Source organism: Cohnella sp. GCM10027633 (genome assembly GCF_042675445.1).
GTDB lineage: Bacteria > Bacillota > Bacilli > Paenibacillales > Paenibacillaceae > Cohnella.
The window spans coordinates 860,221-917,891 of sequence record NZ_JBHTGV010000001.1 but is presented as its reverse complement, the minus strand read 5'-3'; the positions used below and the strand labels follow the sequence as shown (position 1 = coordinate 917,891).

Here is a 57,671-nt window from a genome sequence, read left to right as displayed (position 1 = left end):
GCAGCTTCTCCTCGTAGTGGGCGTTAATGTACTTGACGATATCGGCGATTCGCCGATGCGTCGGGCTCAGCGGGTCGTCGGTAACCGGGACGTCCGCGTCCTCCAGACGGTAAGCATACAGCAGCAATTGCGCGACGAGAAGGCGGATCGAGAGATCGAATCCGTCTTCTTGCTGTTTCGTCTCCTCCGCCATCTTCCGCAGCAGAGGCTCGACTATCATCTGCTCCTGCGGCTTCAAGCGGTAGAGGTAGTGGTTCCGGTGGAAGATCTCGAGAAGCTCCGGACGGAACAGCGGATGGTCCGAGCCGAGGAACGCGTCGCTGAAGTTCATGACGATCCGCTCGTGCTGCGGAGATCCGAGCATCGACGTCTTATGGACGTCGTATTTATTAATGAACAAGAGGTCGCCCGCCGCGATGGCGTAGGCGCGGTCCTTGATGAAGTAATGCCGTCTTCCCGACAGCTGGTAGTAAATCTCGTACGTGCTATGGTAGTGGTTGTTCCTCTCGAAGGGCGCGTAGCGCGCCGCATGCTCCAGGAAGAAGTCGCGCTCTTCGTCGCCGTATCTGGCGTATATCGATTCCTTGGCTTGCATCATCATGCACCTCAGAGCAAAAAAGATCATATCTATCGCGATTATAGCAAAAACGGACAATACATGGCACTAATATTGTCCTAAGATAAAGAAAGAAACCGATTTCAGGGAGGGGCTTACGCACCGATGAAACCGTTCATGGACGAGCAATTTCTGTTGACGAACGACACGGCGTCCCGGTTGTATCACGAATACGCCGCGAAGATGCCGATAATCGACTACCATTGCCATCTGGATCCGAAGGAAATCGCCGAGAATAAACGCTTCGCGAACTTGACGGAAGCGTGGCTGTACGGCGATCACTATAAATGGCGGGCGATGCGGGCGAACGGCACCTTGGAGCGCTTCGTAACGGGCGGGCCGGGCGTCTCCGATTACGAGCGGTTCCAAGCGTACGCGCGCACCGTGCCGGCGACGATCGGCAATCCGCTCTACCATTGGTCCCATCTCGAGCTGCGCCGGATGTTCGGCGTGGAGGAGATCCTTCACGAAGGCAACGCCAAGGCGATCTGGGACAAGACGCAAGCGGTATTCGACAGAGGCCTCACCGTGCGCGACCTGATCCGCGACAACCGCGTCGCGGTCATCTGCACGACGGACGATCCGGCGGACACGCTCGAGTACCACGCGGCGATTCGCCAAGACGCGACGATCGATACGCAGGTGCTGCCGTCGTTCCGCCCGGACAAGGCGCTGAACATCCGCGCAGCGACCTTCCTGCCGTGGATCAAGCGGCTGGAGGAAGCGGTCGGCCGTCCCGTCTCCGATTACGACGGGCTGCTCGCCGCGCTGGGCGAGCGGGTCGCGTTCTTCCACGCGAACGGCTGCCGCGTCTCCGACCACGCGCTCGACGACGTGCCGTTCGCGCCGTGCTCGCAGGACGAGGCTGCGGCGATCTTCGCCAAGGGACTGCGCGGCGAGGACGTTAGCAGGGAAGAGGAAGAGAAATACAAGACGTTCACGCTGCTGCAGCTCGGCAGATGGTATAGCGAGCGCGAGTGGGCGATGCAATTGCACATCCATGCGCACCGCAACAATAATAAGCGGATGTTCGCGACGCTCGGACCGGACACCGGCTACGACTCGATCAACGACGGCCGCCTCGCCGGTGCGCTCGTCGGCTTGCTCGACGCTTGGGACCGCGACGACTCGCTGCCGCGCACGATCGTCTATTCGCTTAACGCGAAGGACAACGACGTACTCGCGTCGGTTATCGGCTCGTTCCAAGGCGGCGGCATTCCGGGCAAAATCCAGCTCGGCTCCGCCTGGTGGTTCAACGATACGAAGGACGGCATGCTCGCGCAGCTGTCCTCGCTCGCGAACTTCGGCCTGCTCGGCCGCTTCGTCGGCATGCTGACCGATTCCCGCAGCTTCCTGTCGTTCACGCGGCACGAATACTTCCGCCGGATCCTCTGCAATCTGATCGGCGAATGGGTCGAACGCGGCGAAGCGCCGCGGGACATGGATTGGCTCGGCGGTCTTGTGCAGGACGTCAGCTACCGCAACGCGGAGCAATACTTCCGCTTCGGCGAAGGGAGCGGGGAGCGCCATGTCCGTGCATGAACGAACGGCGGCCGGACTGCCGCTGATCGGTCCGGACGCGCTTGATGCCGAAGAGCGCGAACGATTCGACCGCGGACGCGGATTGCCGATCAAGGTGCTGCAGATCGGCGAAGGCAATTTCCTCCGCGGGTTCGCGGATTGGATGCTGCACGCGGCGAATTCGCAAGGGTTGTTCAACGGCGGCGTCGCGGTAACGCAGCCGCGCCCGACGGGCAAGCCGCACATGGATCAACTGAAGGCGCAGCAAGGCGCATACACGCTGCTGGTGCGGGGGATCCGGGACGGGCGCCGGGTCGAGGAGCGGGAGACGATCTCGGTTCTGACCCGGATGATTGATCCGTATGAAGAGTGGGACGCATTCCTCGCCCTGGCCGACGAACCCGAGCTCGAATTCGTTATCTCGAACACGACGGAAGCGGGGCTCGCGTACCAGCCGTCCGAAAGGCGGCCGAACGAGCCCGTCCTGTCCTTCCCGGGCAAGCTGACCGCGTTCCTCTATCGACGCTACGAGACGTTCGACGGCGATTCGGGCAAGGGTCTCGTGCACTTGCCGTGCGAGCTGCTCGACCGCAACGGCGAGCGGTTGCTGGAGACGGTGCTGAAGCACGCGGACGATTGGGGCTTGCCAGACGCGTTCAAGGCTTGGGTTCGGGAAGCCAATCGGTTCCTGAACACGCTCGTCGACCGGATCGTCACCGGCTTTCCGGGCGACGAGGCGGACGGTCTGTTCGCGGAGTGGGGTTACGCCGACCCGCTCCTTACGACGGCCGAGCCGTACTTCTTCTGGGCGATTCAAGGAGGCGGCGAGATCGAGGGGCGGTTGCCGCTCGCAAGCGCCGGGCTGAACGTGCGTTGGGTGGACGATCTGGCGCCGTACCAACTGCGCAAGGTTCGCATCTTGAACGGCACGCACACGATGATGGCGACGATCGGTCTCGCGAACGGCGTCCGCGAAGTGCGGGAGGCGCTCGAGCATCCGGCGTGGGGGCCGAAGTTCATGCAAGGCTTGTTCGACGAGATCGTGCCGGGGCTGCCGCTGGATCGGGGCGAGTTGACGGCATACGCGAACGAGACGCTTGAGCGGTTCCGCAACCCGTTCATTAAGCACAAGCTATCCGATATCGCGATGAACAGCTTGTCGAAGTGGAAGGTCAGGCTGCTGCCGACCTTGAAGGCGCATTACGCGAGAACCGGCACCGCCCCTGCCGTGCTGACGGAATCGCTGGCATCGTTGCTGCGGCTGTATCGCCACGAGCACGTCGCGGGCGAAGCGCCGCAATCGCGGCTGCCGGACGGCTCGGCGTTCCCGCTGCGCGACGATCCGGCGCTGCTGGCGCTCATCGCGGAAGCCTGGTCGCCGTATTATCGCGGCGGCGAAGGCGACAGCGGCGCGGCGAGCATCGCAGCCTGCGTACGCGGCATTCTGTCGGAGACGAAGATTTGGGAAGAAGACTTGACGGTTTACCCGGGATTGGCCGACGCGGTTACGGCTCGCCTGGCAAGAGAGGAGACGAACACATGAGCGATACGGTATTGCTTCACCGCGACGACGACGTCGCGATCGCGCTCCGGGACATTGCCGCCGGAGCGAGCGTGACCGTGCCGACGAACGGCGGCGAGACGACCGTGACGGCGCTCGGCGACGTGCCGCGCGGACATAAGCTGGCGATCCGTCCGGTCGCGGCGGGACGGCACGTGCATAAGTTCGGATACTCGATCGGCGTCGCGCAGGCCGACATTCCGGTCGGCGAATGGGTGCATACGCACAACGTCCGCACCGGGCTCGGGGCGATCTTGGACTATAAGTACGAGCCGACGGAGGAAGCAGCGCCGCAACCGACGGAAGGTCATACGTTCCTCGGCTACGAGCGGGACAACGGAGAAGTCGGCATCCGCAACGAGATTTGGATCCTGAATACGGTCGGCTGCATCAACAAGACGTGCGAGCTGCTGGCGAAGATGGGCGAGAGCCGGTTCGCCGGACGCGGCATCGACGGCGTCTACCACTTCGCGCATCCGTTCGGTTGCTCTCAGCTCGGCGACGACCTTAGCTTTACGAAGCAACTGCTGGCGGCGCTCGCGGAGCACGGCAACGCGGCCGGCGTGCTGATCGTCGGACTCGGCTGCGAGAACAACCAGATCGACGGCATGCAGGCGATGCTCGGCGACGGCGGCGGACGCATCCGTTACTTGAAGTCGCAGGACGAGGAAGACGAGCTCGAGAGAGGCCTGGAGCTGCTCGAAGAGCTGGTCGATTACGCCGAGCGGTTCGAGCGCAAGCCGATTCCGCTGTCCAAGCTGAAGCTCGGGCTGAAGTGCGGCGGCTCGGACGGCTTCTCCGGCATTACGGCGAACCCGCTCGTCGGACGGCTCGCCGACGTCGTAACCGCGGAAGGCGGAACGGCGCTTCTGACCGAAGTGCCGGAGATGTTCGGCGCGGAGACGATTCTGATGAATCGCGCGACGGACGAGGACGTGTTCGGCAAGGTCGTGCATCTGATCAACGATTTCAAGCAATACTTTATTCGCCATAACCAAGAGATCTACGAGAATCCGTCGCCGGGCAACAAAGCCGGGGGCATCACGACGCTCGAGGAGAAGTCGCTCGGCTGCACGCAGAAGGGCGGCCGGGCTAGCGTCACCGACGTGCTCCCGTACGGGGTCCGCGCGAGCAAGCGCGGGCTGAACCTGATCCAAGGGCCGGGCAACGACCTCGTCTCCGTGACGGCGCTGGCCGCGGCCGGCGCGCATATCGTCCTGTTCACGACCGGGCGAGGCACGCCGTTCGGCGGACCGGTGCCGACGGTCAAGATGTCGACGAACAGCGAATTGGCGCAGAAGAAGAAGCACTGGATCGACTTCGACGCGGGACGGCTGTTAAGCGGCACGGGCATGGACGAGTTGACGGAACAACTGCTAGACTACGTCATCGGCCTCGCTTCCGGCACCGTCCGGACGAACGGCGAGCGCAACGGTTTCAGGGAAATCGCGATTTTCAAAGACGGCGTCATTCTATAATTCATAGGGGGATAACTAACATGAGCAAAAAAAGATACGTACTCGTCGGCGCGGGCGGCCGGGCGGAGTTTTTCTACGGCGCGATCGCGAAGCAATACCGGGAAACGTCCGAGCTGACCGCGTTCTGCGACACGAACCAGACGCGGATGAATTACGCGAACAAGCTGCTGGAGAAAAACTACGACTATCGTCCGGTAGCGACCTACAAGGCGCACGAGTTCGACCGCATGATCGCGGAGCAGAAGCCGGACGCCGTCATCGTGACGAGCGTCGACCGGACGCACCATACGTACATTATTCGCGCGATGGAGCTCGGCTGCGACGTCATAACCGAGAAGCCGATGACGGTCGACGAGCGCAAGTGCCAGGAAATTCTCGACGCGGTCGAGCGGACGGGACGCAACGTTCGGGTTACGTTCAACTACCGCTACGCGCCGCATCACACGAAGGCGAGAGAGCTCATCCGCGACGGCGCGATCGGCCAAGTGACGTCCGTTCACTTCGAATGGCTGCTCAACACGATGCACGGCGCGGACTATTTCCGCAGATGGCACCGCGACAAACGCAACGGCGGCGGCCTGCTCGTGCATAAGTCGACGCACCACTTCGACCTCGTCAACTTCTGGATCGGCTCGCAGCCGGAGGAAGTATTCGCGTACGGCGACTTGCTGTTCTACGGCAAGGAGAACGCGGAGCAGCGCGGCGTGACGAAGTTCTACGAGCGCGCGACGGGACATCCGAACGCGAAGGAAGATCCGTTCGCGCTGCATCTCGACGAGAACGAGCATCTGAAGGCGATGTACCTCGACGCCGAGGCGGAAGACGGCTACCGCCGCGACCAGAGCGTGTTCGGCGACGGCATCAGCATCGAAGACACGATGGGCGTTATGGTCCGCTACAAGAACCGCGCGATTCTGACGTACTCGCTGAACGCGTATATGCCGTGGGAAGGCTACCGCATCGCGTTCAACGGCACGAAGGGTCGCCTCGAAATGACGATCGTCGAGCAATCGTACGTCAACTCCGGCGGCGACAAGGCGCTCGAAGGCGCGCTCAAGGATAAGCGCATTATCCTGTTCCCGCATTGGGAAGCGCCGTACGAGATCGAGATCGAAGAAGGCGAAGGCGGCCACGGCGGCGGCGATCCGGTGCTGCTGAACGATATTTTCGGCACGCCGGTCGAGGACGAGTTCAACCGCGCGGCGAACCACATCGACGGCGCCCGGTCCATTCTGACGGGCATCGCGGCCAACCGTTCGATCCGCACGGGCCAAGCGGTCCGCGTAGACGATCTCGTGAAGTTTCATAAATAAAAACGGAGTTTGCGTAAGACCGTTTTCGGCGCGATTGGCGTCGGGGGCGGTCTTTTCCGCATTAGCGGCACCACGTTCCGTTATTTCGGCGAAGTCCCGGAGGAGAGACTCAATAGCGGCACCACGTTCCGTTATTTCGGCGAAGTCCCGGAGGATAGACGCATTAGCGGCACCACGTTCCGTTATTTTGGCGAAGTCCCGGAGAAGAGTCGCAATAGCGGCACCACGTTCCGTTATTACGGCGAATCCCCGGAGGAGAAACGCAATAGCGGCGCCACGTTCCGTTAATACGACGTACTGCCGGAGGATAGACGCAATAGCGGCACCGCGTTCCGTTATTTCGGAGTACCAACCCAATCCCCGCCAACGCGCCACCGCAACAGCAGAACCCGCGCGCCGCAAGCCGTCATCCCCCTTGGAATAACGGACATGGAGCATGCGAACCTTAATGTCCAGCCGCATCTCCTAACTTCGTTCATCCAAACAACTAACTTTTGTTATGCTTTCCCTTACTTTTGTTTATGTCTATCGAATCGCCCCTCTTTTACAATAAAGAAGCAGTAACCAATCAAGGAGGGTTAGATACATGTTAAAGACAAAGACAGTCGCAGTAACCATGCTTACCTTGACTATGCTGTTAGCGGCGTGCGGCAACAACAACGCCAACAATGAAAGCGGCGCAAGCCCGTCGGCTTCCGCGCCTGCAGCGTCCGGATCGGCTTCGCCGTCCGCTAGCGCGGGCGAGAAAGTAGATCTCCGGATGTCCTGGTGGGGCTCCGACGAGCGCCACGAAAAAACGCAAAAAGCGATCGAGCTGTTCGAATCGAAAAACCCGGGCGTTACGATCACCCCGGAATATTCCGGCTTCGACGGATACATGGACAAGCTGAACACCCAGATTGCCGCGGGCAACGCGCCAGACCTCATCCAAATGGGCGGCAACATCAAAGAATACGTAGACAAGAGCGCTCTGCTCGACTTGACGCCATACGTCGGCAGCGCGATCAAGCTCGACGACTTCAACCAAGGCCTCGTGCAATCCGCGACGTTCGACGGCAAGCTGTACGGCGTGACGCTCGGCGTCAACTCGACCGGCCTCATGTATAACGCGGCGCTGTTCGAGAAAGCCGGCGTGACGGTTCCGACGAAGGACTGGACGTACGACGATCTGAAGAACGCGGCAATCGCCTTGCAAGGGAAGCTTGGCGACGGTAACTACGCCCTCTATGACCTGTCGAGCGATTCGGGCGCGTTCGCGTCGTACCTCGGCGCTTACGGCAAGAAGCTGTACGACGTCGACGGCCAGCGCCACTTCGAGAAGGAAGACGCGATCGGCTGGTTCCAACTGTGGTCCGACCTTCGCGGCGCGGGAGCAGTCGTTCCTGCGGACGTGCAAGTCGCGAATCCGCCGACGGCTGCCGACACTTCGCTCGTCGTCAAAGGCCAAGTCGCGATCCAGAGCGGTTCCGCGTCCCAGCTGGCCGGCTTGCAGCAATTGACGCAAGACTCGCTCGGCCTGCTGTTGTTCCCGAACGGCCCTGCGGGCAGCGGTATGGTTCCGCCGCTCTCCGGCCAATACATCACGGCTTACGAAGGCACGAAGCATCCGGAAGTCGTCGCGAAGTTCATCGACTTCATGGTGAACGATCCCGAAGCGGGCGCGATTCTGGGGAATACGCGCGGCGTTCCGCCGGCGGGCAAGATCCGCGACGCCCTCGCGGCGCAATCGACGCCGGTCGACAAGCTTATGTACGACTACATCTCCCTCGTCGCCGAAGTCGCTCCGCCGGTCGTGTGGGTACAGTTCCCGCTCGACAACGAGCTCATCAAGCTGCTCCAGCTGACGAGCGAGAAGATCGGCTTTAACGCCAAGTCCGTGGACGCGGCAGCCGAAGAGTTCATGACCGAGATCGACAAGCTGATCGCCAAAGCGAACGCGCAGTAAGCCGGACCGACCGGAGAATCAGGAGAAGGGGAGCCGACCGCGGCTCCCTTTGTCCTCCCAGATTGGAGAGCACACGAGATGCAGAAATATAAAACATACTTGGCCGGCTATCTGTTCCTGTTGCCCTGGCTGATCGGCTTCGTCTGCCTCACGTTAAGCCCGATCGGAGCCTCGTTCTATCTATCCTTCACCCAATACGATTTGCTCACGTCGCCGAAGTGGATCGGCTTCGACAACTTCAAGACGATGTTCACGGACGATTACCGGATGATGGACTCGATCAAGGTTACGCTGCAATACGTATTCCTGTCCGTTCCTTTCCGTCTCGCGTTCGCGCTCGGATTGGCCGTACTGCTCAATCAAGGCATGAAGTTCCTCGGTTTCTACCGCACGATTTATTACATTCCTTCCCTGCTCGGAGGCAGCGTCGCCATCTCCGTGCTCTGGAAGAAAGTGTTCGACAAGGAAGGCATCTTCAACGACGGCTTGGGCTTCCTCGGGATCGAGGGGCATAACTGGATCGCCGATCCGCGATTCGCGATTTACTCGCTGATCGGGCTGTCGGTGTGGCAATTCGGCTCCGTCATGATCATCTTCCTCGCGGGATTGAAGCAAATTCCCGGCGAGCTGTACGAAGCCGCTACCGTCGACGGAGCGGGCATCATGCGCAAGTTCTGGCGCATCACGATGCCGCTGCTTACGCCCGTCATCTTCTTCAACTTGACCATTACGTTGATTCAATCGTTCCAAACGTTCACCAAAGCGTTCATCATCAGCAACGGTTCGGGCGGTCCGATCAACTCGACGTTACTCTATTCGCTATACCTGTACATCAAAGGGTTCACCTTCCTGGAAATGGGCTACGCGTCGGCCATGGCCTGGTTGCTGCTGATCATCATCGCGGCGTTCACCGGCGTCTTGTTCCTCACTTCCCGCTACTGGGTGTACTATTCGGACGGGAGGGACTAAGCGATGACGATGACGATGCCCAAACAACTCAAGTCCGTCCTCTTTCACGCCATCGTGCTCGCGTGCGGCCTCATCATGCTCTATCCGGTATTCTGGCTGCTCAGCGCTTCGGTGAAACCGACGACCGAGATTTTCACGTCGAAAAGCCTGTGGCCGTCCGCGTTCACGCTCGAGCACTACTCGAACGGCTGGCACGGCATGCGCAACATCAACTTCGGCCGGTTCTTCCTGAACTCGCTCCTGCTGTGCGCCATCGCGGTGGTCGGCACGGTCATCAGCTCGTCCATGGCGGCGTTCGCGTTCGCGCGCATCGAGTTCCCGCTGAAGAAGCTGTTCTTCGCGCTCATGCTCGGCACGTTCATGCTTCCGGGCCACGTGACGCTCATTCCGCAGTACATTATTTTCCACAAGCTCGGTTGGGTCGATACGTATCTTCCGCTGACCGTGCCGAAGTTCCTCGGCGACGCGTTCTTCGTCTTCCTGATCGTCCAGTTCATCCGCGGCATTCCGCGCGAGCTCGACGAGAGCGCGAAGATCGACGGAGCGGGCTGGTTCACGCTGTTCGTTCGCGTCATTCTTCCGCTCAGCTCGCCTGCGCTCATCACGGCCGCCATCTTCACGTTCATGGGAACGTGGGACGACTTCTTCGGCCAGCTCATCTATCTGAGCGACATCAAGAAGTTCACCGTACCGCTCGGCTTGCGCCTGTTCCTGGATTCCAGCGGCAGCTCGAACTGGGGCGCGGTGTTCGCGATGTCGGTGCTGTCGATCTTGCCGAGCCTGACGATCTTTTTCCTCGGGCAAAAATACTTCACCCAAGGGATCGCGACGACCGGCATAAAAGGATAAAATAGTTCGTACCACTGCTTGAAGAAGAGGAATGAGCCCGATGCGCAAACTGGTTACCTATCCGACGAAGCTATTCACGTTGATGATGCTTGGTTTCATCGGATTCAGCGGCCTGTTACTGCTCGTATCGGGCTTCGTCTATTACGAGACGTATTCGAACATCGCCTATCGCGAGATCCGCGAGACGAAGGCGGAGCTGCTGGACGAGAAATCGCAAAACCTATCGAACTACGTAACCGGCATCCAGGATACGGCGCTGTTCCTCGTGACGAACACGATGGTGCAGCAATACCTGGGCTCGCCGCCGGACAGCGACTACGACTTCGTGACGAAGACGAGGCTGCTGAACGACGAATTCAAGAAGCTGACCGCCGTGAAGGGCGGCCTGCATTCGATCGAGCTCTATACGGACTGGATCGCGGGACAGCCGCAATTTCCGAGTCCGTACTTGCATACGCTCGCAGACGCGAAGACCGAAGGCTGGGTCGCCCGGCTGGAGGAGACGGACGGCTTCTGGATCGCGTCGCACGACGAGCTCGCCGGAGGAGGCGTCCTTCGGGTCGTCAGCTATGCCCACCGCATCTCCGGCGATCGCGGGAAGCTGCTCGGCATCGTGAAGATCAACATTCCGGAGCGGCAACTGTTCGACATCCTGAACAAGAACGACGGGACGCCGAACGGCGACGACTACTACGTCGTTCGCGATTCCCGCGGAAGATATATCGCGGCGATGCTGCCCGGGGGCTTCGAGGCGCCGATTCGCGAAGGAACGCCGCCGCAGGACGTCGCCGGCGCGCACTATAGCGTCATTCAGACGGAAGAGAACTCGGAATATTGGATGCTTCAGCAGTTGATCGCCAAGGACGTTCTCCGGCAGAGCGGGAAGGAGATCCGCTTGCTCATCATCGCGCTGCTCGGCGGGCTGCTCCTCGTGACGATTCCGCTGGCGTTCTGGCTGTCGCGGAAGCTGACGTCCCCGATTAACGGCATCGTGAGAGGGATGCGTACCGTCGAGAAGGGCGACTTCAACGTCCGGATGCAGGCTTCGAGCATCCAGGAATACATGTACTTGTCGACGCAATTCAACCGAATGGTACACCGGCTGAAGGAGCTGGTCGGCCGTCTGAATCAAGAGCATCGGGACCGCCGGGAAGCGGAGATTCAGTTGCTGCACGCGCAGATCAAGCCCCATTTTCTATACAACACGCTCGATCTCATCCATTGGCGCGCGCTCGACTACAACGCCCACGAGATCAGCCAGATGGTGCAGCAGCTGTCCAAGCTGTTCCGGATCGGCCTCAGCAACGACAAGTGGTACGTCGCCGTGAGAGACGAGCTCATCCACGCCCGGTGTTATATGGTCATTCAAGAATACCGGCAGAACTTCAACATCGAATATTCGGAGCAGGTGGAGAGCGAACTTCACGACGTCATCGTCCCGAAAATCATCCTGCAGCCGTTCCTCGAGAACGCAGTCATTCACGGCAGCTGGCAGAAGGGCGAGAAGGCGATCGTGAGGGTGACGTTCGAAGCGCGCGACGAAGGAGCCGGCCAGCAGCTGTTCGTCACGATCGCGGACAACGGGTGCGGGGTTCCGGAAGGCTTCGACGTCGCGAAGACGGGCGGCATCGGCATCCGCAACGTCATCGACCGCATCCAGCTGTATTGCGGCCCGAAGTACGGCGTGCAGGTCGCGCCGGGCGAGCAGGGCGGCACGCGCGTCGTCATCCGCCTGCCGATCATTCGGCACGAGGAGGATATGGAGCAACTGAGAAGGAGCTTGACGCATGAATACGATTCTATTGGTTGACGACGACGATTACGTCATTAACGGGTTGCTGAAGCATATCCCGTGGGAGGACATGGGCGTGCGCATCGTCGGGACGGCCGCCGACGGGGCGGAAGGCTTGGCCAAGTTCCGCGAGCTGCGGCCGGACTTCGTCATTACGGACGTCTACATGCCGAACATGGACGGCTTCCAGCTGACGGAGGCGATCCGCGGCATCGATCCCGACGTCCCGATCGTCATCCTAAGCGGCTACGACGATCTCGCGAACGCGCGCAAGGCGGTGTCCTCCGGGGTGCATCATTTCCTGCTCAAGCCGCCGAGCATCGCGGAGATCGAATTCGTCGTGCGCGAAGTGCTGCAGGTGATCAACGAGCCGAAGGTTCAAGACGAGCTGCTGGCGAGCTACCTGCAGCAGCAGGACGTCGTGAAGCGGTCGATGAAGGATGCTTTCTTCCGTGACTTGATCGCCACGCGGTATCGGCCGGAGGAGCTCCCCTTGGACCGAATCGCGTTCATGGGCTTGCCGGAGCGGGCGACGGTGCGGGCGCTGACGCTCAGCCTCGTCCGTTCCGACGTAACGGCGCGGAGAGAGGAACGGGACTGGCAGCTGCTGCGGTTCGGAACGGGGAACATCATTCGCGAGCTGCTGGAGTCACATCTCGTGGGGCAGCCGGGATTGTCCGCGGAAGTGCTGGAGTATTCGGACCAGGAGTTCGTCGTGATTTTCCTCGGGGATCCCGAAGTACAGATGGAAGAAGGCGGCCTGCCGTTCATCCTGCGCGTCTCGAACGAGATGCTGGACAACATTCTGCAATACATGAAGCTGTCCGCGCTGGCGGGCCTCGGAATGGGCAAGACGGGGTACGATCGGCTGATCGATTCGTACTTGGAGAGCCGCGGCGCGGTCGAGGTCGCGGAGATGAACGAGTGGAACCGCGTCTACGCCTACTCGGCGTCGGTGAAGCCCGATCCGGTCCGCGCCGTCTCGATGGACGACGTTCGGCGGCTTCACGACGCCGTCTTCCAGAAGCAATGGCAGCAGGCGGGGGAACAGTGGCAGGCCGTGCGGTCTCAGCTGGCGGGCGGCAATGCGTCGCTTCCCGTCTGCAAGGGCGTATGCGCCGGCATCGCGAGCGCGCTATGGACGGCATTGCAGACCGCGGAGCAGCAAGCGGAAGATCCGGAGACGGGGCTCGAGGAGCTGCTCGTTCAGCTCAGCCGCTGCGGCTCCGTCCGGCAGATGACCGATTGGATGGACGATACCGTTGCACGGCTGATCTCTCAGTTGCGCGAAGAGATTGCGGGCAAGAAGAGCCACGCGCTCGTCGATCGGGTCATCAAGGAGTATATCGAACGATGCTATCACGAGAACGTGACGTTGGAGCAGATCGCGGCGAACCTGCACGTGAACCGCAACTACCTGAGCCAGCTGTTCAAGCGGGTGACCGGAGAGCCGTTCGTCACGTACTTCAACAAGTTCCGCATTCGCAAGGCGATCGAGCTGATCGACACGGGCCAATACATGGTGTACGAGGTCAGCGAGCGCGTCGGGTTCCAGAACTCGACGTACTTCAGCCAAGTGTTCAAATCGATTACGGGGTATAGCCCGTCCGAATACAGAAGGTAACGACCGCGGTTCGCGGAGGATAAGGCCGGAAGGTAACGATAGCGGCATGGGGATGGATACGGACGGAAGATAACGATAACGGCATGGGGATACAAGGAGGCGGGAGCTGCGGTGAGCACGATATTGGAAAAGTTGCGGGATATCGACGTGGCGGGTAGAACGGGCGATAGCGGCACGGATGCCGGCCGCGAGCTGCACGCGTCGTTCCAGAGGTCAGGCGTTCGGTTCGCCTCCTCGCCGGGCGGGCTGGAGGACGTCTACTACGCGGCCGTCGGCAAGTTGGCGGATTGCGTGAAGCCTAACGACAGAGACGAAGCGATTCTGCAGGAGGGCGGCGTCTACTTCGGCTGCTGGCTGGAGAGCACGGGCACGATCAACGCGGAGCTGCTGTCGCGGTTCTGTCCGGAGGCGGCTCGGTCGACGTTCGCTCAGTTCGCCAGGTTCCAGCGCGAGGACGGGCTGCTGCCGTACAAAGTAACGGCGAGCGGGCCGGTGTTCAAGCAAATTCAACTGGTGACGCCGCCGGCGAGAAGCGTATGGAACCATTACGCGGTGAACGGTCGCCAAGATAGGGAGTTTTTGCTTGTTATGTACGGGGCGTTATCGCGTTACGACGCCTGGTTGGCGGAGTATCGGGACACGCGGGGGACGGGTTGCGTCGAAGTGTTCTGCACGTTCGACACGGGGCACGACTTGTCGCCGAGGTTCTGGCATATTCCCGATACGCCGTATATGGACGATCCGACGTGGTATGACCCGGACGTGCCGACGCTGCCGCTGGTCGCGCCGGATCTGACGGCGAGCGTCTATTGCAGCCGATTGTATCTCGCCCGGATGGCGGACGAGCTCGGGCTGGGCGACGAGGGCGATGATTGGCGGGCGAAGGCGGAACAGACGCTGGATCGCTTAGTCGCGGCGTGTTATCACGAGGACGACGGGTTCTTCTACGACGTCGACCGGGGAGGCGCGTTCGTGCGCATCCAGACGGACGTGCTGCTGCGCGTGCTCGCTTGCGAGGTCGGGGACGACGCGTTCTTCGCGGCGTCGCTTCGGCGGTACTTGCTGAACACGCGGAAATTCTTCTCGAAATATCCCCTTACGTCAGTGGCGATGGACGATCCGCGATTCGATCCGTTTACGAGCTACAATACGTGGGCGGGCGCGGTCAACTTCCTGACGCTGATCCGGACGCCGCACGCGTTCGAGAAGCACGGCCGCTACGTCGAGCTGACGTGGATCATGCAGCCGATCGTCTCGGCGATGGCGCATATGAAGCGTTTCGGCCAATGCCTCAGCCCATGGACGGGCGAAGAGGGGTTCACGGAGACGTATTCCCCGGCGTTGCTGTGCGTACTGGATTTCGTGGAGCGGCTAAGCGGCATCGTTCCGACGCCGGACAGAGAGTTGTGGTTCACCGGCTTGTTGCCGCAGACGCGGGATCACGGCGAGAAGCTGGCGGACGAGACGGCGTATAGCCGGAACGTCGACGGCGTCCGGTTCGAGCTTCGGAACACGAGGGGAGAATGCGAGATCTACCGGGACGGCGAACTGCTGTGCCAATTCCCCGCGGGCGTGCGGATCGTGACCGACCGAAGCGGTCGTTTGCTGAAGGCAATCGGGATGACGGTGCGGACGGTCGAGGGGTGGCTGCTGCACGAGGGCGAGCTCGTCCAGATACGCGTCGCGGGCAACGAGGTGCTGCGGTTCGCGGATGGACGTTGGGAGACCGAGTCGGAGCCGAGCGTCGTCATGCCGACGTACGATTAAGAGGACGAGCGGGAGCATGCCATAGCGCACGATCATATAGGGGAGCGAGGGTGCCGAAACGATGTTGTTCAAAGAGCAAATTCAGATGCGCGATCCTTTCGTGCTGAGATTGGACCGCGAAAGCTGCTATTATATGTACGGTTCTACCGATCCGGACATTTGGAAGGCGAAGGGCATCGGGTTCGACGTCTATCGAAGCCGGGATCTCGAGGAGTGGGAAGGTCCGTTCCCGGCGTTCCGTCCGGATGCGGACTTCTGGTCGGACAAAAATTACTGGGCGCCCGAGGTACATGCGTACGGCGGCCGCTATTATATGTTCGCGACGTTCAAGGTGGACGGCGTTTGCCGGGGGACGCAGATTCTGGTCGCGGACAGGCCGCTCGGCCCGTTCGTACCGCACAGTGACGGGCCGGTCACGCCTCGCGACTGGGAGTGCCTCGACGGCACGCTGTTCGTCGATCCGGACGGCACGCCGTGGATCGTGTTCTGCCACGAGTGGGTGCAGATCAAGAACGGCACCGTATGCGCGCTTCGGCTGTCGCCGGAGCTCGACCGGGCGATCGGCGAGCCGGTCGAGTTGTTCGCGGCGAACGAGGCGGCGTGGGTCGACGCGGTGAACTCGCCGCGGCACGGCACCGGCTACGTCACCGACGGCCCGTTCGCGTACCGCTGCGACAACGGCGAGCTGCTGCTGCTCTGGTCGAGCTTCCGCCAAGGCCGCTATGCGCAGGCGATCGCGCGCTCGGCGTCTGGCGGCATCGCCGGCCCGTGGACGCAGGATCCCGAACCGCTGTTCGACAGCGACGGCGGGCACGGCATGATCTTCCGCACGTGCGAGGGCGGCGTGATGCTGGCTCTGCATACGCCGAACAGCACGCCGGACGAGCGTCCGGTTTTCATCCCGCTGGAGGAGCGGGAGGGCAGGCTGAAGGTTCGCTAGAAGGTTCATGAAGGCAATCGTCTCTTAGAGTCGATTGCCTTTCGCATGTTGGCGCAGTTTTGGCGCAGTTTTGGCGCAGTTCGACTAATCCGAACTGTAGCGCGTCGAATGCCCATCGGAGCTCCTGCAGTTCCACTAATCCGAACTACAGCGCGCCGAATGCCCATCGGAGCTCCTGCAGTTCCACTAATCCGAACTACAGCGCGCCGAATGCCCATCGGAGCTCCTGTAGTTCCACTAATCCGAACTACAGCACGCCGAATGCCCATCGAAGCTCCTGAAGTTCGACTAATCCGAACAGTAGTGCGGCGAATGCCCATCAGAGCTCCTGTAGTTTGACTAAACCGAACTACAGCACGCCGAATGCCCATCGGAGCTCCTGTAGTTTGACTAATCCGAACAGTAGTGCGGCGCAATAGCCCGGCGAAACCGGGTTACTGGTCGCAATGGCGTTCTGCGGCGCGCAATAGCCCGGCGAAACGGGGTTACTTGTCGCGAATGGGCTCGGCGAGGCGCAATAGCCCGGCGAAACCGGGTTACTTGTCGCGAATGGGCTCGGCGAGGCGCAATAGCCCGGCGAAACCGGGTTACTGATCGCGAAATGGCTCGGTGGCGCGTAATAGCCGGGTGAAACCGGGTTACTGGTCGCGAAATGGCTCGGCGGCGCGTAATAGCCCGGGGAAACCGGGTTACTGGTCGCGAAATGGCTCGGCGGCGCGCAATAGCCCGGCTAAACCGGGTTACTGGTCGCAATGGCGTTCTGCGGCGCGTAATAGCCGGGCGAAACCGGGTTACTGGTCGCGAAATGGCTCGGCGGCGCGTAATAGCCGGGCGAAACCGGGTTACTGGCCGCGAAATGGCTCGGCGGCGCGTAATAGCCGGGCGAAACCGGGTTACTTGTCGCGAATGGGCTCGGTGGCGCGTAATAGCCGGGTGAAACCGGGTTACTGGTCGCGAAATGGCTCGGCGGCGCGCAATAGCCCGGCGAAACCGGGTTACTGGTCGCGAAATGGCTCGGCGAGGCGCAATAGCCCGGCGAAACCGGGTTACTGGTCGCAATGGCGTTCGGCGGCGCGCAATAGCCCGGCGAACCCGGGTTACTGGTCGACGGGACCGAGTTACACTCCCGCCTCCCGGCCCTCCGTCAACGAGGACTCAACTGCCACGACTTGCGAAACGCGAGAGGCGTCAGCCCGGTGCGGTCCTTGAACAAGTTGATGAAGTGGCTGATGTTGTCGATGCCGATCTGCTCCGCGATCTGGGCGATCGGCAGCGTCGAATACTTGAGCAGCTCCTTGGCGCGCGTCATGCGCCGGTTGATCACGTATTCGCCTGGAGAGAAGCCGGTGTGTTTCTTGAATGCCTTGGCAAGATGGTGCTTGTTCACGGAGAACCGCTGCGCCATGTCGTCCAGCGTCAGCTTCTCGTCGTACGACGTCTCCATGAGACGTATCGCGTCCTTCACGTAGGCGGGCATCGGCGTCGCGCCAGCGTCCGGGAGCGGACCGGCGATCAGAATCTCCGTTAGCAGTTCGACGAGCAGCTTGGCGGACAACAGCTCGTTGCGGACGCTCTTGACGCGGTTGAGTTCGATTAGTTCGCGAATATATCCAGGCGCCATGGCGCCATCCCCCATCGACAATACCGGACCGCCGCCATCCGAGAATTGCTCGTAATAAGCTCTCGCCGCTCCGCCGTTGAAGTGCACCCACAGCAGCTCCCAACCGTCGCTGCCCGCGCGATAATGCTGGTAGTTCATGCAATCGATATAGAACAGCTGCCCCGGCAACAGCGTGCGCGTCTGTTCTCCGTAAGTCAGCCTTCCTTCTCCGGACACCGTATAGACGATCAGATAGGAGTCCAGGCGCTCGCGCTCGGTATAGTAGGCCGGCAACGCCTCGAAGTGGCCGACCTCTTGCACGTACGGAAGCGCGGATTTCGCGAAAGCCGACGGCGTATTGGCGAGCCGGACCGACGTCTCCGTCCAGGCGTACTCCGCTTTTTCCCGATAGGCCATATGAAACACCCACCCCAAGATTCTATGATTATCTCCCAATATCGTTGGATGATTATAACGTTGTAAGCCCTTACGATAGGAGTATCATTCTATTATGGCATACGCCATCGGAGGGGTAAACACGATGATCCTGCAACCAGTGAAACCGAGCCGCAAGCCGCGCATCGGACTTTATTCCGTCGGACTTCGCGCATATTGGGAGCAATTCCCGGGGCTGCGCGAACGGCTGCTCGAGTACGGCCAATTCATTGAACGGCGCTTGTCCGCTTGGGGTGAGGTGCGCAACTTCGGCCTCGTCGACACGGAAGGAGAAGGACGAAGAGCGGGAGAGTGGCTGAACGCCAACAACGTCGATATCGTCTTCTGCCACGCGGCGACTTACTCGACGAGTTCGACGGTGCTGCCCGTTCACCAGATCAACAAGGCGCCCCTCGTCTTCCTTAACCTGCAGCCGACGGAGCGGATCAATTACGAGCGGACGACGACGGGCGAATGGCTCGCGCATTGCGGCGCGTGCCCGGTACCCGAATTCGCGAACGCGTTCAACCGGGCGGGCATTCCGTTCCGCGTCGTGAACGGGCTGCTCGGCCTCGACTACACGCCGGCGATCTCGCTGACGAACGAAGTCACGCACGAGCGCAAGGAAGCGATCCGCGCATGGAAGGAGATCGAGGAATGGGCGCGCGCGGCGGCGGTGCCGCGGACGCTTCGGCACAGCCGGTTCGGCTTCCTCGGCAACACGTACAGCGGCATGCTGGACATGTACAGCGACTTCACGATGGTGCAGGCGCAGACGGGCTTGCATCTCGAGGTTCTCGAGATGTGCGACCTCGACCGGATGCTGAGAAGCGTGACGGAAGCGGAAGTTAAAGCCAAGCTTGAGGAAATCCATCACCTGTTCCAGATCAGCGGCGACTCCCCAAGCGACCCGATAGCGAAAAAGCCGACGGAGGAGCAGATGGCGTGGTCGTGCAAGGTGGCGGCGGCGCAGGAGAAACTCGTCCGCGAATACGACTTGGACGCGCTGACCTACTATTATCACGGCGCGCCGGGCGGCGAATACGAGAAGCTGCAGAGCGGCTTCATCGTCGGCCACTCTCTCTTGACCGCGCAAGGCATCCCTTGCTCCGGCGAAGGCGACCTGAAGACGAACATCGCGATGAAGATTTGCGACATCCTCGGCACCGGCGGCAGCTTCTCCGAAATCGTCGTCGTCGATTACGTCGACGAGACGATACTGCTCGGCCACGACGGGCCGTTCCACGTCGCGATCTCCGAAGGCAAGCCGATTCTGCGCGGCATGGGCCTGTACCACGGTAAGCAAGGAACCGGCGTGTCGGTAGAGGCGAAGGTGAAGACGGGGCCGATCACGACGCTGAACGTTACTCAGACGGGAGACGGGAAGCTGAAGTTGATCGTCAGCGAAGGCGAATCGACGAACGGGCCGATCATGCGGATCGGCAACACGCAGACGCCGGTCAAGTTCAGCAGGCACCCGGACGAATATATGGAACGCTGGTTCGCTGAGGCGCCGACGCACCATTGCGCGCTGTCGATCGGCCATAACGCTTCGCTGTTCCGCAAGGTCGGCGAGCTCATGAATATCGCGCACGTGAATATGGCGTAAAGGAGCGAGACGAAATGGAGACCAGCAAGAAGTTCGCATGGACCTGGACGATCAAGCCGGAATGCTTGGACGAGTACGTGGCGATGCATCTCGCGCCCTGGCCGGACATTATGGCCGAGCATTCGCGCGCGGGCATACGCAACTATTCGATTTTTCAGCACGGCAACCGATTCTTCTATTGCTTCGAGTGCGACGACGTGGAAGCCGCGTTCGCGATCATCTCGGAGAGCGAGCCCTGCACCCGATGGAACGCGATAACCTCGCGGATGGTCGAAGGTTCGTTCGACTTCAACGAAGCCGAGCCGATCAAGCCGATGCGCGAAGTGTTCTATTTGAAGTAAGCACGCGCCATATATGAAGCAACGCCCAAGAGCCGGCGCAGCGACTAGCTGCATCGGCTCTTATTATCTATACATATGAAAGAACGATCTTTAATTTGCTAGGGTAGGAGGCGGCGCGCGCCTGCTTATAATGAAGGTGGACAACGAAGACCGAGAGGGGAATCCACCATGGCGAACGCAAGCGGAGCATTCTATACCGGGCAATACCGGAACGTGTTATTGGAATGCGGGTATTCGGAGCAAGAGATCGCGGATCGCGTGACCGCAACGTGGGAAGCGCTGTTCGAAGGCGGCGTGGAGACGCGAATCTATTACGAGGCCGGAGACGACAAGGGCTATCTGCTCGACACGGGCAACCTGGACGTCCGGACGGAAGGCATGTCGTACGGCATGATGATGGCCGTTCAGCTCGACCGCAAAGACGTCTTCGATCGCATCTGGCGTTGGACGTACGACTATATGTATATGACCGAAGGCGTCAACGCCGGGTACTTCGCTTGGTCGTGCCTGCCGGACGGCACGAGAAATTCGAACGGTCCTGCCCCGGACGGCGAAGAGTATTTCGCTCTGGCGCTATTGTTCGCGTCCCATCGCTGGGGCGACGGCGCGGCTCCGCTCGATTACGGAACGAAAGCCCGCGAACTTCTGCGCGACGTCGTACATAAGGGAGAGGACGGCATCGGCCAACCGATGTGGAATCCGGACAACAAGCTCATCAAGTTCATCCCGAACTGCGAGTTTTCCGATCCGTCGTATCATTTGCCGCATTTCTACGAGTTATTCGCGCTGTGGGCTTATCCGGAAGATCGCGCCTTCTGGAAGGAAGCGGCGGACGCCAGTCGGGCGTATCTCAAAGTAAGTTGCCATCCCGAGACCGGACTCGCGCCCGAATACGCGCATTACGACGGGACGCCGAACGACGACCGCGGATACGGGCACTTCTTCAGCGATGCGTACCGGGTCGCCGCGAACGTCGGGCTGGACTACGAATGGTTCCGCGGAGACGAATGGAACGTCGAAGAGGCGAATCGCATTCAGCGCTTCTTCGCGGACAAGACGCCGGACGACTACCGCAGATACACGATCGCGGGCGAACCGTTCGAGGAGAAGTCGCTTCATCCGGTCGGATTGCTCGCGACGAACGCGATGGCTTCGCTCGCGGCCGACGGCCCGAACGCGCGAGCTTGCGTCGAGCTGCTCTGGCGGACGTCGCCGCGCGAGGGCGATAGACGTTATTACGATAATTGCTTGTATTTGTTCGCGATGTTGTCGCTTAGCGGCAATTTCCGAATCTGGATGCCGCAAAGCGAATAAGCAACAATTCGGTCTTGACTGACGGCGCGGAAGCGGATATATTAATCTGATTCTAGCACCTCGGAAAGGACTTCATAGACTTGCGTACGATTAGACATAAGCTCGCGGACACTTGGCTGTTCAATTGGAAAGGCGACTTTCTGTCCGGTCTGACTTCCACGCTCGCGCTCATCCCGGGCGCGATCGCGTTCTCCTTCATCGCCGGCGTCAGTCCGATGGTCGGCATCTACGCCACGATCGTCCTGTCTATTGCACTGGCGCTGTTCGGCGCAAGACCCGCGATGCTGACGGCGGCCGCCGGGTCGATGGCCGTGCTGATGACGCCGCTCGTGAAAGAGCACGGTATCGAGTACTTGTTCGCGGCGACGGTGCTGGCTGGCATCATGCAACTGTTAATGGGCGTATTCCGGCTAGGCAGATGGATGGACTACGTGCCTCCGTCCGTCATCACCGGGTTTATCAACGCGCTGGCGATTATGATTCTCGTCACGCAGTTGCAATATTTTACGGGGGAGAAGCTCCCGATGTATCTCGTCGTCGCCGGAACGCTGGCCGTTATCTACTTGTGGCCGCGAATCTCGAAGCAGATCCCTTCGCCGCTCGTCGCGGTCGTCGTCATGACAGGGCTAACGCTTGCGCTTGGGCTAGGACTTACGAACGTCGGCGACGAAGCGCCGATGACGTCCGCGCTGCCGATGCTGCACTGGCCGGACATTCCGCTGACGTGGCATACGCTAGGCATTCTGCTTCCTTATTCGCTGTCGCTTACCCTCGTCGGCTACGGCGAGACGCTGCTTACGCAGAGCAAGATCGACGAGTTGCTTGGAGAGAAGACAAGCAAGGACAAGGAAATGCGCGGACAGGGGATCGGCAACGTGGCCGCGGGCTTGTTCGGGGGAATGGCGGGCTGCGCGCTGGTCGCGGAGTCGATCATCAACACGAAGCTCGGCGGCAAAGGCCGGCTGTCCAACCTCGCGGCGGGCATTATCCTGCTGTTGCTCGTCGTGATCTTCGGCACGGAAGTCGCGATGATTCCGATGGCCGCGCTCGTCGGCGTCATGCTGTTCGTCAGCATCGAAATTTTCGATTGGAGCTCCGTCGCGGGCATTCGCCGTATTCCAACGTCGGAGACTGCGGTCATGGCGATAACCGTCATCGTCTCCGTCGCGACGCACAACTTGGCGATCGGCATGGTCGCCGGCTTGATCCTGCACTTCGCGTTGCGGGCAGCGTTCTCGAGACGAGCCGAGGGTAGGGCGGATATTGCGAAAATGTAAGGTTTAGCTCATACTTTCCTAACACTTTTCTAACAAATATACGGTAACTTACAATATACATTCACGCTAGACTTAGGTTATACATCCAGGTATCGGCAGTGGGCAGTCTACTTCGAGGAGGTGGAGAAGCATGGACCGTGAGCTAGGAAAGCTGAAACGACGAATCGAACGATTGCGTAACGCAATGGTATTGGCGTCTTTCATGCACGGCGGCGATCTGCGCAATCAAGAGGTTCTCCGTATCTCAGTACGATTAGACGAACGACTGAACGAGTACTTTCGCTGCAAGAGGCAGCGATCGATGAAGAGCCTAACGTACTTGCACGCGCGAATGAACGTTACCGCGACGCAGATGTAAGTGAATAGAACGACGAACCGAGCGGACGATGCGTCTGCTCGGTTTTTTGATGCGCGCGATTCAGCTTCGGAATAAGCTTCTGACGATGAACAGCGCGTTAGCCGGCCGCTCCGCTAGTCTGCGGACGAAGTACGGATACCACATGCGCCCGTACGGCACGTAGCAACGTACTGCATAGCCTTCCGCGGCCAGCCGCTCCTGTAACTGCGATCGCACGCCGTACAGCATCTGGAATTCGAAGCGGTCGGACGATATTCCGTTCGCGTCGACGAAGCGCTTCGTCCAATCGATGATTCGCTCGTCGTGCGTGGCGATCGCGGTGAACGCGTCCGCGCCGAGCCGGCGTTCGATCAGCCGGAGGAAGTTGCCGTCGACGTCGGACAGCTTCGGGTAGGCGAGCCGCTTCGGTTCTTTGTAAGCGCCTTTGACGAGCCGAAGGTGTACGCGCTCGTTCGTCAGCGATTCGAGGTCGTCCGCCGAACGGTACAAGTACGCCTGCAGGACGGTGCCAACGTTATCCAGCCCTTCCGCATGCAGCCTTCGCACGAAGCCGATCGTCGCGTCCGTGCACGCGCTGCCTTCCATATCGATCGTTACGAAATTCCCGTGCCGGCGGGCGGAGGAGACGATGTCCCGAATGTTCGCGTAGCATCGTTCGGCATCGAGCGTAAGGCCCAGTTGCGACGGCTTCAGAGAGATCGTAGCCATGACGCCTCGCTCGCGGATGCCAGCGAGCAGCCGGTCATAGGCGGCCGCGTAATCGGCAGCCTCCGATAACCGCTTGATCCCTTCGCCCAGATGATCGAGCGTAACCGAGATCCCCTTGCCGTTCAGCGATTGCACCCGGTCCAGCGCCTCCTCCAGCGTCTCTCCGGCGACGAATTTGCCTGCTCCGAGCTTCATTCCGTACTTCATGGCAAGCTTCTCCGCCGCCGGATTGCCCGCGAGCGACAGCAGCATCGAGCGGAACAGCCTCGTTCCCCATCCCATCGCGCAACTCCTCCTTCCTTAGAACGGCAACACGTACTCGATAGCCGCAATGGCTTCATCCAACTGATCCTGAGAGACGATAAGCGGCGGAGCGAGCCGGATCGTATGCGCGTGCGTTTCCTTGCACAGCAATCCGAGCTTCATGAGCCGCTCGCAATACGGCCTGGCCGGAACGGTCAGCTCGATGCCGACGAACAGGCCGGCTCCGCGGACTTCCCGGACGAGCGGACTGCGAAGCTGCCGCAGACGATCCAGCATATAATCGCCGAGCTCGCGCGAACGTTCGACGAGACGCTCCGATTCGACGACGTCCAGCGCCGCGATCGCGACGGCGCAGGCGAGCGGGTTGCCGCCGAACGTCGAGCCGTGCGAGCCGGGCTCGAAGACGCCGAGCACGTCACGGTCGGCCGCTACCGCGGATACCGGATAGACGCCGCCTCCGAGCGCCTTGCCGAGCACGTAGACGTCGGGCACGACGGCTTCGCGGTCGCAGGCGAACAGCTCTCCCGTACGGCCGAACCCGGTCTGGATCTCGTCGGCGATCAGCAGGACGCCGTTCTCCTCGCATATTCGCTTGGCCTCGCGCAAGTAACCCGGAGGCGGGATGACGATGCCGGCTTCGCCTTGGATCGGCTCGACGAGGAATGCCGCCGTATTCGGCGTGATCGCGGCGCGCAGCGCTTCCGGATCGCCGTAAGGAACGACGCGAAATCCCGGGGTGAGCGGACCGAAGCCGTCCCGATAGTCCGGATTGGAGGAGAACGAAGTGATCGTGATCGTCCGCCCGTGGAAATTGCCCTCGCACGCGATGATTTCGGCGTCGTTCCCGGCGACGCCCTTATGCCGGTACGCCCAGCGGCGAGCGGCTTTGATCGCCGTCTCGACCGCCTCCGCGCCGGTGTTCATCGGAAGAATCGTCGTCTTGTTCGTCAGCTTGGCGAGTTTCTCGTATAAGGTCCCGAGCTGCTCGTTATGGAACGCGCGGGACGTCAGCGTCACCTTGTCGGCTTGCTCCACGAGCGCCCGTATGATCGCCGGGTGGCGGTGCCCCTGGTTGACCGCCGAGTAAGCGCTGAGCATGTCGATGTACCGTTTGCCTTCCGAGTCCCATACCCATGCGCCTTCCGCGCGGGCGATGACGACGGGCAGCGGGTCGTAGTTGCGCGCGCCGAACCTGTCGGCTTTCGCGATCCATTCATCGGATCTATTAACGGGCGGATTCATGCGGATACCCCCTTGCGTTATTTTATTAACCGTCGGTTGTTTCCGTCCCACCCATCGCGCGCATATGCTGAAGCATAGCCGTTCATGTCGATATCGAAGGGAGCAGATCGACGATGATGACGCCATTTCGCAACGAACCGTTCACCGATTTCTCCAAGCCCGACAACAAGGCCGCGTTCGAGAACGCCCTGCAGCTCGTGGAATCCGAGCTCGGGCTCACCTGTCCGCTCGTGATCGGCGGCGAGCGGATCGCGACCTCGCGAACGCTGGCATCGCTGAACCCGTCGTTCTTCGATCAAGCGGTCGGCCACGCGTGCATGGCCAATCAAGAGCTTGCGGAGCTTGCCGTCCGAACGGCTGCGGAGGCGTTCGGGACGTGGAAGCTGACGAGCCCGGAGGCGCGCGCGCGATTGTTGTTCAAGGCGGCGGCGATGTTGAGGCGCCGCAAGCACGAGTTCTCCGCATGGCTCGTCTACGAGGCCGGCAAGACGTGGGCGGAAGCGGACGGAGATACGGCGGAGGCGATCGACTTCCTGGAATTTTACGGCCGGGAGATCGAGCGGCTCGGCGGACCGCAGCCTTTGACGCGCTTGGAGGGGGAGCACAACGAGCTGACCTACGTTCCGCTGGGCGTCGGCATCGTCATTCCGCCGTGGAACTTCCCGCTCGCGATCATGGCGGGCATGACGTCGGCTGCGATCGCGGCGGGCAATACGGTCGTCTTGAAGCCCGCGAGCACGACGCCCGTCGTCGCGGCGAAGTTCGTGCGGCTGCTCGAGGACGCTGGCGTTCCGGACGGCGTCGTGAACTACTTGCCGGGGCCGGGCGGGGAGATCGGGGACTATCTCGTCGAGCATCCGTTGACGAGGTTCGTCGCGTTCACCGGCTCGAAGGAAGTCGGCCTGCGCATTAACGAACGGGCGGCGAAGACTTCGACCGGACAGAAGTGGATCAAGCGGGTCATCGCGGAGATGGGCGGCAAAGACGGCATCGTCGTCGACGACGATTGCGATCTCGAGCTTGCGGCCGACGCGATTGTGGCTTCGGCCTTCGGGTATTCGGGGCAGAAGTGCTCCGCCTGTTCCCGGGCGATCGTCCATGAGCGCGTATACGACGAAGTGCTGGCCCGCGTCGTCGAGAAGACGAAGCGGCTGACGATCGGCAACGCCCGCAACCTGTCGACCGCGATCGGGCCGGTTATCGACCGCGCGGCGTTCGAGCGGATTCTGGCGTACATCGAGGTCGGCCGGGGCGAAGGCCGGCTCGTTCACGGAGGCAAGAGCGGCAATCCGCAAGGCTTCTTCATCGAACCGACGATTATCGAAGGGGTCGATAGCCAAGCGCGCATCTCGCAGGAGGAGATTTTCGGTCCCGTCGTCGCGTTCATGAAAGCCCGCAGCTTCGAGGAGGCGCTCGCCATCGCCAACGATACCGAGTTCGGCCTGACGGGAGCGGTCATCTCGCGCAGCCGCGAGCATCTGGAGCTGGCGCGCCGATCGTTCCACGTCGGCAATCTGTACTTCAACCGCAAGTGCACGGGCGCGCTCGTCGGGGCGCATCCGTTCGGCGGCTTCAATATGTCCGGCACCGACTCCAAGGCGGGCGGCCGCGATTACTTGCAATTGTTCCTGCAGGCGAAAGTCGTCGCGGAGCGGATGTGACGATAACGACGATCCTTTGTCGAATTTTCGGGATTCATAGGTTTACAGCGCGCGCGAATTATACGATGATAGAGAGCAACGACTGCTTACCGGCAGAAAGGAAACGAGGCTCTTATCATGGCTTACAAAATCGTGTTTTTCGACATTGACGGAACGCTGCTGGACGAGGAGAAACGAATACCGGAGGACGCGATCGACGCGATCCGCAAGCTGAAAGCGAGCGGCGTCGAACCGGTCATCGCGACGGGACGCGCGCCGTACTTCTTCCAGCCGATCGCGGAGCAGCTCGGCATCGAATCGTGGGTGTGCCTGAACGGCGCTTACGTCGTCTACAAGGGCGAAGAAATATACGAGCGGACGATTCCGCTCGCCGACTTGGAACGTCTCGTCGAGCTGTCGTCGAAGAGCGGGCATCCGCTCGTCTTCGAAGGCAAGCATAATTACTACGCGAGCGAAGAGGGACATACGGCCGTGTTCGACTCGGTCGAGTCGCTCAAGGTCCGTCATCCGGAGGTTCGCACGGATTTCTGGAGGACGGACGGCGTCTACCAGGTGTTCCTGCATTGCGAGAGCCACGAGGAGCACGCGTACCCGGGCGAGCTGCCGAACTTGCGGTTCGTCCGTTGGCACCGGAACGCGATGGACGTGCTCACTTCGGGCGGCTCGAAGGCGGACGGCATCGAAGCGCTGCTGAAGACGCTCGGCATCGCGAAGGAGGAGGCGGTCGCGTTCGGCGACGGCTTGAACGACAAGGAGATGCTGGAGCTGGTCGGCCTCGGCATCGCGATGGGCAATTCGCACGAGCAGCTGCTGCCGTTCGCGGATTACGTCACGACGAGAGTCGAAGAGGGCGGCGTTCGGAACGGGCTCGTGTACGCGGGCTTGCTGTAGGGGACGGAACGCGGAAAAGGACAATGCGCCGATAGTCGGCGCATCGTCCTTTTTTTGTACTCGTTACGGGAGCGGCTTAGTGAGGATACGCGACCTCGAAGGAGACGCCGCAAGGGCCGCCGTCGGTGCTTTCTTCGAGATCGACGGGCGTGCCGTCCGCGCGGAACAGTGGTCGATAGTGCGTGTTAATGTGCGTCGCCGACTCGTTCGCGTAATGGCAGATGAACGCCCGGCGGAACCGGTCCTTCGACTTGTTGCGATACGAACCGTGAATGAGGTTGCCGTTGAAGAACAGCACGTCGCCCCGGTCCATGACGGCGGGAATCGCCTTCTCTTCCTTCGGGGGCTTCACGTAATGCGTCGTGAACGATTCGTTCGAGTCCGCGAGCTCGGGGCAGACGATCGCATAGTCGCTCGTCTTCGGCACGACGAGCAGGCCGCCGTTCTCCTCGTCCGCCGCGTCCACGGCGGTCCATGCCGCGATGCAGTTGCCCGGATCGACCTGCAGATAGAAGTTGTCCTGGTGAAGCGCTTGTCCGCGCGAGCCCGGCGGCTTGTAATAGAACATGCTCTGAGCGGCGAGCGCCTCTTCGCCGTACAGATCGGCGAGCACGTCCAAGACGGGCTTGTGCAGCATATATTTCATGGCTACGTCATTGTAGCGGTGCGGGTGCATGACACGCGGATACCGCTTCAGCGGGTCGGTCGTCTCCCCGTCGATAACCGGTTCGAAGTAGCCCGGAACGGGCGTATGGCTTATCTCCTCGAACGTCGTATCGATCTCCTGCAAATTCGATTCGTCGAACAAGCCCTTGACGATCAAATATCCGTTCGTCTCGAAGCTGGCGATCTGTTCCTCCGTCAATGCGCGATACGTCTTCGTGTTCGTCATCGTTCGATTCCCCTTCGCGAATGTATGGTTGCTTATTGACATCAGCTTACCTCGTTCCTTATCGTAGAGGAAGTAACATTGCTGCTAATGATTAACGGAATTCTGCTGCGGACGGATGATCAAGACGGAGGCGCGATGAGAGATATGGCGGACGGTAGGCGAGAACCGCATTGGCACGAAGCAATATTCGGGGATTATTACGACGAAGGGGACGACTACGGCCACCGGCGCAAGAACGGCATGTCGGATTGGCTGATCGTTTATACGATTAGCGGAGAAGGCTATTTCCGCACGCCCGGGGGCGAGTCGGTGTGCGGCGAGGGACAAGTCGGCTTGCTGCGCCCGGAGGTGCCTCACGAGTACGGCACGGTGAAGGGCAAGCGCTGGGAGTTTCTCTGGATCCATTATCCCGGACTACCGGAAAACGACTATTTGCCTCAAGAAGAGGTCCACATCGAGCCGTTGCCGGAAGGACACGTGCGCGAGCGGGTCGAACGGGCGTTCCGCAACGTGCTGCACGATTCGCTGGAACGGTCCGGCCTATGGCGGCAGTTGTGCGAGAACGCGATTCGCGAAGTGCTGCTGCTACTCGCGAGACGGCTCGACAAACCGATCGACCCGCGGATCGAGCTCGCGCTGCAACTGCTGAACCGGTCGCTGAAGACGGAGATCCGCGTCGATGACGTGGCGAGGGAGATCGGCTTGTCGCCGTCGCGGTTGTCCCATCTGTTCAAGCAGGAGACCGGCGTCACGATGCTCACGCACGTGAACCGCATGCGCGTCCGAAAGGCGGCGCTTCTCCTCGGCCATCGCGGACTCACGGCGAGCGAAGCGGCGGAAGAGGCGGGGTTCAACAATTATAACCACTTCGCGGAGCAGTTTCGCAAAGAGTACGGCGTCAGCCCGAGGACTTACCGGTCCGGCTCGCCGAATTGAGGGCTGACCGACCGGTTGGAACAGTCCCTCATAGGAGCACCGGCATGACGCGAGCGCCAGCGGCCGCGCCGAGCCGGTGTTTCTTTACGATTTTCCCCCTTGCGCATGACTTGCCTCTATCTCGCGCGCGACCGAATGTCCGCTATACTCGGATTAGGATCAGGTTCGTCTAACCGCTTGGTTTCAGCATCGGCGCTCGGCGCGAAGGAGCATTCATTCATGAGAAAAGTCATTGTCGGCGTTATCGGTTGCGGCGTCATCAGCAATATCTACTTGAAAAACTTAACCGGTCTGTTCGGCGGCATCGTCGAGGTGAAGGCGGTGGCCGACCTCATGCCGGAGGCGGCGCGCAAGCAGGCGGACAAATACGGGATTCCGTTCGCTTATACCCCTGACGAGCTGTTCGCCGACGAAGAGATCGAGATCGTGGTCAACTTGACGAACCCGAAAGGACACGGTCCGTTGAACATGGCGGCGTTAAGGGCGGGTAAGCACGTATATGTCGAAAAGCCGTTCGCCGTCGAGCTGGAGGAAGCGGCGGAAGTGTTGGCGCTCGCGCGCGACAAAGGGCTTAGGGTAGGAGGGGCGCCGGATACGTTCCTCGGCGGAGGGCTTCAGACGTGCCGGAAGCTGATCGACGAGGGCGCCATCGGCAAGCCGCTTCACGCGCACGCGCTCATCGTCATGGTCGGCCCGGCCGACTACGATCATCCGAACCCGCAAGCGTTCCTCGGCAAGGGCGGCGGGCCGCTGCTCGATCTCGGGCCCTACTACGTCGCCGCGCTCGCCTCGATCTTCGGACCGGTGACGCGCGTATCCGGCTCGGCTCAGACGCCGGAAGCCGAGATCGTCATCCGTAATCCGCAGTCGCCGAAGCTCGGCCAATCGTTCGTCGTCGAATCGCCGACGAACGTGACCGGCGTGCTCGACTTCGCGAGCGGGCTCGTCGCGAGCGTGACGGCGACGAACGGCAGCTTCGGTTACCATCCGAGGCTGGAGGTGTACGGGACGGAAGGCATCCTGACGATGAACGATCCGAACATGTTCGGCGGCGACGTGACGCTGTTCCGGGCGTCCACGTACGCGAAAGAGGCGGTGGCGGCCGCGCATCCGATGAACGACGATTCGCGCGGTGCCGGCGTCGCGGACATGGCGCGGGCGATTATCGGCGGCGGCGCGCACCGAGCTAACGGCGAACTGGCCTACCATTCCCTCGAGGTGATGCACGCGATCGTCAAGAGCTCGCAGGAGGGACGCCACGTCTCGATCGAGAGCCGCTTCGAGCGTCCGGCGCCGGTCGCGGAGACGATAGACGTAGGGACGTGGGGATAGAGCAGGGGCTGACCTTGCTAAGACCTTGCTACGATACCAGAATTCTTTTACCGAACTCCAAGTGGTCGAGCAGCAGTTGCTCGGCCTCTTGCGCGTCGCCCTTCCGGATCGCCTCGTACAGCTTCAAGTGATCTTCGTAAGAGACGCGGATACGGGAGCCGTCCTTGCGCAGCACCTTCATCGCGATTTGATACAGCTTGTCCTGCAACTGCTCCATCGCGAGAATCATCTCCTTGTTGCCGTAAATTTCGGTGAGCCGCGCATGGAACCGCGCGTCGGCTTCCGTGAAGCCGGCGGAATCCTGCGCTTCCGCGCAGGCCAGCTGCTCGGCCAAGTTCGCTTCGAGCCATGCCGTCTCTTGCTGGGGAAGCCCGCGGCTCGCCAGCCTCTTCACGATGTGCGATTCGAGCGCCGCCCGGTAGTCATAGATATCGACCGCGCGCTCGATGGACATTTCCGCGATGACGAGTCCCTTGTTCGGAATGTAATTGATGATGCCTTCGACGTCGAGCCGTTCGAGCGCGGAACGGATGGGCGTCCGGCTCATGCCGAGCAGCTCCACGAGCGCCCGCTCGGTCAGGAAGTCGCTCGGTTTATACGTGCCGTCCAGGATCATTCGCTTCATCTCGTGATAGGCTTTTTCCTTCAAAGTTAAGGCCATTGGATTTACGCACGCTCGTTTCTGCTTGAATTGGATGGCTTGGCTAGCTTCGTTCGCATGTACGCGATGCTCGCGTCGAGCCACTCGCGCTCCAGAAGGCAAGTGTCTTCAACGGTTCCGGCGTAAGGCACCCACAGCTCGACGATGGCCGTCGGCCGCTTATCGCGCGCGTCCAGCTCCGCGAACAGGAGGTCCATGTCGAGCCTGCCCGCGCCGGTAGCCGTACCGGTCACGACGAATCCCATCTGGTGATCGATTCTCTTGACGTCGAAATCTTTGAGGTGCAAGTTCGCGATGTACGGGACGAGCGCGCGAATGACCGTATCCGGCGCTTCGAGCGCGCCGAACGAATTGACGGTGTCGAGGCAACAGCCGACGTATGCCGAACCGAGCGAATCGAACAGCCCGCTCAGTTGCTTCGTCGTATGCAAGCCGTGGTTCTCGACGGCCAGCGTTATGCCGCGGCTCTCCAATTCGGGCAGCACCGTCCGGATGTGCGACCGCGCGACGTCCAGATCGGCTTCCGTAATGAGCGTCCGCAGGATCGGGGAGCCGATGCGGGACGCGATGTCCAGCTCGCGAAGCAGCAGGTCGGGCGACGTCCCCCTGGTGCCGAGCTCCAGCGCGATTCCCCATGACTTCGCTTGCGCGGCAAGCCGATCGAGTTCGTCTCCCGCCAACCCGCCGAGCGGCATGTTGTCCGCGTACTGTACGATCCCGACGCCGTATTCGCGCGCGAGCTCTAGCAGCCCCATCGCGGTCACTGGCCGCGCGGGCTTGTCGTATCCGGGCACGCCGACGTTCCAAGCGAGCGAGTACGATCCGATTCCCCATTGCATTCCGTTTTCCCCCGTCGTAATCGTATTTTTCCTTAGTCTACCTTCCTTGCGCCGATAAGGCAATATTATAAATTTATTTGGTATACCATTTGAATATATTGTGTAGACATCGTGAAAATGCCGTGATATAGTGCTGGTGAAAGCGATACGACCTCGCGTCCGGTCGGTAATCGAAGGCTGCGAGCAAACCATTCTATTAGAGAAGGTGAACGATACATGAGTGAGAAGACGACGATCGCGCTCATCGGGGCCGGCGGCAAAATGGGCGGCCGGATCATCGACAATCTCTCCAAAGGCGACGACCGGTTGCTGCTATGCGAGCATACGGAGCACGGCATCGCGCGCATCCGGGCCAAAGGGCTGGACGTGACGCCGAACGAAGAAGCGGTTCCGCAAGCGGATTACATCGTCATGGCGGTGCCGGACGCGCTGATCGGCGCGATCTCCAAGGCGCTCGTTCCGCTGATGAAGCCGGGCGCGACGCTCATTACGCTCGATCCGGCGGCCGCGTACGCGGGACAGCTGGAGGCGCGCGACGACTGCACGTTCGTCGTGACGCATCCGTGCCATCCGCCTTTGTTCGGCGAGCTGAATACGCCGGAAGAGCGGGCGGACGTATTCGGCGGCATCGCCGCCAAGCAGGACATCGTCATCGCGCTGCATCAAGGCGAGCAGGCGCGATTCGAAGCCGCGGAACGGATCTGCATCCGCATGTTCTCTCCGGTCGTGAAGTGCCATCGCGTCACGGTGGAGCAGATGGCGATCATGGAACCGGCGATGGCCGAAGTGGTGGCGGCCATGGCCGCTTCGCTCATGAAGGAAGCGCTGGACGAGACGATCAAGCTCGGCGTGCCGGAGGAAGCGGCTCGCGCGTTTATGCTCGGCCACGTTCAAATTCCGCTCAACATCGTCTTCAACGGCACGAATCCGTTCTCCGACGCCGCGCAAATCGCGATACAATACGGCTATGAGAAAATCATTCGCCCCGACTGGAAGCAAGTGTTCACGAAGGCATCGATGGACGAGGTGCTGCGACGGATGCTCCATCTGGACGACCGGATCGACGCCGCGGGCGACGAGCAAGGAGCGTAACGGGATGGACGCGTTAAGAGCCGCGGCGCTCCGGTACGGGGAGGCCGTCCTGTCGCCGACGCGCATCGTGTTGCAAGCCGGCGCGTTGACCGCGATTCTGGAAGAGGGCGGCCTGCGCTCGATCCGATGGGCGGGCGTCGAGCTCGTCCGCGGCTTGTACGGCGCCGTCCGCGACCGGAACTGGGGGACGGTGCCGGCCGTGCTGCGAGGGTTGGACGTTCGGCAGACGGACGATGCGTTCCGAGTGTCGTTCCGGGCCGTCCACCGGGAAGGCGACATCGCGTTCCATTGGGACGGCATCATCGAAGGCGATGCCTCCGGAGAGCTTAGGTTCGGCATGGAGGGGCAAGCGGATCGCGATTTCGAGCGCAACCGGATCGGCTTCTGCGTGCTGCACCCGATGTCGCATGCCGGCATCGCGCTGACCGCGGACACCGAGACGGGCGACGCTCTGACGGTTTTTCCTGTCGCGATCTCGCCGCACCAGCCGTTATGCGGCATTCGGGCCCTCGCTTACGAGCCGGCGCCGGGCGTAGGCTTGCGTATCGCATTCGAAGGCGAGACTTTCGAGATGGAGGATCAGCGCAACTGGACGGACGCGTCGTTCAAGACGTACGGCACGCCGCTGGCGCTGCCGTTCCCGGTTACCGTCCGGCAAGGCGAGCGGGTCTCGCAGCGGGTGACGTTAATGATAACCGGCGCGCTTGACGCTCCGGGTGCCGCCTCGGGTAGTACCGGAGATGACGAAGCCGCCGCGACGACGCTTCGCGTGACGACGATCCCGCAAGGCGCGATGCCCGCGCTGGGGGTTGCGTTGGCGAGGCCGATCGAGCGAATGGCGGACGCCGCCGCGCAGGCGATCGCGAAGCTGCCGCTCGCGCACCTGCATGCCGAGCTGGACTTGGACGGGCAAGACTGGCCGGAGCGGCTCGGCGTCGCGCTCGCCGAATGCGAGCGGCTGCGCGTCGGCATCGTCATCGAAGCCGTCGCGGGAGCGTACTCGGAGGAGACTGTCGCGCGATTCGCGTCCCGTCTCGCGGCAGCCGGCAACACGGAAGTCGCGGCGTACGCCTTCGACCGGCGGACGCACGTCGTGTGCGAGGAAGCCGCTATGCTGCTGGCGCGAGAGCGGCAGCGGCTCGGCGCGAACTTCCGGATCGGCGGCGGAACCCGCGCGCACTTCGCGGAGTTGAACCGCTCCGGTCTGCCGTCGGCGCATATCGACGAGGTAGGCTATGCGATCAGTCCGCAAGTTCACGCCTTCGACCGCGAGTCGGTCATGGAGACGCTCGAGGCGCAGTCCGCGACGACGGCGAACGCCGTACGGCTCGCGTCAGGCAAGCCGGTTCGCGTCGGGCCGGTCACGTTCAAGCAACGTTATAATCCGGTGGCGACGGGCGGCGACGGGGATGCCGAAGATTCGCTCTCGGCATACGACCCGAGGCAGCATGCGCTGTTCGGCGCGGCGTGGCTGCTCGGGAGCATAAGGGCGCTTACGGCGGGAGGAGCATCCGCAGCGACTTACTTCGCGACGACGGGGCCGCTCGGCATCGTGCCGGAAGTCGGAGACCCGCCGACGCCCGCCTATCAATTGCTGCGGTCGTTCGCGCCGTTCAAGGACGCGACGCCGCTCGCGACGATCGGCGCTCCGCCCGGCGTGGACGCGTTTGTCCTGCGCAGCGGAAGCGCCGCCCGCTTATGGCTGGCGAACAAGACGGCGGAAGCGCCGGAGGCGAAGCTGTTGTTGCCGCCGTGCAGGCGCGCGGGTCCGTTGCGCATGCTCGACGAAACGGAGCTGGAACGCGATCGCGCGGCGGGATTCGCCACGCGCGAGTCGGCGTGCTCGGTCGACGAGGCGGACGGCGGTCTGAAGGTACGGTTGCTGCCGTACGCGATAGCGATCATCGATTTTATGATAGAAGACGAACATAGGGATGAGGAGGCTCGAACATGAGCAAGCCATGGCAATTGCAAGTGAGCGACAATCGCAGGTTTGTGGTCCACTCGGACGGCACGCCGTTCTTCTGGCTAGGAGATACGGCTTGGGAGCTGTTCCATAAGCTGAACCGAGAAGAAGCCGAGCTATACTTGGTCAACCGCGCGGAGCGCAAGTTCAACGTCATCCAAGCGGTCGCTCTGGCGGAACTCGAGGGGCTGACCGTTCCGAACGCATACGGACGCTTGCCGCTGCGAGCGGACGGAGCGGGCGGCTTCGATCCGACGCAACCGGATACGGACGCCGGGCCGGGAGGGTATTCCTACTGGGATCACGTCGATTACGTCATCGGGAAGGCGGAGGAGCTGGGCATGTACGTCGCGCTGCTGCCGACTTGGGGCGATAAATTCTATATGGCATGGGGCAAAGGGCCGGAAGTGTTCGATTCCGGCAACGCGCGCGTATTCGGCAAGTGGATCGGCGAACGATACCGCGACCGTCCGAACGTTATCTGGGTCATGAACGGGGATCGTCCGCTGACGAAACGCCGGCATTTCGAGGTCGTGCAGGCGATGGCGGAAGGCGTTCGCGAGGCGGTCGGACGCAATCACCTGATGACGTTCCATCCGCCGGGCAACCAGACGTCCTCCCATCACGTCCACGAGGAAGATTGGCTCGACTTCAACATGATCCAGTCCGGTCACGGGGACAAGCGCGACAACTACTCGTTCGTGACCGCCGATTACGGGTTGCAGCCGGTCAAGCCGACGCTCGACGGCGAGCCGTGCTACGAGGACCATCCGATCGGGTTCCACGCGCCGAACGGCTACTTCGACGAAGCCGACGTTCGCAAGGCCGCCTATTACGCGGTGTTCGCCGGCGCCTTCGGCCATACGTACGGCCACCATTCGATCTGGTCGATGACGACGGAGCCCGCGGATTACTTCATTATGACGTGGCAGAACGCCATCCTGCGTCCGGGCGCGGCGCAGATGCAGCATGTCCGCGCGCTGATCGAATCCCGTCCGTTCCTCGAGCGGGTGCCGGATCAAAGCCTGCTGGAGAGCAACTATGCGGGCGCCAATTACATGACCGCGACGCGCGGCGAACGGTACGCGTTCATCTATTCGCCGAACGGGCTGCCGATCGGCGTTCGGCTCGGCGTAATCGAAGGCAGCAAGGTGGCTGCTTCGTGGTACGATCCGCGCACGGGCGAGACGTCCGCGATCGACGTTCGCGCGAACGAAGGAACGACGGTATACGTGCCGCCGCTCGCCGCCCGCGGCAGCGACTGGGTGCTCGTGCTCGACGGGCAACAATAAGCGCAAGGAGGAGAGCGAGGCATGGAGACGATTAAAGTCGGACTCGTCGGCACCGGATGGTGGTCGGACAAACATCTGCAGGCGTGGAACCGCATTCCGAACGTCCGCGTTCATGCGCTCTGCAACCGCAGCCGCGAGAAGCTGCTGCGCAAGGCTGCCCGGTACGGCGTGCCCGAATCGAGGTGTTACGCGAGCCTGGACGAGATGCTGAGCGAAGGGGATATCGACGTCGTCGACATCGTGACCGGGCCGGAGACGCACTTGGAATTCGTACGCAAGGCGGCGGCCGCAGGCAAAGCGATCCTGTGCCAGAAGCCGTTCTCGACGAATATCGAGGACGCGGAAGCGATGGTGGCCGCTGCCGAATCGGCGGGCGTGCGGTTGATGGTCACGGAAAACTGGCGGTGGCTGCAGAGGTTCCAGACGGCTAAGCAGGTGCTCGAGCAAGGCCGATTGGGCAAACCGAGCGTCGCCCGTTACGTGCATTCGGATTACTACACGCCGCGCATGGCCCCTGGAGTCGAGCTTCCGCAGCCGTTCTTCCGGGACATGCCGCGGTTACTGTTCTACGAGATGGGCGTGCACTGGTTCGATACGTGGCGCTTCCTGTTCGGCATGCCGAAGCGGCTGTACGCGGAGACGCTGTCCGTCAGTCCTCACGTGCAAGGAGACGACTCCGGCATCGTCGTGCTCGGCTACGACGGCTTCTACGGCTTCCTCGACATGAGCTGGGCGACGCGCCAGCGGCTCGATCTTCCGCTCGGAGAAACCGTCGGACCGGTGCACCTAGAGCAGCTCGTCATCGACGGCTCGGAGGGCAGCCTCAAGCTGTACACGGACGGGCGCTTGACGTTCGTCGGCAAGGACGGCGCCTCGGAGGAGGAGCTGCTTCCGCCGCACGAGCTCGATCACGAGGAGAGCCATTACCGGCTGCAGTCTCACTTCATCGACAGCCTTCGGTCGGGCGCGCCGTTCCAGACCGGCGGCGCGGACAACGTCGAGACGCTGCGACTCGCGTTCGGCGTCTACGAAAGCGCGGAGAAGCATATGCCGGTCACGTTCGGCGGGTAAAGCTTTAGCGTAGGTGTCCTTTTGCTGCTAATGTCCGGTTATCTCCATCTTGAGAGCAATTGCGTAGCACCGGGCTCTTGCATGTATTCGATTATTCGTATAGATTTACGCAGTCTATCTGATGCGGGGTAATCGTATATGGTTTTTCACGTATAATTTTCCATATTTGCCGTTGCGCGCCGAATAAAAGCGATATTTCGAATAGAATGACGGATTAACGTCAGCCATATTTATATAAGCATGAAATATCGTGTTCATGTCAGCCGAGGCACAACGGTACTTCCGCAATAAGCTTGAAAGCCGCATACATCCGTATCAACCCTAAGGGGCTGTACGAGAAGTCATCCGATCATGACTTCTCATACAGCCCCTTCGCCTTATCCGAATGCCTATAAGATCCGTTCGCCCAGCAGCGAACCGATAAGCTCCAGCGTCAATTCGGTCGTCTTGCTTCCCGCATCGAGCGCGGGGCTGAGTTCGACGAACTCGGCTGAGGTGACGATGCCCGATTCGTTCAGCATCTCCAGCGCGAGATGCGCTTCGCGGTAGCTGAGTCCGCCCTGGACGGGCGTGCCTGTGCCGGGCGCGACGCCGGGGTCGACGCTGTCGATGTCGAAGCTGAGATGAACGCCGTCCGTGCCGGCACCGGCGATGCGGATCGCTTCCTCGATCACCTGGCTCATTCCTCTGCGATCGACGTCGTGCATCGTGAAACAAGTGATGTTGCGCGATTTAATATAGGCCTTCTCTCCGGGATCCAGCGACCTGGCGCCGATCAGCACGACGTTCTCGGGCTTGATCTTCGCCGCCTCGCCGCCGATGCGCGTGAGCCGTTCGTCGCCTTCGCCGAGGCTTACCCGCAGCGACATGCCGTGTATGTTGCCCGATTCGGTAGACTCGGGCGTATTGAGATCGGAGTGGGCGTCGATCCAGATGACGCCGAGATTCCGGTAGTGCGGCGCGATGCCGGCGATCGAACCGATCGCGATGCTATGGTCGCCGCCGATCACGAGCGGGAATCGGCCGGCTTCGACGACGCGGGACACGCGCGCCGCGAGCGATTCGTTCACCGCGACGACCTCGGCGAGATGCTTAAGCTTCGGAGACGATGGAATTGCCTCGTTCGTCGAGCCCGTCTCGTCCGTCGAGTCTGTCGAGTCCGTCGAATCCGGAACGTCCGCCCGGACGATGCCCGCATTCTCGAACGCGATGCCGAGAGCGCGCAGCCTCGACTCGAGTCCCGCGTTCCATACGGCGGCGGGTCCGCCGCTCGCGCCCTGTCGCCCCGCGCCCAGATCGAAAGGCACGCTCAGTATCGCGATCTCTTTAGGTGCAGTCATGGCGTGAGCCCCTTCCTTGCGAGTAATGCCGATGTCGGCTCCGTCGGATACTCCTATTTTAACACGAATCCGCGACTCGCTCGACGATGGACAGCCTTATCGGGGCGCGGATTTTCTTTTGCCATCGGACCGGGTATAATAGGAAGGTTCTTACTCGACTAGAAGGTGACCTCATGAGCGCTATTAAGATCGTAACCGACTCGACGACAGACCTCCCGGCGGAGCTGATCAAGAAATACGACATAGAAGTGATTCCCCTCTCGGTGTACGTGGACGGGGAAACCTACCTGGATAACGTAACGATTACCCCTCTCGAATTCATCGATAAAATGAAGGGAGCTTCCGAGCTCCCCAAAACGTCGTTGCCGCCCGTCGGCGCGTTCGTCGATCTGTACGACCGGCTCGGCGCAGGAGGAAACACGATCATCTCCATCCATATGACGAGCGGACTGAGCGGCACGTATAATGCCGCGTGCCTCGCCGCGGAGATGTCGGACAGCCGCGTCGAAGTCGTCGACTCCCAGATGATCTCGCAAGCGCTAGGCTTCCAAGTGATCGAAGCGGCCAAGATGGCCCGCGATGGACGGTCCGCGGAAGAGATCTTGGCGAGGCTGAGGGAAGTTCTGACCCAGACGTCGCTGCTCGTCGTCGTGGACACGCTGGACAACTTGATCAAGGGCGGCCGTATCGGCAAAGCGGCCGGATGGATCGGGTCGCTGCTGAGCATTAAGCCGATCGCGATGCTCGACAAAGGCGTGTACACGCCGATCGCTCGCGTGCGCAACATGTCCCAGGTGATCAAGACGCTCATCGAGCGGTTCGAACAGGATATCGCGGGCAAAACCGTTCGCGGCATCGGCATTTCCCATGCGGACAACTTGCCGCTCGCGCAGAAGCTGACCGAGCAGATCGCCAAGTTCACCTCCGCGCCGGTGACCGTTAGGCCCGCTACCCCGGTCATTACGACGCATACGGGGCCCGGCGCGATCGGCTTCATGTATTACGCGGACTAACGCGCGCTCGCTCGCGTTCGCCTCGGCCGTCTTCGGACGCCGAGGCTTATTTTTATTCCCGGCAGGGTATAAGCCGATTCGCCCGCGGGACAATACGCACAGTGCGGAACTGTCTATTCCAACGGATAAGGAGCGGATCGCAAGTGTCAAGCGTTCAAGAGGCGATCGCGGCGCGTCTACATGCGTCTAGCCGCATCGACGAAGCGGAGGAAGTCGATCGGCGCGTGAAATTCATGCAAGACTACGTCGTATGCGCGGGAGCCAAGGGCTTCGTGCTCGGCATGTCGGGAGGTCAGGACTCGACGCTGGCGGGCAAGCTGGCGCAGTTGGCGGTCGACGGGCTGAACGCCGCTTCTCCGGATGCGGGCTATACGTTCCTCGCGGTGCGGTTGCCCTACGGTGTTCAGAGGGACGAGAGCGACGCGCAGGACGCGATCCGATACATCGGGCCGACGCGAGCGGTCACGGTGAACGTCAAGCCTGCGGTCGACGCGTCCGTCGCCGCGTTCGAACAGGCGACGGGGGAGCGGCTGAGCGATTTTCTGAAAGGCAACGTGAAGGCTCGCGAGAGGATGAAAGCGCAATACGATCTCGGCGCGCATTATCGGCTGCTCGTACTCGGAACGGATCACGCGGCGGAGGCGATTACCGGCTTCTACACGAAGCACGGCGACGGCGCGTGCGACTTGGCTCCGCTCTACGGTCTCGACAAGCGGCAGGGAAGAGCGCTGCTGAAGCTGCTCGGCTGCCCGAAGCATCTGTACGAGAAGGTGCCGACGGCGGACTTGGAGGAGGAGAAGCCCGGCTTGCCGGACGAGACGGCGCTCGGCGTCACGTACGAGCAATTGGACGATTACTTGGAGCTGAAGGCTGTGCCCGAGGAAGCGAAGAGGCTAATCGAGCAACGGTATAAGGCGTCCGAGCATAAGCGGCAAGGTCCGGTGACGCCGTACGACGACTGGTGGAAGCAAGGTTGACCAGCGCTCGCATAATTTACCTGCGATCGGCACACGCTAACCCGAAATCAACTTCGGGAAGCGTGGGCTGATCTGTATGTGCAACCGCTATTCATTAACGGCGGAGTTATCGGATTTAACGGTCGAATTCGGGATCGACAGCGTGCATATCCCGTATAACCGGCGGTATAATATCTCGCCGACGCAGCTCATTCCGGTCATCGAGCGGACGGGCGAAGAGCTCATCCTGAAGCAGCAGCGGTGGGGGCTGATGCCGTATTGGGGCAAGAGCTCCGTCAACACGAGCTTGGATTCTCTCGGCGACAAGCCGTATTTGGGGACGATGCTGAAGAAGAAGAGATGCGTCCTTCCGTGCAGCGGGTTCTACATCTGGAAGCAAGAAGGGAAAATCAAGCGCGCTTGGCGGGTCGTTCACGGCGATCGCCGGACGTTCGCGTTGCCGGGCTTGTACGACGTGTGGCTCGATTCGGAGAAGAACGAATATCCGATGTGCACCGTCATCACGGGGGACAACGCGTTCGGCACCGACCATGCGCTGCCGCTCGTGCTGGACCGCGACGGGATGGACGAGTGGCTCGATCCGAAGGAGAACCGGATCGACCGGCTCATCGGAATGCTTCGCGGGCTGCCGAGAGCCGACTTCCACGCGTACCCGGTCACGCCGCTCGTCGAGAGCATGGCGCTGGAGACGCCGGATTTCATCGCCGAGCTGTTGCCGGATTACCCGCTGGTGAGGGGATAAGACGTCTCTATAAGCCGCCGTCCCGATATTGGAATCGGGGCGGCTTTTTTCTATTCCAGCATTCCCGGATTGTCATGTATAATGGGGGAACATCAACGCATGGAGGGAACCCGTTGGCGCAGTTATATTACAAATACGGCACAATGAACAGCGGCAAGTCTTTCGAGATTATCAAGGTCGCCCATAATTACGAAGAACAAGGGAAGCCCGTCATTATTTTCACCCCGTCGATCGATACGCGAGGCGGCGTCGACCAAGTCGGGTCGCGCGTCGGCATGTCGCGTCCGGCCATCCCGGTCGACGCGAATACGAATTTGTACGAGAGCGTCCGGACGCACGAGACGGGCCAAGGCAACAAGCGCATCTATTGCGTTCTCGTCGACGAGGCGCAATTCCTGAACAAGCGGCAGGTGCTGGAGCTGACCCGCGTCGTGGACGAGCTCGGCATTCCGGTCATGGCGTTCGGGTTGAAGAACGACTTCCAGAACCAGCTGTTCGAGGGAAGCTACAACTTGCTCATCCAAGCCGACAAGATCGAAGAGATCAAGACGATCTGCTGGTACTGCGATCGCAAGGCGACGATGGTCATTCGTTTCCGCGACGACGTCCCCGTCAACGAAGGCGAGCAGATCCACATCGGCGGCAACGAAGATTACAAGCCGGTATGCCGGCGGTGCTACAATAACGCGTTCAAGCCGCAGTAGGCTTGCGGCGGCGCCTCGTAACGAAGGAGTCTACGGATGCTGTTCGTGTGGATCGCATTATGGGCAGTAGCCCTGATCGTATGGCTGTCGGAGCCGAGATCGCCGGTCAATCGGCGGCTCGGCTTGCTTGCGTTCTCGGGAGGGGCGGGCGCTTGCGCGGCGACGCTCGCCAACGTCGTCATTCCGTCGTTGTCTTCGGAAGCGGCAAGCTCGTTCGGTCGGGTTTTATACGACGTACAGGCGATCTCGTCGGTAACGTGTTATTACGGCGTTCCGTACGCGTTCCTCTTGTTCGCTATGGCTTACCGGCCGATTCGGCTTCCCGCGTCGTTCGATCGGTGGTCATCGTTAGCGCTGCTGCTGCCGATCGCGGGATTCGTGCTATTCACCCCGTTCTACAGCGAGAGCAAACCCGTAACGTTCGAAGCGATCGTCTGGTGGGCGATTCCGCATTTCGCGATCGGCGCCTGGGCGATTGTGACGAAGCCGTCCCGGCATTACGCGCGTTCCCGGGCGCATTGGATCATCTGCCTCGCGGTATTGCCGCCCGCCCTGTTCGCGATGGTCGTTAGCTATATTCTGCCGAGCTTAGGCATGCGGGAGATGTGGCGGTTCAACACGTGGTTCGTCGGCATCGGCGTCGCCGTGTTCTTCGGCGGGCTATTCACGTACGGCTTCCTCGGCGTGCGCGTGCTCATCGATCGGCGCAGGCTCGATTCGACGATGCGGGCGGTCACGTCGGGCACGGCGATTCTTCACCATGCAATCAAGAACGACGTGGGGAAAATGAGGCTGTTCGGCGAGAAGATGAAGGCATATGCGGAATCGACCGGCCAACCGGAGCTGCTGGATGACGTCCAAGCGGTATTGAACGCGTCGCGTCACATTCAAGAGATGATCGCCCGGGTTCACAGGCGGACGGAAGATCTCGTCCTCCGGCCGGCCGAAACCGATCTCGGCGAATTAATCGAACGCGTCGTGCGTTCCCACGAGCCGAAGCTCGGCAAGATCGCGCTTCGAATGGATGTTCCGGCAGGTTGGCAATGCCGGTTGGACGCCGCGCAAGTGGGGGAAGCGATCAATAACGTCGTCTCGAACGCCATCGAAGCGATGGCCGGCGAAGGAACGCTGGAGATCGCGCTGCGGGCGACGAAGCGGGAGCTGTCGCTGGAAGTCCGCGATTCCGGTCCGGGCATGGATAAATCGCAGGCGGCGCGTGCGCTCGAACCGTTCTATACGACGAAACGCGGCGACGCGAATTTCGGTCTTGGTTTGCCATATGCTTATCACGTCATACGCAAGCACGGCGGTTCGCTTCATATTCGAGGCAAAGCCGGATCGGGCACAATTGTCGCGCTTACGTTCCCGAAGCGGAGCGTTCGCGCGCTGCAAGCTTCCGCCGAAGGTCTAACTGCGCCGGGGAGGTCCATACATGGATAACGTTAAGTTATGGTTCGTCGAAGACGATCCGGATTGGCTTCGGGGCTTGTCCGCGTATTTGAGCGCGTTGCCGGACATCGAGATCGTATTCGCCGCCTCGCGGCCGGAACAAGTGAGAGAGGCGCTGGCCGATTCGAGCATGCAAGAAGCGGACGTCGTGCTCATGGACATTATGCTGGACGGCGCGCCGGAAGGAATTCGCCTGGCGGAGGAAGTCGCGCTGGCGAAGGGCGCGCGCGTTATCATGCTCACATCGATGGAAGAGAAGGAGTTCATCTTCCGCTCGTTCCAGGCTGGCGCGATCGACTATCAGATCAAGTCCGACTTCGAGAGCTTGCCCGAAGCGATCCGCGCCGCCGCGCGTCGCCAATCGCCGATCAGCCCCGCGGCGGCGGAACGGATGCGCGAGGAGTTCCGCAGGCTGAAGAGGATCGAGCGCGAATTCGAGACGAAGACGATGCGGGATAAGCTGACGCCGTCCGAGCTGCAATTGCTCGAGCTGGTGGACCGAGGCTATACGCAATCGGAGATGGCCAATAAGTTGGTCGTCTCGATTCGGACGGTGAAGAACCACATCAACCATATCTTGAAGAAGCTGAAGGCTCCGGGCTCGAAGGAAGCGGCGAGACAAGCGAAGGAGCTCGGCTTGCTGCACGGCGAGCGAGAAGGAGCGCAAGGTCGGGACGGCTCTAACTGAATAGACGACGAAGTAGTACCACGAATAGTTGGTACTATTTTTTTTGCGCCATTTTCCTAGAATGAAGGTGTGGGAAGGCTAGTAGAAACGACGGATCAAGGGAGTGGGCTTATGGCGTTCGAGGCGTTCACGGGGGCGCACGGCTGGGGAATCGCGATGGCCGCCGCGCCGGCGATCGGCATCGTCGCAGGCCGGAGACGGCTGAGACGGGAGAGGGCGGATAAGGCGGCGCGGACATTGCTGGCCGCGATATTGGTCGGCAGCGAAATCTCGCTCTACGTCTGGTACGCGGTCACGGACAATTGGGGCCTGCATTCCCTCCCGTTCCAACTATGCAGCATGATGGTGTGGGCTTCCGCGGCGCTGCTCGTCACCCGAAGCCGGAAGCTATACGACGTCGCCTTCTTCCTAGGATTGCTGGGAGCATTGCAGGCGTTGCTTACGCCGGACTTGGACGCCGCGATCTATTCGTTCCGGTATTTCCACTTCTTCCTGGCCCACGGCGCCATTATCGCGGCCGGCGTTTACATGACGGCGGTAACCGGGTGGCGGCCGACCGCGGCGTCGGCTTTCAAGGCGTTCGGGTGGCTGAACGCGCTTGCCGTGCCGGCGGCGATTACGAACGCGATCGCGGGAACGAACTTCATGTTCCTGGCCCGCAAGCCGAGCGCGGGCTCGCTGCTCGATCTGCTGTCGCCGTGGCCGTGGTACGTACTGGAACTGGAAGCCGTCGCATTGCTCATGTGCTCTGCCTTGCTCGGGCTCGTCGTCGCGGCCGACGCGCTGCTCGGAGCCGCAACCCGCCGTCAATCATAGCAATAATCAATAGTAAATAGGCAATCTCGATTCCTGATTTGCGCGGCTCAAACCGATACAATAAGAGAGATACTGTTTAAACACGAATCGTCGTTTAGGGGGCTCGCAGAAGATGGACGTGACAAGACTGAGCTTGAACGGTCAATGGCAATTCCGAAGGGCGGGAGAAGACGGGTGGAAGACGGGCAACGTACCCGGATCGCTCGTCGCCGACTTGCTCGGACTCGGATTAATCGAGGACCCGTATTACCGGGACAACGAATACGAAGCGATGAAGCTGTTCGAAGATGATTACGAATACCGGCGGTCGTTCGAGGTAACGTCCGAGCTGCTGGCGGCGAGCAAGGTGCTGCTGAGGTTCGAGGGGTTGGACACGCTGGCCGAAGTGACGGTGAACGGCAAGCCGGCTTTGTCAGCGGACAATATGTTCCGCGCGTACGAGATCGACGCGAAGGAGCTGCTCGTCGCGGGGACGAACGAGATCGCCGTCGCGTTCCGCTCGCCGCTCAAGTTCATCCGCCGCAAGCACGAAGAGAACCCGATCTGGAGCCACGTCATTACGGTGGACGGTTTCACGCACCTGCGCAAGGCGCATTACATGTTCGGGTGGGATTGGGGACCGATCTTGCCGGACTGCGGCATCTGGAAGGACGTGGAGATCGTCGCGATAGCCGAAGCCCGGTGGAGCGACGTCACGTTCAGGCAGGAGCATGCGGACGGTTCTGCGAAGCTGCGGCTGTCGCTGCGCTGCGAGGAGATCGACGGGGAGACGAACGAAGCGATCGTGACGGTAACGTCGCCGGACGGCTCGGCGCGGTACGAGGCGATCGCGCGGTTGAACGGCGGCCAAGCGGAGGCGGCTATCGAGATCGCGGATCCGTTGCTGTGGTGGCCGAGAGGCTATGGCGAACAGCCGCTGTACGGAGTTAACGTGCGGCTTACGCGCGGAGATCGCGTACTGGACGAGCGGACGTACCGCGTCGGCCTTCGCACGCTGACCGTGAATACGGACGCGGACGAGTGGGGCAGGCAGTTCGCTTTTCAGATTAACGGGGTTAAGATCTTCTCGATGGGCGCGGACTATATACCGGAAGACAACATTATCTCCTATGCGACGCGCGAGCGTTCCGAACGTCTGATCCAAGACTGCGCGGCTGCGAACTTCAACACGATCCGCGTGTGGGGCGGCGGGTACTACCCGGGCGACGACTTCTACGACCTGTGCGACGAGTACGGGATGATCGTCTGGCAAGACTTGATGTTCGCTTGCGGCGTATATGAGCTTAGCGACGAATTCAAGCGCAACGCGAACCTTGAAGTCGCCGATAATATCGGGCGCCTGCATCACCATGCGTGCCTCGGGCTCGTGTGCGGCAACAACGAGATCGAGATGTTCTTCGAGGACGGACGGATCGAGAAGTCGGAGAAGAACGTGACGTCGTATTTGAACTACTTCGAGCGGGACTTGCCGAAGCTGGTCGCGGAGCTTGCGCCGGACACGTTCTATTGGCCGGGTTCGCCTTCCTCGGGCGGCGATCTGTTCGAATCGAACGGGGAAGATTACGGCGACGGCCACTTCTGGGACGTCTGGCACGGCAACAAGCCTTTTACCGAATACCGCAAAACGTACTTCCGCTACATGTCGGAATTCGGCTTCGAATCGCTGCCGGACCGGAAGACGATCGAGTCGTTCACGCTGCCGGGCGAGCGCAACCTGTTCTCCTACGTGATGGAGAGCCATCAGAAGAACCCTTCGGGCAATCAGAAAATATTGACGTACCTGTCCGAAAACTATCAGTATCCGAAGGACATGCCTTCTCTCGCGTACGTGTCGCAGCTGCTGCAGGCGGAAGCGATGCGTTACGGCGTCGAGCATTGGCGTCGTCATCGCGGCCGTTGCATGGGCGCGCTCTATTGGCAGCTGAACGATTGCTGGCCGACGGCTTCATGGTCGAGCATCGACAGCTTCGGACGGTGGAAAGCGCTGCACCATTACGCCAGCAGGTTCTATGCGCCGGTGCTCGCTTCCGCGTGCGAGGAAGGGACGCACGTCGCATTCCACGTGACGAACGAGACGATGGCGGACGTTCGGGGACTGCTGACGTGGCAACTTCGCGATATGGCGGGGACGGTTTACGCCGAAGGCGGGCAACAGGTGCATGTCGAGGCGTTGAGCACGCGACTGGTCGAAGAAGTCGACTTCGCGGATCGATTGCCCACGGCGGCATCGAAACGTCAGCTCTACGTGGACTACGGCTTCTCGGTCGACTTCGCGGAAGTGAGCGGAGGCAGCGTGCTCTTCGCGAAGGCGAAGCATCTCGAGCTGCGGCAGCCGAACATCCGGACGGAGGTCGCGGATCTCGGAGACCGGTTCGCCGTCACGGTGACCGCCGAGGCGTTCGCCAAGGACGTCATGCTGGACGCGCCGTGGGAGTCGCGCTTCAGCGACAACTATTTCGATCTATCCGCCGGCGACCGCAAAGTTGTACAATGGTTGAAGCCGACGGGTTCCGAATGCCCGGGCGCCGCCGAATTCGCCGAGTGGCTCGAGGTTCGGAGCTTGATCGATACTTATTGAAGCGGGAGTGACGGGCGCATGTTGCTGCACAAAGGGCAAAAGCTATTGTTCATAGGGGATTCCATAACCGATTGCGATCGCGCGAAACCGAGCGGAGAAGGGTTGTTCGGGGCGCTGGGCAAAGGTTACGTATCGTTGGTCGACGCGTTGCTCCAAGCCGTCTATCCGGAGCTGGGCATTCGCGTTATCAATACGGGGAACAGCGGCAATAACGTCGTCGACCTGGAGAAAAGGTGGCAAGCGGACGTCATCGACCGGAAGCCGGACTGGCTGTCGATCATGATCGGCACGAACGACGTATGGCGGCAGTACGATACGCCGTTCATTACGGATTGGCACGTGTACAAGGATACGTACGAAGCGACGCTGCGCAAGCTCGTCGCCGAGACGAAGCCGCTTCTACAAGGCGGACTCGTGCTCATGACGCCGTTCTTCATCGAGACTAACGAGAAGGACAAGATGCGCGCGACGATGGACGAATACGGCGCGGTCGTTCGGGCGGTCGCCGCGGATTACGGCGCGTTGTTCGTCGATACGCAGGCGGCTTTCAACGAGGTGTTGAAGGAGCTTTACTCGGGGACGCTCGCGTGGGACCGCGTCCATCCGACGCAAGCGGGACATATGGTGCTCGCCCGCGCGTTCTTGGACAAAGTCGGATTCGAGTGGAAAAGATAGTTGCTCTCTTTGCGTCACTATCCCTTTCGGTCAGGATGCCGCGATTGTCGGCGCTCTGACCGGAGGGGATTTTGCGCTGGCGGCGGGAATTACGTTGGGTACTGTCAGATTAACGTTATGAGACAGCGCTAATTGGTCACGGTGCGAGGGATCGCCGGATTAACGTTATGAGACAGCGCTAATTGGTCACGGTGCGAGGGATCGCCGGAATAACGTTATGAGACAGCGCTAAATGGGCAAGGTGCGAGGAAACGCCGGAATAACGTTATGAGACAGCGCTAAAATGTCCGTTCACCCCTCCAGCCGGAACCGTTCCAACTGGTCGGACAATCCCTCCCGCCGCAAAATCTCGACCTGCTTCGGGCCTATGAGATCGAAGTGGGGATAAGGCGGCCGGTCATGAATGTAGCGGGGGTTGAGCCCGTTGGCGACGCACCATGCCCGCAGCGTCGGAAGATGCGCGCAGCCGACCTTCGTCACCGTGCGGACGCCGGGAAAGCGCGGGTCGAGCCAGTAATGCGTCAAGTAGGCGATTTCGCCGCGGGTTACCGCCGTTTTCCATGCGTCGAGTTCCGCTCTGTCGATGCCGAATGCCATGAAGTATCGTATCCTCCCGCCGAACGTATAAGTTAAACCATTATAGCACGCGACGGACCGCCGATTGATAGGCATGGCGACAACCGTCGCACGAAAGAAGACGCCATGGACATTTTTATCCACATTTTGCTGAACAACGTATTGCCGCTCTCCATCGTCATCTCGATCGGCGTCGTCATGCATCGGATATTCGATCTGGACATCAAGACGCTCTCGAAGCTGAACTTCTACTTGTTCTCGCCCGCGATCATGTTCCAGTTGCTCTACGAGACGGAAATATCGCTGAAGCTGTTCGGCCAAGTCATGTGGTTCTTCCTCTTGTTCATGGGGGCGCAGTACCTCGTGCTCGAGGCGGTCATCCGGCTTCGCCGTTACGAGGGCGGGAAGCGAAGCGCAATGCGCAACAGCGTGCTGTTCTACAACAGCGCTAACTACGGCATCCCGATCAACCAGCTCGCGTTCTCGGGCAACCCGTATACGCTGTCTATTCAGGTCATCATTATGATGATGCAGTCGCTCGTTCCGAACACGTACGGCATCTACAGCGTGAACGCGCACAAAGCCGATTGGCGCGACATTCGCAAAGTCATCCTGTCGATGCCGGTCATCTACGTCATTCCGCTGGCCTTCCTGCTGAGAGGCTTCGAGGTGCCGTTGCCGCAATCGATCGACATCTCGGTCGACTACTTGGCGAACGCGTTCATCGGCACCGCGCTGTTCACGCTCGGCGTGCAGCTAGGCAGCATTCGCGGCACGTTGAGCCGCAAGCTGGCGGTCGACGTCGGCTTGTCTTCGGCGCTGCGTTTGATTGTCGGTCCGCTGCTCGCGTGGGGCGTCGTCCTGTTGCTCGGCCTGGACGGGCTCATGGCGGCCGCGCTCATCGTATCGTCCGCTGTGCCGACGTCGCTTAGCAGCGTGTTGCTCGCGGTCGAGTTCGACAACGAGCAGGATTTCGCTTCGCAGACCGTGCTCGTCAGCACCGTATGCAGCATCGCGACGGTGACGGCCGTCATCTACTTGTTGAACATCTAACGGATCTTTACGTATGGCGATCGGGTCGAGAGGCCCGGTCGTCTTTTGTTGACTCACAGTCAAATGAACGTAATTATTGTATACTGGCAGTAAAGTTCACCCACAGTTAAAGTGATACAATGATGATGTAGCGTAATCACTTCCCGATACGAAGGAGAGTGCAAGATGCAGAACGTCAGGATCGGCATTGTGGGCTTAGGGAACATGGGAACCGGCCATGCCCAGTATTTGATTGAAGGTCAAGTTTCCGGCGCGACATTGGCGGCGGCTTGCGACGTAAGGCCCGAGAGGCTGAGTCAACTGAAAGCGGAGTGGGGCGACCGCGTGAAGCTGTACGATTCGCCGGAAGCGATGTTCCGCTCGGGCGACGTCGACGGTGTCATTCTGTGCACGCCGCATTACGATCATCCGAAGCAAGCGATCGAGGCGTTCGCGCACGGCTTGCACGTGCTCGTCGAGAAGCCGGCCGGCGTCTATACGAAGCAAGTTCGCGAGATGAACGAAGCCGCCGCCGCGAGCGGTAAAATATACGGCATCATGTACAATCAACGGACGAACGCTCTCTACGTGAAGCTTCGCGAGCTGATCGCGTCCGGAGAGCTCGGCGAGATCCGCCGCACGAACTGGATCATCACGAACTGGTACCGTTCTCAGGCGTACTACAACTCCGGCGGCTGGCGCGCGACGTGGGCCGGCGAAGGCGGCGGCGTCCTGATCAACCAGGATCCGCATCAACTGGACCTGTGGCAGTGGACGACGGGTCTCATGCCGAAACGCGTCCGCGCGTTCTGTCAATTCGGCAAGCATCGCGACATCGAAGTCGAGAACGACGTAACCGCTTACGTCGAATACGAGAACGGCGCGACGGGCGTGTTCGTTACCTCGACGTACGAGACGCCGGGCACGAACCGGTTCGAGATCAGCGGCGACCGGGGCAAAATCGTCATCGAAGACGACAAAATGACGTTCTGGCGCCTCCGCGAGCTCGAATCGGAGTTCAACGCCAGAAATACGGCAAGCTTCGCCCAGCCGGAATGCTGGAAGTTCGACATTCCGATCGTGCCGAGCAATGCGCAGCACGTGCACATTACGCGCAACTGGGTGGAATCGATCTTGAACGGCACGCCGCTCATCGCGCCGGGCGAGGAAGGCATTCGCGGTTTGACGATCTCCAACGCGATGCAACTGTCGACGTGGATTGACGGATGGGTCGACCTGCCGATCGACGAGGAACTGTATTGCGCGAAGCTGCAGGAGCAGATCGCGAAGTCGGAAGCGCGGGCCGCGCAGCCGGCCGGACGATAAGGGGGAGAGACGGCGATGTCGAGAGCGAACGGCATGAATTACGCGCCGCAAGGCAAGCCGCGTCCGGTCGTCGGAGCGGGGGAATTCGTCTTCGCGGCGACGGCGCTGGAGCACGGACACATCTACGGGATGTGCAACGGGCTGCGCGAAGCGGGCGCGACGCTGAAGTGGGTGTACGACCCGGATCCGGCGAAGGTCGAGAAGTTCGTGGCGGCGTATCCGGAAGTACGAGCGGCGGCGTCTCTGGAGCAAATCCTGCAGGATCCGGAAGTGCGGCTCGTAGCCGCCGCGGCCATTCCGTGCGATCGCGGGCCGCTCGGCGTGAAGGTCATGCGCCATGGCAAACATTATTTTACGGACAAGACGCCGTTCACCTCTCTGGAGCAGTTGGAGGAAGCGCGGTCCGTCGCCGCGCTGACCGGACGCAAGTACGCGGTTTATTACAGCGAGCGTCTGCACGTGGAGAGCGCGGTGTTCGCCGGTCAGCTCGTCCATGACGGCGCGATCGGCCGGGTCGTGCAAGTGCTCGGACTCGGTCCGCACCGGTTGAACGCGGGGGCGCGGCCGGAGTGGTTTTTCCGCAAGGCGCAATACGGAGGCATTCTGTGCGATATCGGCAGCCACCAGATCGAGCAGTTCCTGTATTACGCGGGCTGCGCCGACGCCGAGGTTCTGCATAGCAAGGTAGGCAACTATAACGCTCCGGACTATCCCGAGCTCGAGGACTACGGCGACGCGACCCTTCGGGGCGACAACGGCGCGACGAACTACTTGCGCGTCGACTGGCTGACGCCGGACGGACTATCCACTTGGGGCGACGGCAGGACGATGATTCTGGGCACGAACGGATACATCGAGCTGCGCAAATACGTCGATATCGCAAGGCAATCCAGCGGCGATCACCTGTACTTGGTGAACGGCGAAGGCGAGCATCATCTGGAGCTCGGCGGCCAAGTCGGCTTCCCGTACTTCGGCGAGCTCATTCTCGATTGCCTGAACGGGACAGAGAAGGCGATGACGCAGGCGCACGCGTTCAAAGCCGCAGAGCTGTGCTTGAAGGCTCAGTCGCAAGCGGTGCGCGTATAAATCGATCGATTCGATTAACGAGGAGGAAACACGATGATGAAGCTGTCCGTATTCACGGTGGCGACGCCGGAGCTAGGTCCGGACGAATTGGCCGCCGCGGCTAAAGCCGCAGGGCTGGAAGGCATCGAATGGCGGTACACCGAGGTGCCCGCGGAAGTCGCGAACCAGCCGCATTCTTACTGGGGCAACAATATTTGCACGATTCGTCCGTCCGGCGGGGAGGCCGAGCTCGCTCGGTTCAAGGCGGCGGCGGAACGCCACGGCGTCCAGTCGATCAGCGTCACTCCGTACTTGAAGGCGGGAGATCTCGAGGCGACGGAGCAGGTACTGCGGGCGGCGAAGACGCTCGGCGCTTCGTATATCCGACTCGGTGTTCCCGGATACGACCGCAGCCAACCGTTCGAGGAGCTGTTCGCGCTGGAGCGCGCGTACTTGCGCGATTCGGCGGCGCTATGCGCGAAATACGGCGTCAAAGGTTTGATCGAGATTCACCACAACACGATCGCCCCGACCGCCTCGGCCGCTCGCCGTCTCCTCGAAGGAATCGATCCCGCGCACGTAGGCGCGCTGCTCGATCCCGGCAACATGGTGCACGAAGGGTTCGAAAATTATAAAATGGCGCTCGAAATTCTCGGTCCTTACTTGGCGCACGTTCACGTGAAGAACGCGGGTTGGGAGCCGGGAGAACGGTCCGCCGACGGAAGCGTCGCATGGCGCAGCAAGTGGGAGCCGATCGAGCAAGGCATGGTTCCTTGGCGGCAAGTAATAGCGGACTTGGTCGCCGTCGGTTACGACGGGTACTTGGGCGTCGAAGACTTCAGCGGGAAGTTCGCGAATTCGCCGGACATGCTGACGTTCTTCTCCGAGTATATCGGCGGCATCGTGCGGGAGCTGCAAGGAAATGTTCACGTATAATCACCGGCAGCATTTGCCGATCGAGCCGGTCTTCCATTCGCACTGGTTCTACGAGGTGTATTACTTCCACGAGGGCAAGTGCAACTACTTGATCGGCGACCGGATCTACACGCTCGCGCCGGGCGACTTGATTCTCATGTACGGCATGACGCTGCATTGCGCGAAGGTCGACGATTCCGTGCCGTACATCCGCTCGATCGTGCACTTCGATCCGGCGTTGATGCGGCCATACTTGGAACAGACTCGCGCGGTCAACGTGCTGGAGCCGTTCGAGAAGTTCAAGAACTACCGGCTTAGCCTGCGCGGAGAAGACAAGGAAGAGGCGGAGCGCATTCTGGCGCTCATGCGCAAGCATCAAGAGCGCGGGGACGAGATCGGGAGCGGGCGTCTTATGCTCGCGTTCGCCGACCTGCTTCATTTCGTATACGACAAGTGCGCCCGTACGCTTCGCGAGCAACGGGAGTTCCCTTCGGAGAAGGAGAAGGCGGTGCAGGACGTCATCGCGTTGCTCGAGAGAACGTTCGCCGAGGATTTGCATATGGATCAGCTGCAGAAGGAGTTGCATCTGAGCAAGTCGTATTTGGCGAAGATTTTCAAGGAAGTGACGGGCGTGACGATCTTCGAGTACGTGTACCGCAAAAGGATCAACGAAGCGCGGATCCTGTTCCTGATGAATCCGGCGACGACGGTTACCGAGGCGTGCTTCCGGTTCGGCTTCAAGCACTTGGCGCACTTCAGCAGGCTGTTCAAGCAGATGACCGGCCTGACGCCGGAGCAATTCAAGAAGCAGGCGAAGGACAACAACCTGCGGGAGAAAGAGGTCGCATATATCGCATGGGAACGATGAAGGTTGAACAAGCGCCGATAACGCTCGATAACGTCGAGGCGGTCGTCGGCGGGATCGTCCGGCAGACGCCGGTAACGGACATGCACACGCATCTGTTCGCGGCCGAATTCGGCGGACATTGCCTGTGGGAGCTCGACGATCTGCTGACGTACCACTATCTGATCTCGGAGACGTTCCGTTGGATCGATATGCCGTACGAGCGATTCTGGAGCTTGACGAAAAGCGAGCAGGCCGACTTGATCTGGCGCACGCTGTTCGTGGAGCATTCGCCGGTCAGCGAAGCGGCGTCGGGCGTCCTGAACGTGTTCCGCCAGCTCGGTCTCGATACGTCTTCGAGAGACTTGCAGACGTATCGTGACGCCTGGGCGGCGATGACCGTGGACGGCCATATCGACGAGGTGATGAGGGCGTCGGGCGTTCGCGACATCGTCATGACGAACGATCCTCTCGACGCGGCGGAGCGGGCGACTTGGGAGCGCGGAGGCGGACGCGGGGACTCGAGGTTCCATGCCGCGCTGCGCGTCGATCCGCTCCTGAACGATTGGGATAACGCATGGCCGCAGCTGGCCGATCTCGGTTACCGGGTGTCCGCGGAGTGGTCGGAACAGACGGTGCGGGAAGTTCGCCGCTTCCTAAGCGAGTGGATCCGGCGGATGGGCGCGTTGTACTTGGCCGTATCGATGCCGGGCGACTTCGTCTATCCGGCGGCGGATCACCGCACGCGAATGATCGACGACGCGATGGTTCCGGCATGCCGCGAAGCCGGCATTCCGTTCGCGCTCATGATCGGCGTGCGCCGCCGCGTCAACCCGGGGCTGCAGCTCGCGGGAGACATGAGCATGAAGTCGGACGTCGGCGCGGTCGAGGCGCTGTGCAGGGCGTATCCGGAGCAGAAGTTCCTGATCACGATGCTGGCGCGGGAGAATCAGCACGAGCTCGCCGTCCTCGCGCGCAAATTCCGGAATCTGATGGTGTTCGGATGCTGGTGGTTCCTCCATATCGAGTCGATGGTGCGCGAGATGACGGAGCTTCGGCTGGAGTTGCTCGGCCTGTCGGTCATTCCCCAGCATTCGGACTGCCGGATTTTCGGCCAGCTGCTCTATAAATGGGAGTATTCGCGGCGCATTATCGGGGAGACGCTCGTACAGAAGTACAGGAGAGTGATCGAGACGGGCTGGACGGTAACCGAGGACGACGTGCGCCGGGATTGCGCCGACTTGTTCGGCGGCAACTTCTGGCGGTTCCTCGGTAAGCCGGTGCCTAACGTATCGACGGAAGGAGGCACAAAGTGAGCATGGACTTATTCAATTTAAGCGGCAAGACGGCGCTCGTCATCGGCGGTTCGTCGACTCTCGGCGGGCTGATGGCAGATGCGTTGGGCGCGTACGGGGCATCCGTTGCGCTCACGGGACGTTCGGCGGAGAAGGCCGAACCGGTTCGCGAACGGATCGAGGCTGCGGGCGGCGTAGCGCGCAGCTTCGCCGCGGAGGCGACCTCGAAGGCGGACCTGGAGCGGCTGCTCGGCGACGTCGTCGCGTGGACGGGCGGCGTGGACATCTTGATCAACTGCCCGGGCGTGAACAGCGCGACGCCGTTCTTCGAAATCGGCGAAGACGAATGGGACAAGATCATGGACGTGAACGCGAAGAGCGTCATGCTCGCCTGCCAAGTGTTCGGGAAGTATATGGTCGATCGGGGTCAGGGCGGCAGCATCATTAACGTCTCTTCGGTATCGTCGGGTCCGCCGTTGTCCCGCGTGTTCACGTACTCGGCTTCCAAGGCGGCGGTGAACAGCATGACGCAGTTTCTGGCTCGCGAATTCGCGCCGGCGCGCGTGCGGGTGAACGCGGTCATTCCGGGCTTCTTCCCGGCGGAGCAGAACCGGGCGATCCTGTCCGAGGAACGCGTCGCGTCGATCATGCGTCATACGCCGATGAACCGGTTCGGAGATCCGTCCGAGCTGCAAGGCGCGGTCGTCTACTTGGCATCGGAGCGGGCATCGGGCTTCGTTACCGGCTCGCTGCTGCGCGTGGACGGCGGCTTCGGAGCGATGACGATTTAATAGAGAGGAGGGCAAGTCACCATGTACATGACATTTCGCTGGTACGGCGAATCCGATCCGGTGAAGCTGTGGCAGATTCGGCAAATTCCCGGCATGAAAGGCATCGTCAGCGCGATCTACGACGTGCCGGTCGGCGAAGAATGGCCCTACGAGAAGATCTTGGAACTGAAAGAAACCATCGATGCAGCGGGGCTCGAGCTCAGCGTCATCGAGAGCGTGCCGGTGCACGAGGACATTAAGCTGGGATTGCCGACGCGCGATCTATATATCGAGAATTACGGAAAAACGCTGCGCAACCTCGCGAGGGCAGGAATTAACGTCGTCTGCTACAACTTCATGCCGGTGTTCGATTGGACGCGGTCCAAGCTCGATTATGAGCTGGAGGACGGATCGACGGCTCTCATCTACGAGGAGGAAGTCGTTCAGCGGATGAATCCGCTGTCCGGGGAGCTGTCGCTCCCGGGCTGGGATAGCAGCTACCGCAAGGAAGACTTGCAGCGGTTGTTCGACCATTACGCGCAAGTGGACGAAGAGAAGCTGTGGGATAACCTTGCTTACTTCATCCGTAGTATTATGCCGATCGCCGACGAGGTCGGCGTACGAATGGCGATTCACCCGGACGATCCGCCTTGGCCGATTTTCGGCTTGCCGCGCATCATCACGGACGAGCGGGCGTTGGCGAGATTCCT

51 protein-coding genes (2 of these 51 only partly in view) are annotated in these 57,671 nt (G+C 61.0%); 42 read left to right on the top strand and 9 right to left on the bottom strand.

Translation table 11 applies throughout. From position 1 onward, the window contains the following. Positions 1 to 598, bottom strand: the 5' portion of a protein-coding gene (locus tag ACFQZG_RS04150) for a helix-turn-helix domain-containing protein (RefSeq protein ID WP_378150195.1). Its footprint begins 260 nt before the window's first position; the window shows 598 of its 858 coding nt (coding positions 1-598); it begins with the start codon at positions 596 to 598; the stop codon falls past the left edge of the window. 123 nt (positions 599 to 721) lie between these two features. Here ACFQZG_RS04150 and uxaC point away from each other — a divergent pair, with 123 nt between their 5' ends. The 12 genes from uxaC to ACFQZG_RS04090 all read left to right on the top strand — a co-directional run bounded on the left by uxaC (position 722) and on the right by ACFQZG_RS04090 (position 16,375). After that, a complete protein-coding gene (gene uxaC, locus ACFQZG_RS04145) occupies positions 722 to 2,158 on the top strand; it encodes a glucuronate isomerase (protein WP_378150194.1) in 1,437 nt (478 codons plus the stop codon). Continuing rightward, entirely contained in the window at positions 2,145 to 3,680 is a 1,536-nt protein-coding gene (locus ACFQZG_RS04140) for a tagaturonate reductase (RefSeq protein ID WP_378150192.1), read from the top strand. The genes uxaC and ACFQZG_RS04140 overlap by 14 nt, the downstream gene beginning before the upstream one ends. Further along, entirely contained in the window at positions 3,677 to 5,176 is a 1,500-nt protein-coding gene (locus ACFQZG_RS04135) for a UxaA family hydrolase (protein WP_378150190.1), read from the top strand. The genes ACFQZG_RS04140 and ACFQZG_RS04135 overlap by 4 nt, the downstream gene beginning before the upstream one ends. A gap of 20 nt (positions 5,177 to 5,196) precedes the next feature. Next, complete coding sequence (locus ACFQZG_RS04130; RefSeq protein ID WP_378150188.1) at positions 5,197 to 6,489, top strand: Gfo/Idh/MocA family protein; 1,293 nt, start codon at positions 5,197 to 5,199, stop codon at positions 6,487 to 6,489. A 9-nt stretch (positions 6,490 to 6,498) separates the two neighbouring features. Then, on the top strand, positions 6,499 to 6,777 hold the full coding sequence (locus ACFQZG_RS04125) for a hypothetical protein (RefSeq protein ID WP_378150186.1): 279 nt from the start codon (positions 6,499 to 6,501) through the stop codon (positions 6,775 to 6,777). A gap of 298 nt (positions 6,778 to 7,075) precedes the next feature. Next, on the top strand, positions 7,076 to 8,434 hold the full coding sequence (locus ACFQZG_RS04120; RefSeq protein WP_378150184.1) for an ABC transporter substrate-binding protein: 1,359 nt from the start codon (positions 7,076 to 7,078) through the stop codon (positions 8,432 to 8,434). A gap of 78 nt (positions 8,435 to 8,512) precedes the next feature. Continuing rightward, entirely contained in the window at positions 8,513 to 9,403 is an 891-nt protein-coding gene (locus tag ACFQZG_RS04115; protein WP_378150182.1) for a carbohydrate ABC transporter permease, read from the top strand. Positions 9,404 to 9,412: 9 nt separating this feature from the next. Next, a complete protein-coding gene (locus ACFQZG_RS04110; protein ID WP_378150440.1) occupies positions 9,413 to 10,252 on the top strand; it encodes a carbohydrate ABC transporter permease in 840 nt (279 codons plus the stop codon). 40 nt (positions 10,253 to 10,292) lie between these two features. Beyond that, complete coding sequence (locus ACFQZG_RS04105) at positions 10,293 to 12,062, top strand: cache domain-containing sensor histidine kinase (RefSeq protein WP_378150180.1); 1,770 nt, start codon at positions 10,293 to 10,295, stop codon at positions 12,060 to 12,062. Further along, the gene (locus tag ACFQZG_RS04100; protein ID WP_378150179.1) at positions 12,040 to 13,668 is read left to right on the top strand and encodes a response regulator transcription factor; all 1,629 of its coding nucleotides are present in this window, start codon (positions 12,040 to 12,042) and stop codon (positions 13,666 to 13,668) included. Before ACFQZG_RS04105 ends, ACFQZG_RS04100 begins: the two co-directional genes overlap by 23 nt. Before the next feature lie 111 nt (positions 13,669 to 13,779). Then, the gene (locus ACFQZG_RS04095; RefSeq protein WP_378150178.1) at positions 13,780 to 15,435 is read left to right on the top strand and encodes an MGH1-like glycoside hydrolase domain-containing protein; all 1,656 of its coding nucleotides are present in this window, start codon (positions 13,780 to 13,782) and stop codon (positions 15,433 to 15,435) included. A 61-nt stretch (positions 15,436 to 15,496) separates the two neighbouring features. After that, the gene (locus ACFQZG_RS04090; protein WP_378150176.1) at positions 15,497 to 16,375 is read left to right on the top strand and encodes a glycoside hydrolase family 43 protein; all 879 of its coding nucleotides are present in this window, start codon (positions 15,497 to 15,499) and stop codon (positions 16,373 to 16,375) included. Positions 16,376 to 17,519: 1,144 nt separating this feature from the next. On the opposite strand, the gene ACFQZG_RS04085 is transcribed toward ACFQZG_RS04090, so the two are convergent. After that, positions 17,520 to 18,392 carry a helix-turn-helix domain-containing protein gene (locus ACFQZG_RS04085; RefSeq protein WP_378150175.1) on the bottom strand — a complete coding sequence of 291 codons (873 nt, stop codon included), beginning with the start codon at positions 18,390 to 18,392 and terminating at the stop codon, positions 17,520 to 17,522. Between the two features lie 124 nt (positions 18,393 to 18,516). Here ACFQZG_RS04085 and ACFQZG_RS04080 point away from each other — a divergent pair, with 124 nt between their 5' ends. The 5 genes from ACFQZG_RS04080 (at position 18,517) to ACFQZG_RS04060 (ending at position 23,309) form a co-directional block, all read left to right on the top strand. Continuing rightward, positions 18,517 to 20,019, top strand: a complete 1,503-nt coding sequence (locus ACFQZG_RS04080) for an arabinose isomerase (protein WP_378150173.1) — start codon at positions 18,517 to 18,519, stop codon at positions 20,017 to 20,019. 14 nt (positions 20,020 to 20,033) lie between these two features. Further along, positions 20,034 to 20,360, top strand: a complete 327-nt coding sequence (locus tag ACFQZG_RS04075) for an L-rhamnose mutarotase (RefSeq protein ID WP_378150172.1) — start codon at positions 20,034 to 20,036, stop codon at positions 20,358 to 20,360. A gap of 168 nt (positions 20,361 to 20,528) precedes the next feature. Beyond that, positions 20,529 to 21,674 (top strand): family 8 glycosyl hydrolase, encoded by a 1,146-nt coding sequence (locus ACFQZG_RS04070; protein ID WP_378150170.1) that lies wholly within the window; start codon positions 20,529 to 20,531, stop codon positions 21,672 to 21,674. Positions 21,675 to 21,754: 80 nt separating this feature from the next. Continuing rightward, positions 21,755 to 22,951, top strand: a complete 1,197-nt coding sequence (locus tag ACFQZG_RS04065; RefSeq protein WP_378150169.1) for a SulP family inorganic anion transporter — start codon at positions 21,755 to 21,757, stop codon at positions 22,949 to 22,951. A 130-nt stretch (positions 22,952 to 23,081) separates the two neighbouring features. Continuing rightward, complete coding sequence (locus tag ACFQZG_RS04060) at positions 23,082 to 23,309, top strand: aspartyl-phosphate phosphatase Spo0E family protein (RefSeq protein ID WP_378150167.1); 228 nt, start codon at positions 23,082 to 23,084, stop codon at positions 23,307 to 23,309. 60 nt (positions 23,310 to 23,369) lie between these two features. On the opposite strand, the gene ACFQZG_RS04055 is transcribed toward ACFQZG_RS04060, so the two are convergent. Then, positions 23,370 to 24,299: a proline dehydrogenase family protein gene (locus ACFQZG_RS04055; protein WP_378150165.1), complete on the bottom strand. Its 930-nt coding sequence runs from the start codon at positions 24,297 to 24,299 to the stop codon at positions 23,370 to 23,372. An 18-nt stretch (positions 24,300 to 24,317) separates the two neighbouring features. Beyond that, positions 24,318 to 25,523 carry an ornithine--oxo-acid transaminase gene (locus ACFQZG_RS04050; protein ID WP_378150163.1) on the bottom strand — a complete coding sequence of 402 codons (1,206 nt, stop codon included), beginning with the start codon at positions 25,521 to 25,523 and terminating at the stop codon, positions 24,318 to 24,320. A gap of 113 nt (positions 25,524 to 25,636) precedes the next feature. On the opposite strand from ACFQZG_RS04050, the gene pruA reads away from it, so the two are divergent. Together pruA and ACFQZG_RS04040 are read left to right on the top strand one after the other, a co-directional pair. Next, positions 25,637 to 27,184, top strand: coding sequence for an L-glutamate gamma-semialdehyde dehydrogenase (gene pruA, locus ACFQZG_RS04045; RefSeq protein ID WP_378150161.1), 1,548 nt, complete (start codon positions 25,637 to 25,639; stop codon positions 27,182 to 27,184). A 117-nt stretch (positions 27,185 to 27,301) separates the two neighbouring features. Next, positions 27,302 to 28,075, top strand: a complete 774-nt coding sequence (locus ACFQZG_RS04040) for a Cof-type HAD-IIB family hydrolase (protein WP_378150159.1) — start codon at positions 27,302 to 27,304, stop codon at positions 28,073 to 28,075. A 76-nt stretch (positions 28,076 to 28,151) separates the two neighbouring features. Here the strand turns inward: ACFQZG_RS04040 and ACFQZG_RS04035 are convergent, their stop codons facing one another. After that, positions 28,152 to 28,967: a phytanoyl-CoA dioxygenase family protein gene (locus ACFQZG_RS04035; RefSeq protein ID WP_378150158.1), complete on the bottom strand. Its 816-nt coding sequence runs from the start codon at positions 28,965 to 28,967 to the stop codon at positions 28,152 to 28,154. An 87-nt stretch (positions 28,968 to 29,054) separates the two neighbouring features. On the opposite strand from ACFQZG_RS04035, the gene ACFQZG_RS04030 reads away from it, so the two are divergent. Both ACFQZG_RS04030 and ACFQZG_RS04025 read left to right on the top strand, forming a co-directional pair. After that, positions 29,055 to 29,903, top strand: coding sequence for a helix-turn-helix domain-containing protein (locus tag ACFQZG_RS04030; RefSeq protein WP_378150157.1), 849 nt, complete (start codon positions 29,055 to 29,057; stop codon positions 29,901 to 29,903). 219 nt (positions 29,904 to 30,122) lie between these two features. Beyond that, a complete protein-coding gene (locus ACFQZG_RS04025) occupies positions 30,123 to 31,235 on the top strand; it encodes a Gfo/Idh/MocA family protein (protein ID WP_378150155.1) in 1,113 nt (370 codons plus the stop codon). 28 nt (positions 31,236 to 31,263) lie between these two features. Here ACFQZG_RS04025 and ACFQZG_RS04020 read toward each other — a convergent pair whose 3' ends face one another. Beyond that, positions 31,264 to 31,896 carry a GntR family transcriptional regulator gene (locus ACFQZG_RS04020; protein WP_378150153.1) on the bottom strand — a complete coding sequence of 211 codons (633 nt, stop codon included), beginning with the start codon at positions 31,894 to 31,896 and terminating at the stop codon, positions 31,264 to 31,266. 5 nt (positions 31,897 to 31,901) lie between these two features. Further along, positions 31,902 to 32,735, bottom strand: coding sequence for a sugar phosphate isomerase/epimerase family protein (locus tag ACFQZG_RS04015; RefSeq protein ID WP_378150152.1), 834 nt, complete (start codon positions 32,733 to 32,735; stop codon positions 31,902 to 31,904). A 216-nt stretch (positions 32,736 to 32,951) separates the two neighbouring features. On the opposite strand from ACFQZG_RS04015, the gene ACFQZG_RS04010 reads away from it, so the two are divergent. From ACFQZG_RS04010 to ACFQZG_RS03995, 4 genes are read left to right on the top strand one after another with little or no spacing between them, the layout of a single operon-like run. Beyond that, the gene (locus ACFQZG_RS04010) at positions 32,952 to 33,827 is read left to right on the top strand and encodes a phosphogluconate dehydrogenase C-terminal domain-containing protein (RefSeq protein WP_378150150.1); all 876 of its coding nucleotides are present in this window, start codon (positions 32,952 to 32,954) and stop codon (positions 33,825 to 33,827) included. Between the two features lie 4 nt (positions 33,828 to 33,831). Continuing rightward, on the top strand, positions 33,832 to 35,781 hold the full coding sequence (locus tag ACFQZG_RS04005) for a D-apionate lactonase family protein (protein ID WP_378150148.1): 1,950 nt from the start codon (positions 33,832 to 33,834) through the stop codon (positions 35,779 to 35,781). Beyond that, complete coding sequence (locus tag ACFQZG_RS04000) at positions 35,778 to 37,085, top strand: glycoside hydrolase family 140 protein (protein ID WP_378150147.1); 1,308 nt, start codon at positions 35,778 to 35,780, stop codon at positions 37,083 to 37,085. The genes ACFQZG_RS04005 and ACFQZG_RS04000 overlap by 4 nt, the downstream gene beginning before the upstream one ends. A gap of 21 nt (positions 37,086 to 37,106) precedes the next feature. Then, positions 37,107 to 38,156, top strand: a complete 1,050-nt coding sequence (locus tag ACFQZG_RS03995) for a Gfo/Idh/MocA family protein (protein ID WP_378150146.1) — start codon at positions 37,107 to 37,109, stop codon at positions 38,154 to 38,156. A gap of 389 nt (positions 38,157 to 38,545) precedes the next feature. Here the strand turns inward: ACFQZG_RS03995 and rocF are convergent, their stop codons facing one another. Beyond that, positions 38,546 to 39,496, bottom strand: a complete 951-nt coding sequence (rocF, locus tag ACFQZG_RS03990) for an arginase (RefSeq protein ID WP_378150145.1) — start codon at positions 39,494 to 39,496, stop codon at positions 38,546 to 38,548. 173 nt (positions 39,497 to 39,669) lie between these two features. Here rocF and ACFQZG_RS03985 point away from each other — a divergent pair, with 173 nt between their 5' ends. The 9 genes from ACFQZG_RS03985 to ACFQZG_RS03945 all read left to right on the top strand — a co-directional run bounded on the left by ACFQZG_RS03985 (position 39,670) and on the right by ACFQZG_RS03945 (position 49,138). After that, complete coding sequence (locus ACFQZG_RS03985; RefSeq protein WP_378150143.1) at positions 39,670 to 40,509, top strand: DegV family protein; 840 nt, start codon at positions 39,670 to 39,672, stop codon at positions 40,507 to 40,509. 143 nt (positions 40,510 to 40,652) lie between these two features. Next, positions 40,653 to 41,486 carry an ammonia-dependent NAD(+) synthetase gene (gene nadE, locus ACFQZG_RS03980; RefSeq protein WP_378150141.1) on the top strand — a complete coding sequence of 278 codons (834 nt, stop codon included), beginning with the start codon at positions 40,653 to 40,655 and terminating at the stop codon, positions 41,484 to 41,486. Positions 41,487 to 41,562: 76 nt separating this feature from the next. Continuing rightward, positions 41,563 to 42,228: an SOS response-associated peptidase gene (locus tag ACFQZG_RS03975; protein WP_378150139.1), complete on the top strand. Its 666-nt coding sequence runs from the start codon at positions 41,563 to 41,565 to the stop codon at positions 42,226 to 42,228. Positions 42,229 to 42,341: 113 nt separating this feature from the next. Next, positions 42,342 to 42,932, top strand: a complete 591-nt coding sequence (locus tag ACFQZG_RS03970) for a thymidine kinase (RefSeq protein WP_378150137.1) — start codon at positions 42,342 to 42,344, stop codon at positions 42,930 to 42,932. Positions 42,933 to 42,968: 36 nt separating this feature from the next. Then, the gene (locus ACFQZG_RS03965; protein WP_378150136.1) at positions 42,969 to 44,372 is read left to right on the top strand and encodes a sensor histidine kinase; all 1,404 of its coding nucleotides are present in this window, start codon (positions 42,969 to 42,971) and stop codon (positions 44,370 to 44,372) included. Continuing rightward, positions 44,365 to 45,069, top strand: coding sequence for a response regulator transcription factor (locus tag ACFQZG_RS03960; RefSeq protein WP_378150135.1), 705 nt, complete (start codon positions 44,365 to 44,367; stop codon positions 45,067 to 45,069). The genes ACFQZG_RS03965 and ACFQZG_RS03960 overlap by 8 nt, the downstream gene beginning before the upstream one ends. Positions 45,070 to 45,180: 111 nt before the next feature. Beyond that, on the top strand, positions 45,181 to 45,885 hold the full coding sequence (locus ACFQZG_RS03955; RefSeq protein WP_378150133.1) for a YwaF family protein: 705 nt from the start codon (positions 45,181 to 45,183) through the stop codon (positions 45,883 to 45,885). 112 nt (positions 45,886 to 45,997) lie between these two features. Continuing rightward, on the top strand, positions 45,998 to 48,463 hold the full coding sequence (locus ACFQZG_RS03950; RefSeq protein WP_378150131.1) for a beta-mannosidase: 2,466 nt from the start codon (positions 45,998 to 46,000) through the stop codon (positions 48,461 to 48,463). 18 nt (positions 48,464 to 48,481) lie between these two features. Continuing rightward, positions 48,482 to 49,138 (top strand): SGNH/GDSL hydrolase family protein, encoded by a 657-nt coding sequence (locus tag ACFQZG_RS03945; RefSeq protein ID WP_378150130.1) that lies wholly within the window; start codon positions 48,482 to 48,484, stop codon positions 49,136 to 49,138. A gap of 291 nt (positions 49,139 to 49,429) precedes the next feature. On the opposite strand, the gene ACFQZG_RS03940 is transcribed toward ACFQZG_RS03945, so the two are convergent. After that, positions 49,430 to 49,735, bottom strand: coding sequence for a hypothetical protein (locus ACFQZG_RS03940; protein ID WP_378150129.1), 306 nt, complete (start codon positions 49,733 to 49,735; stop codon positions 49,430 to 49,432). Between the two features lie 105 nt (positions 49,736 to 49,840). Between ACFQZG_RS03940 and ACFQZG_RS03935 the strand changes: the two genes are divergently transcribed. From ACFQZG_RS03935 to uxuA, 8 genes are all read left to right on the top strand, one after another. Continuing rightward, complete coding sequence (locus ACFQZG_RS03935; protein ID WP_378150127.1) at positions 49,841 to 50,767, top strand: AEC family transporter; 927 nt, start codon at positions 49,841 to 49,843, stop codon at positions 50,765 to 50,767. Positions 50,768 to 50,932: 165 nt separating this feature from the next. Beyond that, a complete protein-coding gene (locus ACFQZG_RS03930) occupies positions 50,933 to 52,072 on the top strand; it encodes a Gfo/Idh/MocA family protein (RefSeq protein ID WP_378150125.1) in 1,140 nt (379 codons plus the stop codon). A gap of 15 nt (positions 52,073 to 52,087) precedes the next feature. Further along, positions 52,088 to 53,158: a Gfo/Idh/MocA family protein gene (locus tag ACFQZG_RS03925; protein WP_378150123.1), complete on the top strand. Its 1,071-nt coding sequence runs from the start codon at positions 52,088 to 52,090 to the stop codon at positions 53,156 to 53,158. A 36-nt stretch (positions 53,159 to 53,194) separates the two neighbouring features. Continuing rightward, positions 53,195 to 54,073: a sugar phosphate isomerase/epimerase family protein gene (locus ACFQZG_RS03920; protein ID WP_378150439.1), complete on the top strand. Its 879-nt coding sequence runs from the start codon at positions 53,195 to 53,197 to the stop codon at positions 54,071 to 54,073. Then, positions 54,060 to 54,920 (top strand): AraC family transcriptional regulator, encoded by an 861-nt coding sequence (locus ACFQZG_RS03915; RefSeq protein ID WP_378150121.1) that lies wholly within the window; start codon positions 54,060 to 54,062, stop codon positions 54,918 to 54,920. The genes ACFQZG_RS03920 and ACFQZG_RS03915 overlap by 14 nt, the downstream gene beginning before the upstream one ends. Next, positions 54,908 to 56,212, top strand: coding sequence for a glucuronate isomerase (locus ACFQZG_RS03910; protein ID WP_378150119.1), 1,305 nt, complete (start codon positions 54,908 to 54,910; stop codon positions 56,210 to 56,212). Before ACFQZG_RS03915 ends, ACFQZG_RS03910 begins: the two co-directional genes overlap by 13 nt. Before the next feature lie 2 nt (positions 56,213 to 56,214). Beyond that, a complete protein-coding gene (locus ACFQZG_RS03905; protein WP_378150117.1) occupies positions 56,215 to 56,982 on the top strand; it encodes an SDR family oxidoreductase in 768 nt (255 codons plus the stop codon). 21 nt (positions 56,983 to 57,003) lie between these two features. Next, positions 57,004 to 57,671, top strand: partial view of a mannonate dehydratase gene (gene uxuA, locus ACFQZG_RS03900; protein ID WP_378150115.1) — the 5' portion only. 385 nt of this gene lie beyond the right edge of the window; the window shows 668 of its 1,053 coding nt (coding positions 1-668); it begins with the start codon at positions 57,004 to 57,006; its stop codon lies off the right edge, out of view.

Excerpts from the sequence above, each read along its gene's own strand:
- ACFQZG_RS04140 (WP_378150192.1), top strand. The coding sequence starts at position 2,145 with ATGTCCGTGCATGAACGAACGGCGGCCGGACTGCCGCTGATCGGTCCG.
- ACFQZG_RS03905 (WP_378150117.1), top strand. The coding sequence starts at position 56,215 with ATGGACTTATTCAATTTAAGCGGCAAGACGGCGCTCGTCATCGGCGGT.
- rocF (WP_378150145.1), bottom strand. The coding sequence starts at position 39,496 with ATGACTGCACCTAAAGAGATCGCGATACTGAGCGTGCCTTTCGATCTG.
- ACFQZG_RS04075 (WP_378150172.1), top strand. The coding sequence starts at position 20,034 with ATGGAGACCAGCAAGAAGTTCGCATGGACCTGGACGATCAAGCCGGAA.
- ACFQZG_RS04060 (WP_378150167.1), top strand. The coding sequence starts at position 23,082 with ATGGACCGTGAGCTAGGAAAGCTGAAACGACGAATCGAACGATTGCGT.
- ACFQZG_RS03930 (WP_378150125.1), top strand. The coding sequence starts at position 50,933 with ATGCAGAACGTCAGGATCGGCATTGTGGGCTTAGGGAACATGGGAACC.
- ACFQZG_RS04115 (WP_378150182.1), top strand. The coding sequence starts at position 8,513 with ATGCAGAAATATAAAACATACTTGGCCGGCTATCTGTTCCTGTTGCCC.
- ACFQZG_RS03950 (WP_378150131.1), top strand. The coding sequence starts at position 45,998 with ATGGACGTGACAAGACTGAGCTTGAACGGTCAATGGCAATTCCGAAGG.
- ACFQZG_RS04015 (WP_378150152.1), bottom strand. The coding sequence starts at position 32,735 with ATGCAATGGGGAATCGGATCGTACTCGCTCGCTTGGAACGTCGGCGTG.
- ACFQZG_RS04010 (WP_378150150.1), top strand. The coding sequence starts at position 32,952 with ATGAGTGAGAAGACGACGATCGCGCTCATCGGGGCCGGCGGCAAAATG.
- ACFQZG_RS03910 (WP_378150119.1), top strand. The coding sequence starts at position 54,908 with ATGGGAACGATGAAGGTTGAACAAGCGCCGATAACGCTCGATAACGTC.
- uxaC (WP_378150194.1), top strand. The coding sequence starts at position 722 with ATGAAACCGTTCATGGACGAGCAATTTCTGTTGACGAACGACACGGCG.
- ACFQZG_RS04030 (WP_378150157.1), top strand. The coding sequence starts at position 29,055 with ATGATTAACGGAATTCTGCTGCGGACGGATGATCAAGACGGAGGCGCG.
- ACFQZG_RS04000 (WP_378150147.1), top strand. The coding sequence starts at position 35,778 with ATGAGCAAGCCATGGCAATTGCAAGTGAGCGACAATCGCAGGTTTGTG.
- ACFQZG_RS04120 (WP_378150184.1), top strand. The coding sequence starts at position 7,076 with ATGTTAAAGACAAAGACAGTCGCAGTAACCATGCTTACCTTGACTATG.
- ACFQZG_RS04040 (WP_378150159.1), top strand. The coding sequence starts at position 27,302 with ATGGCTTACAAAATCGTGTTTTTCGACATTGACGGAACGCTGCTGGAC.
- ACFQZG_RS03995 (WP_378150146.1), top strand. The coding sequence starts at position 37,107 with ATGGAGACGATTAAAGTCGGACTCGTCGGCACCGGATGGTGGTCGGAC.
- ACFQZG_RS04005 (WP_378150148.1), top strand. The coding sequence starts at position 33,832 with ATGGACGCGTTAAGAGCCGCGGCGCTCCGGTACGGGGAGGCCGTCCTG.
- ACFQZG_RS03975 (WP_378150139.1), top strand. The coding sequence starts at position 41,563 with ATGTGCAACCGCTATTCATTAACGGCGGAGTTATCGGATTTAACGGTC.
- ACFQZG_RS03925 (WP_378150123.1), top strand. The coding sequence starts at position 52,088 with ATGTCGAGAGCGAACGGCATGAATTACGCGCCGCAAGGCAAGCCGCGT.
- ACFQZG_RS04025 (WP_378150155.1), top strand. The coding sequence starts at position 30,123 with ATGAGAAAAGTCATTGTCGGCGTTATCGGTTGCGGCGTCATCAGCAAT.
- ACFQZG_RS04130 (WP_378150188.1), top strand. The coding sequence starts at position 5,197 with ATGAGCAAAAAAAGATACGTACTCGTCGGCGCGGGCGGCCGGGCGGAG.
- ACFQZG_RS04080 (WP_378150173.1), top strand. The coding sequence starts at position 18,517 with ATGATCCTGCAACCAGTGAAACCGAGCCGCAAGCCGCGCATCGGACTT.
- ACFQZG_RS04135 (WP_378150190.1), top strand. The coding sequence starts at position 3,677 with ATGAGCGATACGGTATTGCTTCACCGCGACGACGACGTCGCGATCGCG.
- ACFQZG_RS04110 (WP_378150440.1), top strand. The coding sequence starts at position 9,413 with ATGACGATGCCCAAACAACTCAAGTCCGTCCTCTTTCACGCCATCGTG.
- ACFQZG_RS03965 (WP_378150136.1), top strand. The coding sequence starts at position 42,969 with ATGCTGTTCGTGTGGATCGCATTATGGGCAGTAGCCCTGATCGTATGG.
- ACFQZG_RS04070 (WP_378150170.1), top strand. The coding sequence starts at position 20,529 with ATGGCGAACGCAAGCGGAGCATTCTATACCGGGCAATACCGGAACGTG.
- ACFQZG_RS04100 (WP_378150179.1), top strand. The coding sequence starts at position 12,040 with ATGAATACGATTCTATTGGTTGACGACGACGATTACGTCATTAACGGG.
- ACFQZG_RS04050 (WP_378150163.1), bottom strand. The coding sequence starts at position 25,523 with ATGAATCCGCCCGTTAATAGATCCGATGAATGGATCGCGAAAGCCGAC.
- ACFQZG_RS04055 (WP_378150165.1), bottom strand. The coding sequence starts at position 24,299 with ATGGGATGGGGAACGAGGCTGTTCCGCTCGATGCTGCTGTCGCTCGCG.
- pruA (WP_378150161.1), top strand. The coding sequence starts at position 25,637 with ATGATGACGCCATTTCGCAACGAACCGTTCACCGATTTCTCCAAGCCC.
- ACFQZG_RS04035 (WP_378150158.1), bottom strand. The coding sequence starts at position 28,967 with ATGACGAACACGAAGACGTATCGCGCATTGACGGAGGAACAGATCGCC.
- ACFQZG_RS04090 (WP_378150176.1), top strand. The coding sequence starts at position 15,497 with ATGTTGTTCAAAGAGCAAATTCAGATGCGCGATCCTTTCGTGCTGAGA.
- ACFQZG_RS03915 (WP_378150121.1), top strand. The coding sequence starts at position 54,060 with ATGTTCACGTATAATCACCGGCAGCATTTGCCGATCGAGCCGGTCTTC.
- ACFQZG_RS03985 (WP_378150143.1), top strand. The coding sequence starts at position 39,670 with ATGAGCGCTATTAAGATCGTAACCGACTCGACGACAGACCTCCCGGCG.
- ACFQZG_RS04085 (WP_378150175.1), bottom strand. The coding sequence starts at position 18,392 with ATGGCCTATCGGGAAAAAGCGGAGTACGCCTGGACGGAGACGTCGGTC.
- ACFQZG_RS04105 (WP_378150180.1), top strand. The coding sequence starts at position 10,293 with ATGCGCAAACTGGTTACCTATCCGACGAAGCTATTCACGTTGATGATG.
- ACFQZG_RS03945 (WP_378150130.1), top strand. The coding sequence starts at position 48,482 with ATGTTGCTGCACAAAGGGCAAAAGCTATTGTTCATAGGGGATTCCATA.
- ACFQZG_RS04020 (WP_378150153.1), bottom strand. The coding sequence starts at position 31,896 with ATGGCCTTAACTTTGAAGGAAAAAGCCTATCACGAGATGAAGCGAATG.
- ACFQZG_RS03935 (WP_378150127.1), top strand. The coding sequence starts at position 49,841 with ATGGACATTTTTATCCACATTTTGCTGAACAACGTATTGCCGCTCTCC.
- ACFQZG_RS03960 (WP_378150135.1), top strand. The coding sequence starts at position 44,365 with ATGGATAACGTTAAGTTATGGTTCGTCGAAGACGATCCGGATTGGCTT.
- ACFQZG_RS03955 (WP_378150133.1), top strand. The coding sequence starts at position 45,181 with ATGGCGTTCGAGGCGTTCACGGGGGCGCACGGCTGGGGAATCGCGATG.
- ACFQZG_RS03920 (WP_378150439.1), top strand. The coding sequence starts at position 53,195 with ATGAAGCTGTCCGTATTCACGGTGGCGACGCCGGAGCTAGGTCCGGAC.
- ACFQZG_RS03940 (WP_378150129.1), bottom strand. The coding sequence starts at position 49,735 with ATGGCATTCGGCATCGACAGAGCGGAACTCGACGCATGGAAAACGGCG.